At 63.6% G+C, this 55,100-nt stretch carries 61 protein-coding genes (2 of these 61 only partly in view); 27 read left to right on the forward strand and 34 right to left on the reverse strand.

What is annotated here, in order from left to right:
• Positions 1–268, reverse strand: the start of a protein-coding gene (locus QMK17_RS09945; protein WP_283508677.1) for a LysR family transcriptional regulator. 632 nt of this gene lie to the left of the window's left edge; only the first 268 of its 900 coding nucleotides appear in the window; it begins with the start codon at positions 266–268; its stop codon lies beyond the left edge, outside the window.
• A 75-nt stretch (positions 269–343) separates the two neighbouring features.
• On the opposite strand from QMK17_RS09945, the gene QMK17_RS09950 reads away from it, so the two are divergent.
• Positions 344–1,648 (forward strand): NAD(P)/FAD-dependent oxidoreductase, encoded by a 1,305-nt coding sequence (locus tag QMK17_RS09950; RefSeq protein WP_283508679.1) that lies wholly within the window; start codon positions 344–346, stop codon positions 1,646–1,648.
• Positions 1,649–2,068: 420 nt separating this feature from the next.
• On the opposite strand, the gene QMK17_RS09960 is transcribed toward QMK17_RS09950, so the two are convergent.
• The 3 genes from QMK17_RS09960 to QMK17_RS09970 all read right to left on the reverse strand — a co-directional run bounded on the left by QMK17_RS09960 (position 2,069) and on the right by QMK17_RS09970 (position 3,118).
• Positions 2,069–2,653 (reverse strand): flavodoxin family protein, encoded by a 585-nt coding sequence (locus QMK17_RS09960; RefSeq protein WP_283508681.1) that lies wholly within the window; start codon positions 2,651–2,653, stop codon positions 2,069–2,071.
• Positions 2,654–2,753: 100 nt separating this feature from the next.
• Positions 2,754–2,981 (reverse strand): aldo/keto reductase, encoded by a 228-nt coding sequence (locus QMK17_RS09965; RefSeq protein ID WP_283508682.1) that lies wholly within the window; start codon positions 2,979–2,981, stop codon positions 2,754–2,756.
• Complete coding sequence (locus QMK17_RS09970) at positions 2,927–3,118, reverse strand: hypothetical protein (protein WP_283508683.1); 192 nt, start codon at positions 3,116–3,118, stop codon at positions 2,927–2,929. The genes QMK17_RS09965 and QMK17_RS09970 overlap by 55 nt, the downstream gene beginning before the upstream one ends.
• A gap of 163 nt (positions 3,119–3,281) precedes the next feature.
• Here QMK17_RS09970 and QMK17_RS09975 point away from each other — a divergent pair, with 163 nt between their 5' ends.
• Both QMK17_RS09975 and QMK17_RS09980 read left to right on the forward strand, forming a co-directional pair.
• The gene (locus QMK17_RS09975; RefSeq protein WP_283508685.1) at positions 3,282–4,037 is read left to right on the forward strand and encodes a TetR/AcrR family transcriptional regulator; all 756 of its coding nucleotides are present in this window, start codon (positions 3,282–3,284) and stop codon (positions 4,035–4,037) included.
• A gap of 25 nt (positions 4,038–4,062) precedes the next feature.
• Entirely contained in the window at positions 4,063–4,224 is a 162-nt protein-coding gene (locus QMK17_RS09980) for a hypothetical protein (protein ID WP_283508686.1), read from the forward strand.
• Between the two features lie 118 nt (positions 4,225–4,342).
• Here the strand turns inward: QMK17_RS09980 and QMK17_RS09985 are convergent, their stop codons facing one another.
• Both QMK17_RS09985 and QMK17_RS09990 read right to left on the reverse strand, forming a co-directional pair.
• The gene (locus QMK17_RS09985) at positions 4,343–5,587 is read right to left on the reverse strand and encodes an RNA polymerase sigma factor (RefSeq protein ID WP_283508687.1); all 1,245 of its coding nucleotides are present in this window, start codon (positions 5,585–5,587) and stop codon (positions 4,343–4,345) included.
• Entirely contained in the window at positions 5,578–5,946 is a 369-nt protein-coding gene (locus QMK17_RS09990) for a YciI family protein (RefSeq protein WP_283508689.1), read from the reverse strand. Before QMK17_RS09990 ends, QMK17_RS09985 begins: the two co-directional genes overlap by 10 nt.
• A 241-nt stretch (positions 5,947–6,187) precedes the next feature.
• On the opposite strand from QMK17_RS09990, the gene QMK17_RS09995 reads away from it, so the two are divergent.
• Both QMK17_RS09995 and QMK17_RS10000 read left to right on the forward strand, forming a co-directional pair.
• Complete coding sequence (locus tag QMK17_RS09995) at positions 6,188–7,402, forward strand: PucR family transcriptional regulator (RefSeq protein ID WP_283508691.1); 1,215 nt, start codon at positions 6,188–6,190, stop codon at positions 7,400–7,402.
• Complete coding sequence (locus QMK17_RS10000; protein WP_283508692.1) at positions 7,399–8,127, forward strand: EAL domain-containing protein; 729 nt, start codon at positions 7,399–7,401, stop codon at positions 8,125–8,127. Before QMK17_RS09995 ends, QMK17_RS10000 begins: the two co-directional genes overlap by 4 nt.
• 4 nt (positions 8,128–8,131) lie before the next feature.
• On the opposite strand, the gene QMK17_RS10005 is transcribed toward QMK17_RS10000, so the two are convergent.
• From QMK17_RS10005 to QMK17_RS10035, 7 genes are all read right to left on the reverse strand, one after another.
• Positions 8,132–8,812, reverse strand: coding sequence for a DUF998 domain-containing protein (locus tag QMK17_RS10005; RefSeq protein ID WP_283508694.1), 681 nt, complete (start codon positions 8,810–8,812; stop codon positions 8,132–8,134).
• A gap of 189 nt (positions 8,813–9,001) precedes the next feature.
• On the reverse strand, positions 9,002–9,892 hold the full coding sequence (locus QMK17_RS10010) for a hypothetical protein (RefSeq protein ID WP_283508696.1): 891 nt from the start codon (positions 9,890–9,892) through the stop codon (positions 9,002–9,004).
• Positions 9,889–10,290, reverse strand: coding sequence for an Asp23/Gls24 family envelope stress response protein (locus QMK17_RS10015; protein WP_283508698.1), 402 nt, complete (start codon positions 10,288–10,290; stop codon positions 9,889–9,891). Before QMK17_RS10015 ends, QMK17_RS10010 begins: the two co-directional genes overlap by 4 nt.
• Entirely contained in the window at positions 10,280–10,462 is a 183-nt protein-coding gene (locus tag QMK17_RS10020; RefSeq protein WP_283508700.1) for a hypothetical protein, read from the reverse strand. The genes QMK17_RS10015 and QMK17_RS10020 overlap by 11 nt, the downstream gene beginning before the upstream one ends.
• A 21-nt stretch (positions 10,463–10,483) precedes the next feature.
• Positions 10,484–10,726, reverse strand: a complete 243-nt coding sequence (locus QMK17_RS10025; protein ID WP_283508701.1) for a hypothetical protein — start codon at positions 10,724–10,726, stop codon at positions 10,484–10,486.
• Positions 10,723–11,001, reverse strand: coding sequence for an Asp23/Gls24 family envelope stress response protein (locus QMK17_RS10030; protein WP_283508702.1), 279 nt, complete (start codon positions 10,999–11,001; stop codon positions 10,723–10,725). Before QMK17_RS10030 ends, QMK17_RS10025 begins: the two co-directional genes overlap by 4 nt.
• Positions 10,998–11,474 carry an Asp23/Gls24 family envelope stress response protein gene (locus QMK17_RS10035; RefSeq protein ID WP_283508704.1) on the reverse strand — a complete coding sequence of 159 codons (477 nt, stop codon included), beginning with the start codon at positions 11,472–11,474 and terminating at the stop codon, positions 10,998–11,000. Before QMK17_RS10035 ends, QMK17_RS10030 begins: the two co-directional genes overlap by 4 nt.
• 152 nt (positions 11,475–11,626) lie before the next feature.
• Between QMK17_RS10035 and QMK17_RS10040 the strand changes: the two genes are divergently transcribed.
• Genes QMK17_RS10040 through QMK17_RS10055 form a run of 4 tightly spaced genes read left to right on the forward strand, consistent with a single transcriptional unit; the run spans position 11,627 to position 15,795 of the window.
• Entirely contained in the window at positions 11,627–12,145 is a 519-nt protein-coding gene (locus QMK17_RS10040; protein ID WP_283508705.1) for an RNA polymerase sigma factor, read from the forward strand.
• Between the two features lie 7 nt (positions 12,146–12,152).
• On the forward strand, positions 12,153–12,602 hold the full coding sequence (locus tag QMK17_RS10045; protein ID WP_283508707.1) for a hypothetical protein: 450 nt from the start codon (positions 12,153–12,155) through the stop codon (positions 12,600–12,602).
• A gap of 23 nt (positions 12,603–12,625) precedes the next feature.
• Positions 12,626–15,115 carry a sensor histidine kinase gene (locus QMK17_RS10050; RefSeq protein WP_283508709.1) on the forward strand — a complete coding sequence of 830 codons (2,490 nt, stop codon included), beginning with the start codon at positions 12,626–12,628 and terminating at the stop codon, positions 15,113–15,115.
• Positions 15,112–15,795 carry a response regulator gene (locus tag QMK17_RS10055; RefSeq protein WP_283508710.1) on the forward strand — a complete coding sequence of 228 codons (684 nt, stop codon included), beginning with the start codon at positions 15,112–15,114 and terminating at the stop codon, positions 15,793–15,795. The genes QMK17_RS10050 and QMK17_RS10055 overlap by 4 nt, the downstream gene beginning before the upstream one ends.
• A gap of 38 nt (positions 15,796–15,833) precedes the next feature.
• Here the strand turns inward: QMK17_RS10055 and ggt are convergent, their stop codons facing one another.
• Positions 15,834–17,759 (reverse strand): gamma-glutamyltransferase, encoded by a 1,926-nt coding sequence (gene ggt, locus QMK17_RS10060; protein ID WP_283508711.1) that lies wholly within the window; start codon positions 17,757–17,759, stop codon positions 15,834–15,836.
• A gap of 10 nt (positions 17,760–17,769) precedes the next feature.
• On the reverse strand, positions 17,770–20,019 hold the full coding sequence (locus QMK17_RS10065) for a putative bifunctional diguanylate cyclase/phosphodiesterase (protein WP_283508712.1): 2,250 nt from the start codon (positions 20,017–20,019) through the stop codon (positions 17,770–17,772).
• Positions 20,020–20,200: 181 nt separating this feature from the next.
• Here QMK17_RS10065 and QMK17_RS10070 point away from each other — a divergent pair, with 181 nt between their 5' ends.
• Both QMK17_RS10070 and QMK17_RS10075 read left to right on the forward strand, forming a co-directional pair.
• A complete protein-coding gene (locus QMK17_RS10070; RefSeq protein ID WP_283508713.1) occupies positions 20,201–20,671 on the forward strand; it encodes a DUF6069 family protein in 471 nt (156 codons plus the stop codon).
• A 35-nt stretch (positions 20,672–20,706) separates the two neighbouring features.
• Positions 20,707–21,426 (forward strand): Clp protease N-terminal domain-containing protein, encoded by a 720-nt coding sequence (locus QMK17_RS10075; RefSeq protein ID WP_283508714.1) that lies wholly within the window; start codon positions 20,707–20,709, stop codon positions 21,424–21,426.
• 91 nt (positions 21,427–21,517) lie between these two features.
• On the opposite strand, the gene QMK17_RS10080 is transcribed toward QMK17_RS10075, so the two are convergent.
• Positions 21,518–22,756, reverse strand: coding sequence for a multidrug effflux MFS transporter (locus QMK17_RS10080; RefSeq protein WP_283508715.1), 1,239 nt, complete (start codon positions 22,754–22,756; stop codon positions 21,518–21,520).
• Positions 22,757–22,799: 43 nt separating this feature from the next.
• Here QMK17_RS10080 and QMK17_RS10085 point away from each other — a divergent pair, with 43 nt between their 5' ends.
• Entirely contained in the window at positions 22,800–23,330 is a 531-nt protein-coding gene (locus QMK17_RS10085; protein ID WP_283508717.1) for a MarR family winged helix-turn-helix transcriptional regulator, read from the forward strand.
• Here the strand turns inward: QMK17_RS10085 and QMK17_RS10090 are convergent.
• On the reverse strand, positions 23,327–24,280 hold the full coding sequence (locus QMK17_RS10090) for an NAD(P)/FAD-dependent oxidoreductase (RefSeq protein WP_283508719.1): 954 nt from the start codon (positions 24,278–24,280) through the stop codon (positions 23,327–23,329). The genes QMK17_RS10085 and QMK17_RS10090 overlap by 4 nt on opposite strands.
• A 135-nt stretch (positions 24,281–24,415) precedes the next feature.
• Positions 24,416–25,774 carry an FAD-dependent monooxygenase gene (locus tag QMK17_RS10095; protein ID WP_283508721.1) on the reverse strand — a complete coding sequence of 453 codons (1,359 nt, stop codon included), beginning with the start codon at positions 25,772–25,774 and terminating at the stop codon, positions 24,416–24,418.
• A 149-nt stretch (positions 25,775–25,923) separates the two neighbouring features.
• Here QMK17_RS10095 and QMK17_RS10100 point away from each other — a divergent pair, with 149 nt between their 5' ends.
• The 4 genes from QMK17_RS10100 to QMK17_RS10115 all read left to right on the forward strand — a co-directional run bounded on the left by QMK17_RS10100 (position 25,924) and on the right by QMK17_RS10115 (position 28,387).
• A complete protein-coding gene (locus tag QMK17_RS10100) occupies positions 25,924–26,205 on the forward strand; it encodes a hypothetical protein (RefSeq protein WP_283508722.1) in 282 nt (93 codons plus the stop codon).
• Positions 26,206–26,394: 189 nt separating this feature from the next.
• A complete protein-coding gene (locus QMK17_RS10105; protein ID WP_283508724.1) occupies positions 26,395–27,066 on the forward strand; it encodes a thiamine pyrophosphate-dependent enzyme in 672 nt (223 codons plus the stop codon).
• 2 nt (positions 27,067–27,068) lie between these two features.
• The gene (locus tag QMK17_RS10110) at positions 27,069–27,986 is read left to right on the forward strand and encodes a transketolase family protein (RefSeq protein WP_283508726.1); all 918 of its coding nucleotides are present in this window, start codon (positions 27,069–27,071) and stop codon (positions 27,984–27,986) included.
• A 122-nt stretch (positions 27,987–28,108) separates the two neighbouring features.
• Positions 28,109–28,387 (forward strand): hypothetical protein, encoded by a 279-nt coding sequence (locus QMK17_RS10115; protein WP_283508727.1) that lies wholly within the window; start codon positions 28,109–28,111, stop codon positions 28,385–28,387.
• 4 nt (positions 28,388–28,391) lie between these two features.
• On the opposite strand, the gene QMK17_RS10120 is transcribed toward QMK17_RS10115, so the two are convergent.
• Together QMK17_RS10120 and QMK17_RS10125 are read right to left on the reverse strand one after the other, a co-directional pair.
• Positions 28,392–28,553: a hypothetical protein gene (locus QMK17_RS10120; RefSeq protein ID WP_283508729.1), complete on the reverse strand. Its 162-nt coding sequence runs from the start codon at positions 28,551–28,553 to the stop codon at positions 28,392–28,394.
• A gap of 29 nt (positions 28,554–28,582) precedes the next feature.
• On the reverse strand, positions 28,583–30,223 hold the full coding sequence (locus tag QMK17_RS10125; protein WP_283508731.1) for an alpha/beta hydrolase: 1,641 nt from the start codon (positions 30,221–30,223) through the stop codon (positions 28,583–28,585).
• 356 nt (positions 30,224–30,579) lie between these two features.
• Between QMK17_RS10125 and bla the strand changes: the two genes are divergently transcribed.
• Both bla and QMK17_RS10135 read left to right on the forward strand, forming a co-directional pair.
• Positions 30,580–31,467, forward strand: a complete 888-nt coding sequence (bla, locus tag QMK17_RS10130) for a class A beta-lactamase (protein WP_283508733.1) — start codon at positions 30,580–30,582, stop codon at positions 31,465–31,467.
• 10 nt (positions 31,468–31,477) lie between these two features.
• Positions 31,478–32,362, forward strand: a complete 885-nt coding sequence (locus QMK17_RS10135; protein ID WP_283508735.1) for an SGNH/GDSL hydrolase family protein — start codon at positions 31,478–31,480, stop codon at positions 32,360–32,362.
• Between the two features lie 203 nt (positions 32,363–32,565).
• On the opposite strand, the gene QMK17_RS10140 is transcribed toward QMK17_RS10135, so the two are convergent.
• Positions 32,566–33,447: an alpha/beta fold hydrolase gene (locus tag QMK17_RS10140; RefSeq protein ID WP_283508737.1), complete on the reverse strand. Its 882-nt coding sequence runs from the start codon at positions 33,445–33,447 to the stop codon at positions 32,566–32,568.
• Positions 33,448–33,461: 14 nt separating this feature from the next.
• Positions 33,462–34,115, reverse strand: coding sequence for a TetR/AcrR family transcriptional regulator (locus QMK17_RS10145; RefSeq protein ID WP_283508739.1), 654 nt, complete (start codon positions 34,113–34,115; stop codon positions 33,462–33,464).
• Between QMK17_RS10145 and QMK17_RS10150 the strand changes: the two genes are divergently transcribed.
• The 3 genes from QMK17_RS10150 to QMK17_RS10160 all read left to right on the forward strand — a co-directional run bounded on the left by QMK17_RS10150 (position 34,054) and on the right by QMK17_RS10160 (position 35,890).
• A complete protein-coding gene (locus QMK17_RS10150) occupies positions 34,054–34,569 on the forward strand; it encodes a recombinase family protein (RefSeq protein WP_283508741.1) in 516 nt (171 codons plus the stop codon). The two genes, QMK17_RS10145 and QMK17_RS10150, sit on opposite strands and share 62 nt — an antisense overlap.
• Positions 34,570–34,614: 45 nt before the next feature.
• Positions 34,615–35,256: a LysE family translocator gene (locus tag QMK17_RS10155; RefSeq protein WP_283508743.1), complete on the forward strand. Its 642-nt coding sequence runs from the start codon at positions 34,615–34,617 to the stop codon at positions 35,254–35,256.
• A 115-nt stretch (positions 35,257–35,371) separates the two neighbouring features.
• Entirely contained in the window at positions 35,372–35,890 is a 519-nt protein-coding gene (locus QMK17_RS10160) for a mycothiol transferase (RefSeq protein ID WP_283508744.1), read from the forward strand.
• Between the two features lie 24 nt (positions 35,891–35,914).
• Here QMK17_RS10160 and QMK17_RS10165 read toward each other — a convergent pair whose 3' ends face one another.
• Positions 35,915–36,280: a VOC family protein gene (locus tag QMK17_RS10165; protein WP_283508746.1), complete on the reverse strand. Its 366-nt coding sequence runs from the start codon at positions 36,278–36,280 to the stop codon at positions 35,915–35,917.
• 50 nt (positions 36,281–36,330) lie between these two features.
• Here QMK17_RS10165 and QMK17_RS10170 point away from each other — a divergent pair, with 50 nt between their 5' ends.
• A complete protein-coding gene (locus QMK17_RS10170) occupies positions 36,331–37,155 on the forward strand; it encodes an AraC family transcriptional regulator (RefSeq protein ID WP_283508748.1) in 825 nt (274 codons plus the stop codon).
• 32 nt (positions 37,156–37,187) lie between these two features.
• On the opposite strand, the gene atzF is transcribed toward QMK17_RS10170, so the two are convergent.
• From atzF to QMK17_RS10195, 5 genes are read right to left on the reverse strand one after another with little or no spacing between them, the layout of a single operon-like run.
• Entirely contained in the window at positions 37,188–38,939 is a 1,752-nt protein-coding gene (gene atzF / locus QMK17_RS10175; RefSeq protein WP_283508750.1) for an allophanate hydrolase, read from the reverse strand.
• Positions 38,926–40,932, reverse strand: a complete 2,007-nt coding sequence (locus QMK17_RS10180; protein WP_283508884.1) for a 5-oxoprolinase/urea amidolyase family protein — start codon at positions 40,930–40,932, stop codon at positions 38,926–38,928. Before QMK17_RS10180 ends, atzF begins: the two co-directional genes overlap by 14 nt.
• 8 nt (positions 40,933–40,940) lie before the next feature.
• On the reverse strand, positions 40,941–41,576 hold the full coding sequence (locus QMK17_RS10185; RefSeq protein ID WP_283508752.1) for an urea amidolyase associated protein UAAP2: 636 nt from the start codon (positions 41,574–41,576) through the stop codon (positions 40,941–40,943).
• On the reverse strand, positions 41,573–42,367 hold the full coding sequence (locus QMK17_RS10190; RefSeq protein WP_283508754.1) for an urea amidolyase associated protein UAAP1: 795 nt from the start codon (positions 42,365–42,367) through the stop codon (positions 41,573–41,575). The genes QMK17_RS10185 and QMK17_RS10190 overlap by 4 nt, the downstream gene beginning before the upstream one ends.
• A 1-nt stretch (position 42,368) precedes the next feature.
• Positions 42,369–43,922: an amino acid permease gene (locus tag QMK17_RS10195; RefSeq protein WP_283508755.1), complete on the reverse strand. Its 1,554-nt coding sequence runs from the start codon at positions 43,920–43,922 to the stop codon at positions 42,369–42,371.
• 206 nt (positions 43,923–44,128) lie between these two features.
• Between QMK17_RS10195 and QMK17_RS10200 the strand changes: the two genes are divergently transcribed.
• The gene (locus QMK17_RS10200; protein WP_283508756.1) at positions 44,129–44,821 is read left to right on the forward strand and encodes a TetR/AcrR family transcriptional regulator; all 693 of its coding nucleotides are present in this window, start codon (positions 44,129–44,131) and stop codon (positions 44,819–44,821) included.
• On the opposite strand, the gene QMK17_RS10205 is transcribed toward QMK17_RS10200, so the two are convergent.
• Positions 44,785–45,822, reverse strand: a complete 1,038-nt coding sequence (locus QMK17_RS10205; protein ID WP_283508758.1) for an NAD(P)-dependent alcohol dehydrogenase — start codon at positions 45,820–45,822, stop codon at positions 44,785–44,787. The two genes, QMK17_RS10200 and QMK17_RS10205, sit on opposite strands and share 37 nt — an antisense overlap.
• A gap of 87 nt (positions 45,823–45,909) precedes the next feature.
• On the opposite strand from QMK17_RS10205, the gene QMK17_RS10210 reads away from it, so the two are divergent.
• From QMK17_RS10210 to QMK17_RS10225, 4 genes are read left to right on the forward strand one after another with little or no spacing between them, the layout of a single operon-like run.
• Positions 45,910–46,494, forward strand: coding sequence for a TetR family transcriptional regulator (locus QMK17_RS10210; RefSeq protein WP_283508760.1), 585 nt, complete (start codon positions 45,910–45,912; stop codon positions 46,492–46,494).
• Complete coding sequence (locus QMK17_RS10215) at positions 46,491–47,027, forward strand: cupin domain-containing protein (protein WP_283508761.1); 537 nt, start codon at positions 46,491–46,493, stop codon at positions 47,025–47,027. The genes QMK17_RS10210 and QMK17_RS10215 overlap by 4 nt, the downstream gene beginning before the upstream one ends.
• Positions 47,020–47,856: a spermidine synthase gene (locus QMK17_RS10220; RefSeq protein WP_283508762.1), complete on the forward strand. Its 837-nt coding sequence runs from the start codon at positions 47,020–47,022 to the stop codon at positions 47,854–47,856. The genes QMK17_RS10215 and QMK17_RS10220 overlap by 8 nt, the downstream gene beginning before the upstream one ends.
• A gap of 59 nt (positions 47,857–47,915) precedes the next feature.
• On the forward strand, positions 47,916–48,209 hold the full coding sequence (locus tag QMK17_RS10225; RefSeq protein ID WP_283508764.1) for a putative quinol monooxygenase: 294 nt from the start codon (positions 47,916–47,918) through the stop codon (positions 48,207–48,209).
• Positions 48,210–48,229: 20 nt separating this feature from the next.
• Here the strand turns inward: QMK17_RS10225 and QMK17_RS10230 are convergent, their stop codons facing one another.
• The 5 genes from QMK17_RS10230 to QMK17_RS10250 form a co-directional block, all read right to left on the reverse strand.
• Positions 48,230–50,083 (reverse strand): bifunctional diguanylate cyclase/phosphodiesterase, encoded by a 1,854-nt coding sequence (locus QMK17_RS10230; protein ID WP_283508766.1) that lies wholly within the window; start codon positions 50,081–50,083, stop codon positions 48,230–48,232.
• A gap of 169 nt (positions 50,084–50,252) precedes the next feature.
• The gene (gene argG, locus QMK17_RS10235; RefSeq protein WP_283508767.1) at positions 50,253–51,671 is read right to left on the reverse strand and encodes an argininosuccinate synthase; all 1,419 of its coding nucleotides are present in this window, start codon (positions 51,669–51,671) and stop codon (positions 50,253–50,255) included.
• A gap of 49 nt (positions 51,672–51,720) precedes the next feature.
• Positions 51,721–54,096 carry a lysylphosphatidylglycerol synthase transmembrane domain-containing protein gene (locus tag QMK17_RS10240; RefSeq protein WP_283508768.1) on the reverse strand — a complete coding sequence of 792 codons (2,376 nt, stop codon included), beginning with the start codon at positions 54,094–54,096 and terminating at the stop codon, positions 51,721–51,723.
• Between the two features lie 131 nt (positions 54,097–54,227).
• Complete coding sequence (locus QMK17_RS10245; protein WP_283508769.1) at positions 54,228–54,815, reverse strand: GNAT family N-acetyltransferase; 588 nt, start codon at positions 54,813–54,815, stop codon at positions 54,228–54,230.
• On the reverse strand, positions 54,812–55,100 hold the end of the coding sequence (locus QMK17_RS10250; RefSeq protein WP_283508770.1) for an MFS transporter. It continues 1,037 nt past the right edge of the window; the window shows 289 of its 1,326 coding nt (coding positions 1,038–1,326); its start codon lies beyond the right edge, outside the window; the stop codon is at positions 54,812–54,814. Before QMK17_RS10250 ends, QMK17_RS10245 begins: the two co-directional genes overlap by 4 nt.

The following is a 55,100-nucleotide window of genomic DNA, read 5'->3' on the forward strand; positions in this document are numbered from 1 at the left end:
GTCGTCGGGCTGTCAATGCGAGCGCCGATTGCTCGAGTTCGAGCATGTGCCGAGCGATGGACACCAATTGTGCTCCTACCACGGTCAATCGGACCGAGCGAGACGTTCGCTCGAACAGTGGCTCGCTCATCTCACGTTCGAGCTTGGCTATCTGGAGACTGATTGCAGATTGCGATACGTAGGACCTTTCTGCTGCTCTCGAGAAGTTCAGCTCCTCCGCCACGGCGAGGAAGTATCTGAGTTGACGGAGTTCCACACTTGTCTCCATTCATGAGTTCTGCTCATTGATGCTATTCCATCTTTCGCGTTGATAACGAGCAGGCGCAGGAGTTGCATGTAAGTCATGGAAACGTTCGAGGTCGTCATTGTCGGTTCGGGATTCGGAGCATTGGCCGCTGCCAAGTCTCTGGGCAAGGCCGGAGTGAAGTTCTCGCTGATCTCCAGCACCACCGAGCATCTCTTTCAGCCGCTGCTCTATCAAGCTGCCACCGGCATGATCTCGACCGGCGAGATCGCCCCTCCTATCCGTCGCATCCTCGCTGAGTACGACTCCGCGGACGTCCGATTGGGACGCGTGGTCGACGTGGACCCGGAGCGGCACACGGTCACCTACACCGGCGCCGGGGCAACGCATACGATCGAATACGGCAGGCTCGTCATCGCCACCGGCGCGACGCAGGCGTACTTCGGCCGCGACGAGTTCAAGGACCGCACCTTCGCGTTGAAGACCGTCGACGACGCAATCGCTCTCCGCGAACAGATCCTGAGCTGCTACGAGACCGCTCATCTGACGACGGACGCGAGTGTCAGGAAAGAACTGCTGAGCTTCGTCGTCGTCGGCGCAGGCGCGACGGGTGTCGAGCTCGCAGGCCAGATCAGAGACCTGGCGCACCGCTACTTCGCCGCCTCGTTCCCGGACATTGCGCCGGACGACGTCACCGTCACGCTCGTGGACGGCGTCAAGGATGTCCTCCCGGCCTTCGGTGGGAAATTGAGCGCATATGCTCGCGCGAAACTCGAGAAGTCGGGAGTCGACGTCGTCACCGGTGCGTTGGTCACCGAAATCGAGAACGACACTGTCACGTTCCAGAACGTGGACACGAAGGCGTCGCGGAGTATCGCGGCGAAGACTGTCATCTGGTCGGCGGGTGTGCAGGCCAGCGATTTGGCATCGACCATCGCCAAGCGCACGGGGTGCGAGACGGACCGCGCAGGTCGACTCCTCGTGCACGAAGATTTGACGGTCGGCACCGAAAAAGACATCTTCGCAATCGGCGACGTAACCTCGCTGAACAAGCTCCCCGGGCAATCGCCCGTCGCAATGCAGCAGGGTAGGCATGTTGCCAAGATGATCACCGGCAAGACTGATCTCGGCACGTCGTTTCGATACACCGACAAGGGAAGCATGTCGATCGTCGGGCGATTCAGTGCCGTCGCCAGGTTGTTCGGCAAGGTCGACGTGTCGGGACCCATCGCGTGGGTGATGTGGTTGGCAGTGCACTTGATGTACCTGGTCGGCTTCCGAAACCGCTACGTCGCGGTGCTCTCGTGGCTGAGTTCGTACATCGGTGACCGTCGCCCCCACTTCCAGTACACCGACAAGTGGGCTGAGCGCATCGAGCCCGTGGAGGAGCGGCGCGCGGCCTAGGCTAGCGCTGCTTGTCGTAAGTCTTTGAGTGGTTCATGATCTGAAATCATGAGGCATGGCGAATCGTCCTGCTCCTGCGCTGGTTCCTTGTGATGGTAATCGTGGGGAGCTCGAGCGATGGGCACGGTCAGCGACCGTGGCTGCAGCAGCAGCGGCGAAGCGCGCGCGGATCGTGCTGTTGGCTGCCGATGGCGTCACTAACGACCGGGCAGCGGAACTGACCGACACGAGCGCGTACGGCGGTCGCTGAGCGGCTCAGCGCGGCGACCTGATGACCGCGTGCGGTGACCTCCCGGACGATGGCTGAACCGGCCGTAACCGGTGACACCGACGATGGTGATGCTTGACATGGGGGGACCTCGGTTCGGAGACGGATGGAGATGGGCGGCTGAGCCGCTCAGCGGGTGCAGGCCCAGGCGTTCAGGCCAGGACGACGCCACCGCGGTAGATGCGGGCCTGGGTGGCCACTCGCGCACCGAGGTGTCGCGCGGTCGCGAGGTCGGAGGCGTGGACGGCCTCGGGTCCCTGGTCGTTCCAGGTCTGCGCGCCTGCACCCAGGTAGAAGCCCAGCCGGTTGAGGTCGTCCTCGCTGCCGGTTGTCGTGTTCCAGCCGGGCATCAGGCCGAGGCTGATCCAGTGCATTCCGTGCTGAGCCGCGAGCAAGGACAGGTACTGCAGGGTGTGCACCTTGTCACCGCTCATGGACCCGGAGTTGGTGAACCCGGCGGCGAGCTTGTCCATCCACGCCTGCTTCATCCACCGGGTCGAGGTCGCCTCGGCGAAGGCGTGGAAGGCGCCGGACGCCGTTCCCATGTACGTGGGGGTGCCGAAGATGATCGCGTCGGACGCGTCGAGCGCGTCCCAGTTGATCTCTGACGCGACGGCCACGTTCACCATCGTGCAGTCGGTGTCGGGGATGGACTCGACGCCGTCCCGGACCGCGTTGGCGAGCTCGAGGGTGTGTCCGTAGCCGGAGAAGTAGGCGATGGTGACGTTGACGGGCATGTGAGTTCCGTTCTCGTGGTGGATGTTGAAAAGGCATTTGTCGACAGCAGTTCCGGCGGGGCGTGCGTTGTTGATGCACTGAGCGCCGGAGCGGGTGGGATCAGGTTTCGCGTGCGGACGCGGTCGCCTGCATGTCCGGGTAGCGGTCTCCAGAGACCTGCTGGGCGATCGGCTCGAGACGCAAAAGCTCGTCGGCGGTCAGGGTGACGGCGACCGCGGCGAGGTTCTCCGCTAGGCGCGTGGTCCGTCTGGTCCCGGGAATCGGGACAACCGTCACGCCGTGGACGGCGGCTTGCTGGTGCAGCCACGCGAGCGCGACCGGCGCCATGGACAGTCCCCGCGCGCCGGTGACTGCCCGTACGTATCGGCGGTGTCGAACAGCGTGACGCCGAGCGTCAGCGCCTCCTCCAGCGTTTCGCGCGCGGCCGCGTCGTCGGTGCCGCCGTAGAACTCGCTCATCGCCATGCAGCCGAGTCCCTGAGCGCCCACGTAGAGGTCGGTCCGCACCCAGACGAACCTGCGGCAACCGGTCTTCGGACATTTCATCCCCCTTGTTGTTGACGTTGGTAACTATATTAGCGTGACATTGATAATGTCAACGTCAACCAATGCGCGTTACCATCGACACATGGCAAGCGAATCCGCAAGAGCCGTTGCTGCAGGCAGGGACGACCAGCAGGAGCGCATTCTCGAAGCCGCAGTGAAGCTGCTGGCCGAGGTCGGCCCGACTGGCGTCTCCACCCGCGCCGTAGCGGCGGCCGCCGGCGTGCAGACCCCGACGCTTTACCGCCTGTTTGGGGACAAGGACGGCCTGCTTGACAGCGTCGCCAGTTTCGGGTTCGAGACCTACCTGGCCGAGAAGCGGGCGTTCGAACCGAGCGAGGACGTCGTCGACGACCTCCGCCGAGGATGGGACATCCACGTCGAGTTCGGGCTCACCAATCCCGCGGTCTACGCACTCATGTACGGCAACCTGCGCCCCGGGCGGCGACCGGCGGCAGCCCAGGAGAACCAGGACATCCTGCGGCGCATGCTCGAGCGCGCCAATCTCGAGGGACGCCTTCGAGTGCCGGTGGGAGCGGCGACGCGCGCGATCGAGGCCTCCACCACCGGCGCGGTCCTCCTGCTACTCGCGCAACCCGAACCGCAGCGCGACCCACGGCTGATCCGTCCGCTGCGCGACACAGTCCTCGACTCGCTGACCCTCGAGCCGACGCCGGCCACCGACCCCGACGCGATCGTGTCTGAGCGCGCGGACGCGCTACTCGCGGTCCTGACGCCGCAGGGCGGCGTCGACCCGCTCACCCGGAACCTGTTCAGCCCGGCTGAGGCCAGCCTCCTGCGTGAGTGGCTCGCCAGGCTCGGGGACCGCGGGCACCCTTGACGGCTGGCCTTGGTCAGAGCTCAACGTGGCCGTCGAGGGTGATGGTGCTGCCGCCGATCCAGATCGTCCCGTCGATCTCCTGCTCGACGCCGATCCTGCCCTACCCGCCCAGAGCGGTGCCCTCGTGGACGGCAAGGGTCTCGGCCCGCTGCTGGAGAACAATTACGTCTCGAAGGTTTTCAGATAATGAACCACTCAAAGACTTATGACACGCACTACTTGCGTCGGCCGCTGTCGTTGGATCACCCTGGTCTTCGGCGGTGGCGGTGGCCTCCTGGGCTTATCTCTGGGGACGGGAATTTTACTCACGATCCCATGGGAAGCCGCGTCGCCCGTGCGAGAAGCAACCTCCTGGTCGGCTCGTCGGGCGACAGTGAGATCGCTTTTGCGTAGGCAGCTGCAGCCTCGTCGCGTCGGTCGAGGCGTTGCAACAGATGCGCCCGCGCTGCCCATGCCGGCTGGAACCGATCGCGACCGATGGCGGCGAGCATTGCCAGCCCGGCCTCGGGACCATCGAGCTCCGCGGTGACGACGGCGAGGGCGACGGCGCCGCCCACCGTCGGAGCGATGCTCTGAGCTGCCGCGTGAAGTCCGCGGAGCGACTGCCAATCCGTCGCCCCCGTGTGTCTTCTTGCGCAATGCACCGCCCCGATCGCAGCGTCGAGTTGGAATCGGCCGAGAGGACTTGTCCCCTCTGCCACCAGATGGTGGGCATGCCGCAGATGTTCTTCTCCCTGTGCAAGAAGATCCGGGTCCCAGAGTCGAAAGTTCTGTTCTTGCAACGGAACCAGCATCCCTTTCGAGTACCGGGAAGGCAGGCGCGCGATCGACATGCAGATGAGTGCCGCCAACCCATGTGCCTCGGCGTCGTCGGGAAGAAGTGTGCAGAGGGTCTCCGCGAGATGAAGCGACTCGCCTGTCAGTGAGGTGCGGAGTTCCGGCGCCGTACAGTGCCAGTCGATGGCGAACGCGCCGTAGATCGCTGCAAGAACCGCGTCGATTCTCGCGGGAAGTGTGGTGCGGCCCGGAAGTTCGAACGAGATGCCGGAGTCTCGAATTCGCGATTTGGCCCGCCCAAGTCGGGCGGCGAGCGTCGCGGTGGGAAGCGCGAAGGCCAGTGCGATCTCCTTGGCGGTGCACCCCAGAACGACGTCGAGCATGAGCGGGGTCCGCACGGACTTGTCGATCGATGGATGTGCGCACACGAGCATCAGCTGCAGTCGCTTGTCCGGTAGTTCGATCTCGTCGATGTGCGACGGAGCGGGCGCAACCGGCTCGTGAACCGCAGGGTCGAAAGCAACGGATGTTCGGTGAGCGGCCGATTTCCATACATCGCGTCGACGATTGCGTGCGGCAGTGAGCAGCCAACCGTCCGGATTTGCTGGAATGCCCCTCTCCGGCCATGTAGCGAGGGCCCGCTCGAATGCATCCGCCAATGCGTCCTCTGCGCCCTCGATGTCGCCGTCGACGGCTGCCAGCAGAGCGAGCAGCCGCCCGTAGGAAGTCCGGAGCGACTGCTCGAGAAGTGCGTTGCTTCCGGTCAGGTCCATGAACCGTCGATGAACGAGGTGGCCGCAGCTCGAACCTCCACCACTCCGTACTGCGCACCCGGGCACTGTTCGGCCCACATCAGCGCTGCATCGAGATCGGGCACATCGATGACGAATACTCCGGCGAGCGCTTCTTTCGTCTCTGCAAACGGACCGTCCTGGATCTGGAGATCTCCCGATCGAATCGTCACCGTCGTGGTGGATCTGGTCGATGCGAGAACCTCGGCGGCGACGAGAACTCCCGCAGCCTGCAGTGCCCGCCCGTAAGCCCCGAAGGCCGCTTGCATCGCAGTGATGGCGTCGGGGTCGATCTCTCCCTCGGCAGGTTCGGCGTTGTTGAGAAGAAGTGTGTAGCGCATGTCGGCTCCTGAAGGTCGTGTGTCCACATTCAATACCGCCTCGTGCGGTACCTACACGGAGATGACGATCGAGGAACGCTGAAATCGACACTTCCGCTTGCTGGGGGCACGGAATCAGCGACAGTAGAAAAACAAACTAAAAGAATGTTTGGAAGGCTCAAATGTAAACAAAAGTTGGTTTGATGCGATACCTTCGTGTCGCACGCCGAAGTAGCGGCTCGGAATCGAAAGGTGACCTCGCATGGCAACAACCGTGGTGACCCAGCGCTCGGTGGAGACTCTCAGCTTGGGGGGTAGGCCGGCCTCGCATCACCTGCGTACGGCCCGCGACACCACTGCGCGCCTGGTCGAGCACGTCCTCACCACCACGGAATGCCGAGATCTCACCGACGCCGGAGGCAGAAGTGCGGTCGCCGAGATCACCGAACGATGCGTCGCACTGGCCGCGGATGTGCTGGACAGCGGATGCCAGCCCTGCGTGTCAGACCTCTCACGCCTTAAGCATGCCGCGACCAAATGGGCACGGAAGGGCGTGCCGCTCGCTCCGATCCAGCATGCGTTTCACGAAGGATTCTCGGTCGGCCTCCGGATGGTCGCAGGGCGCGCCGTCGATGGAGAACATGCTGCCCTGGTCGACGGCGCCGTACTGATGTTCGGTCTCCTCGACGCGGTGTCGGAGGCCGTGTCGTCCGCGTATCTCGACGAGTACCGCGCGGTGGCGTCGCAACATCACGAGCTGGCGCACGCGATGGTCACCGCCTTGCTGGCAGGAGACCCGGATGGTGCGGGGATTGCCGAACGCATCGGGTTGAAGCCTGCATCGGGTTATGAAGTTGTTGCAGTTCATTTCCCGCAGCATCCGACTGAGGATGCCGACTTCTCGCTCCAACGGATTCACGCGGCGGTGACGCACTTCTTCGCTCCCGATGCACCACTGGCGATCCTCAGTACTTCCGGCGGAACGATCCTTGTTCCTGACCCGACCGCGACGTCGGTCGAAGAACTCGTCGCGGCATTGTCCTCTGCTGCCGGGCAGCAGATCTCGGCGTCGGCGGTGATGTCACTTCCTGAGCGAATACCCGATGCCGCTGACAACGCGTACGAACTTCTTCGCCTCGCGCAGCGACTGAACTACCAGCCTGCCGTGTACCGCATCGCTGACCTGGCTCTGGAGTTTCAGATCGCGCGCCCGGGCGTCGGACAACGGCACCTCCAACGGCTACTCGATCCGCTTCGCCGCATCCCGGATCTGCTACCCACTCTCGAAGCCTTCGTCCACACGGAAGCGAATCGCAAGAAGGCTGCGAAACAGCTTGTTGTGCATCCGAACACCGTCGACTACCGGCTCAAGCGTATCGAGCAGATCACCGGCATCGACCCCATGAAGTCGTCGGGTCTTCGGTCTCTGCATGCTGCACTGATCGCCGACCATCTCGATCCGAAGAGATCTGCATGATCGCAGCAGAGGCCGCACTGGTCGCCATCGATTCGATGGTCCCGTGCTTCCAGCCCGTGGTCGATCTCCGTTCGGGAGAGGTGGTCGGGCTCGAAGCCCTCGCGCGATGGCCCACCGTCGAGAACGTCGACCCCGCAGAGGTTTTTGCGCTCGCGCGGGCGCAAGGAGTGGTGTCGGACTTCGATTTCGCGTGTCGTACCGCTGCTGTAGAACAGGCGAGATCCGCGAAAATAACGGAGGGGCTGTCGCTCTACCTCAACTACGAGCCGTCGGGAATCTTGGACGTCGCCCGCACCGAAGCGCACCTGGATGCGCTCGAATGCGACGTCGACGTGGTACTCGAGATCACCGAACGTGGCCTCGACGTCGATCCCGCGCGGTTGAGAGCAATGGTGGCTTCGGCGCGTCGTCGGGGGTTCTCGGTCGCCCTCGACGATGTGGGCTCCAACCCGAGCACGCTGCGTGCGCTGCCGATCGTACAACCGGACATCGTCAAGCTCGATGCCCGCATTCTCCGGCATCGCACGTCCATTCGAACGTTGTGGACCGTCTGGTCGGTCCGGCGATACGTCCGGGCGTCAGGAGCAGTGATCCTCGCGGAGGGAATCGAAACCGAACTCGATCATGCACGTGCCGTCCAGCTCGGAGCCACCCTCGGTCAGGGTTGGTTGTTCGGCCGGGCCACAGCCAGTGAGGATTTTTCGTTACCGCTCCAGCGGTCGTGAGGTGTTACCTCGCCGCGGCCGAGGCTGCTGTGGCCCCGAGGTGTGGCGTGAGGCCCGCCGGGTCCAGCGGACCAACATGGAACGGCTTCGGCATCCGGAAGACGAAGGGGACAGGGAAGACGAACCTTTTCAATACGGTGCGGCGGGCGAGCGCGACGAGTACAGCGGTGCCGGTCACGGCCATCCACATCGGCATCGGGTAGAGGGCGAGCCGCTCGCCGAGCCCGAAGTGCAAGGTCTGTGCCAGCATCAGGATTGCTCCGACCACCCCCACCAACGCGCACAGTGCCGACCACAGCGCTACCACGCGCTTCTCATGCCACAGGTGCCACGCGATCAATGCGAGGACGACGTGTCGTGCGATGAAACCGGGCAGAACAGCGGTCCAGTGGATGAAGGTCCCGTCGTTCGCCGGGAACAGGCCCGTGGCCGCGGTACTGACGGCGATGATCACTGCCAACGACAGAATCCACTTCTTCTCGCGGCCGCTCCGGATATGGCGGTGCAAAAAAATCGCGCCGATGAGGGTCAACGCGCCGAGGGCGACGAACGACGAATTCATGACGTCGTGCAGCGGTGAGCAGGATCCGACCTCGCACGTAGTGACCCCGAGAGAGCTGATCGAGTCGCGCGCAAAGCTGTACGGAGTGCTCCAGGCCGCAGCTGTGAAGATTTCGGCCAACATGTAGGCGAAGCTCAGCAACCAAGCAGTTCCTGCTGCAGCGTGACGCAGGTTGTGCGAAGAATTCGAATGGCTGATGGTGCTGTCTCCCTACTTGCTGAATCGGTCGTTGGCGCGACAGTACGGCCTCAATCTGAGAACAAGTCCGAAATGCCGGAAAAGTTTCTCAGGCTACGGCCGGGGAGATCCTCGTTATCGGGATTGCTCGGCGGGTGCGCGCATCCGATCGATCAGCACCTGGGTGTCGACGGTAAGTCCCGTCAGGGCCGATGCGCACATCGTGCGCAGGCTCGCAGCGGCTGCCACAAGATCGGCGGTGGGAGTCTCGGAGTCGTCGGCCACACCGGAGATACGTACAAGGCGCGAACCCTTCACCTCGACCACCCGTGCGGTTGCCGTAGCGATTCCAGGAGTCGCCGCGAATTCCGCTGCGGCGTGACGCGCGGCCGAGATGAGATCCACGCTTGCATGCTCGTCGGTGTCCGAGGTGAGCTGCGCGCGCTGACGACGCGGACGATGCGCAAACAGCCAGCGGAGACCGAGGAGAATCGCCGCTACGGCGATACCCGCAAGTGCCCACTGCCACCAACCCTGCTGGTCCCAGGCCGAGGGCGACCAGGTGTCGAATGTTCTGCGAGCGTCGTGGATGGGATCGGGAAGGACGTCCCGCTGCCAAGCAACGGCAGCGGTGCCGAGCGCAATGAGAAAGAGTCCGAACAACGCTGTTCCCAGTCGATCCGCGGTCGCGGCAGCACGCCCCATCGTCGACACATGCGTGCGACCCGATCGGCGACTGAGCCAGACGCCCTCGGCATCGGAGCGGCGATGAGTCCGGGATCGTGGCAGCAGTGCGGCAACGACCAAGACGAGACCGACCACGCCGACCGCGATGCCGACAGGGAGCATCCAGGTCTGGACCGTCAGATCGACGATGCTGTTCAACGCCGGGCCGATCCAGGGAGAACCCGTCACCGCGCCGAACGCGATGAGGGCATCTCGGCCCACGATCACTCCGGCCACGCACAGCAGCAGGGCGAGAACGACAGCGATACCCGTTGCCTTCGGTGCGGCCTTGGGGATCACTCGACTCTCCTTGGTCTGGTAGGGCGGGATCTGGTGTGGCGGGATCTGGTAGGGCGAGATCTGGTGTTGCGCGGTTCGGGCGCGCTGTACTGGACGCGCACGTCGACCGATTCGACGACGAGGCCACTGTTCTCGGCGAGGTCTCGTTCGACGGCCGAACGCAGCCGAACGGCGACGTCGGCGATGGGCGTCGGCCACGTCGTCGCGGCCTCGACTGTTGCGTGGATCCTGCCGCTGCGGATGGTTGCGTCGACCCGGGGCAGTGAGCGGGATGCGATCCCGCCGGTGACGCGCTCGACGCCTGCCACGTGTGCGGCGGCAATCTCCGCCATTCGAATTACCACTTGGCTGCGAACTTCGAGCGTGCCGCGCTCGGTGTCGGTCACGTTATCGGTCATGCCGGCGTCCGCGGGAGAATGCCGCGACGTCGAGGTCACCATCGATGTAGCGGCCAACGCCGAAACCGACGACAGCGAGAATTACTGCGAAGAGGAAACCGGTGAATCCGCCTGCGGCTGCGGCGATTGCCAACAGCAACCCAACGAAGAGACCGATGGTCGAGGTGGTCATGTGATGCTCCTGGCTAGAATTTCAGATGTCGAAGTAGTTCTTTTTTCTTCTGGCTGTCACTGCCCGGATCACTGCCCGGGCGCGCCGTTTCACAACTGATTCACGTCGGTAGGCAGTAGGAGGCTGGTTCGAATATCGTCTCTCGACCGCTACGAGTTCGGCAGCGTAGACGTCGGGGTCTCCGCCGACGTCGGGATGATGCTTGCGTGCGACGGCGCGCCGTGCGGCTGTGTGTTCGGCGTCCCTTTTACCCGGTCGCGTCATGCGCGAACGACGTCCTCCACGATCACATGGACGGGTCCGGGTGACAGCGGTGCTACGGCGAGACGGACGGCGTCCGCAGTTTCCCGAATGGGGCTTCCGATGAGTACGCTCACGTGAATCTCGGTGCCGTACTCGTCGATTCGGATCCCGAAAACTCGCCGGCCGGGCAGGTAGGTCGCAGCCTCACCGAACATTCCGCCGTGCAGCGCAGCAACACCGCTGGTCGCCAGCACTGCATCGGCAATCAGCTCGGAAATGTCGGGTTCGACGCTCACTGGACCCGAGTGCCCGCGACTTCCTGATTGTCGTCTTCACCCTCGTCGAGGTAGACGTCGTGGACGACGATGTTGACCTCGGTCACCTCGAGGCCGGTCATGCGCTCGACGGCGGTGATGACATTGCGTCGGATACCTGCAGCGAGATCGGCGATGGAAACGCCGTACTCGGCGACGATGTCGATGTCGATCGCTGCCTGACGTTCGCCGACCTCGACCGCGACACCCTGCGACTGGTTGACGCGCGCGCCCGGGATCCGCTCGCGCAGTGCGCCGATGGCGCGGGAGGTGCCGCCGCCGACGTCGTGGACTCCCTCGACCTCGCGGGTCGCGATACCGGCGATCTTCGACACGACGGTGTCGGCGATGGTGGTCCGTCCGGTGGAACCGACGAGGGCGGAGTCGGCGGTTTTCGGGGCCACGGTGGTGGCGGTGGTGGTGGCGGTAGTCGACTTGTCCAACGACTGGCTCATGACTGACCTTTCGTATTCGGAATATGTCGTAAGTAGGTCGTACCCGATTCCGGAATGCGCACGCCGGCATCGATGTGATCTAAGTCACAATACCGCGGCTCTGGTAGACCTGTGGTGTGAGCGAGGGGACATGGCCTGCAGATCGTGTTCTCGTGAGCGCCGCTGCCCTCGGCGATACCGATGCATTCGAGCAAATCGTGTCGCACTACGGCCCGGAAATGTTGCGTTACGCACGCAACATGTTGTCCGATGAAGGTGCGGCGGAGGAAGTTGTTCAGGATGCCTTCGTCGCGGCGTGGAAGGGCCTCGACACGTTTCGCGGTGATTCGAAACTGCGAACGTGGCTGTTCTCGATGGTGTCGCACAAGGTCGTCGATCACCGGCGGCGGAGGTCCATGGCCCCCGCCGAGGACTGGGTTTTCGAGCGCCGCAGCACCGACAGCAACGTCGATCCCGAGAAACGCGCGTCGAGCGACGACTTCATGCGTGATCTGGGAAAGGCGCTGACCGAACTGCCCTATCGCCAACGCGCCTGCTGGTTGCTGCGAGAGGTGGAAGGTATGACACATCCGGAAATCGGGCAGATCATGACCTTGTCGGCAGGAGCCGTCCGCGGTCAACTGCTGCGAGCACGAGCAACTCTGAGCGAAAGGTTGGCGGCATGGCAGTGATGTGGCGATGACGACCGACTCGGATTCGATCCTCGCGCGGGCCGCTCGCGAGCTCAAAGATGCGCCTGCTGAGCCCCGGTGGCTCGATATCAGTTCTTCCATCATCTCCAAGGTTCGTTCCACGACTCGGCGAACCTGGCCGGTCGATGGCGCGTTCCCCACGTCTCCGTCTGCGCGCGACGCCGACACCCTTCGCATCAGCGATCTCGTTGTTCGCACGGCGATTCTTCGGTCTTTGCAAGGAGTGCGCGGATCCCAGCCCACAGACATCTCGCTGTACCTCGACGACCATGTGTGCACGGGTCTGTCCATCTCCGTCGTCGGCGTGTACGGCAGTGACTTGCAAGCCGTCGGCAACGAATTGGCCGGGATTGCCATCGGCATCGTCGCGGACGTCCTCGGCATCGCACTGACTCGCGACGAGGTGGATGTGCGCGTCGATGATATAGAGGTGTGACGGGCGTTCGACAGGAGCTGAGGATGGAACAGGGTGAGCTGCGGATCTATCTCGGCGCCGCCCCCGGCGTCGGGAAGACGCTCGCCATGCTCGACGAGGCCCACCGGCGGAGCGGAAGGGGCTGCGACATCGTGGCGGCACTCGTCGAAACGCATGGACGCGAGCGAACCGCCGCGGCCTTGGAGGGCATCGAACTGGTGTCGCCCCTGAGGATCGAATATCGGGGCACTGTGAGCCGGGAACTCGATGTTCTCGCGGTGCTGCGCAGGCGACCCGAGGTGGTCCTGGTCGACGAATTGGCCCACACCAACGCTCCTGGCTCGCGACACGAGAAACGCTGGCAGGATGTGGCGGAATTGCTTGCGGGCGGTCTCGACGTGATCTCCACGCTCAACGTGCAACACCTGGAATCGTTGAACGATGTGGTTGAACAGATCACCGGCGTCGTCCAGCGAGAAACAGTGCCCGACAGCGTCGTTCGCGGCGCTGCTCAGGTGGAACTCGTCGACATGACTCCGGAAGCATTGCGGCGCCGACTCGCCCACGGAAACATCTACGCCTCGGACAAGATCGATGCGGCCCTGAACAACTACTTTCGGCCCGGCAACCTCACCGCACTTCGTGAGCTGTCTCTGCTCTGGATCGCGGATCAGGTGGACGCGGCACTGGTGAAGTACGGCAAGGACAATCGCATCACCGATACGTGGGAGGCGCGGGAGCGGGTGGTTGTGGCAGTGACCGGTGGCCCCGAATCCGACACGTTGGTCAGACGCGCGAGCCGGATCGCATCGAGGTCGAGCGCCGAACTCATGGTCCTGCACATCGCGGCCGGCGACGGTCTGCCAGGTGTATCGGCCCCGCAGATGGGTGCTGTGCGGAAAGTGGCGGCCTCGCTGGGTGCCAGCGTGCACAGCGTGGTCGGAGACGATGTCCCGACAACACTTCTGGACTTCGCGCGCGGGGTCAACGCCACCCAGCTGGTCATCGGCACATCCAGGCGATCGAGGGCAGCTCGCATGCTCGACGAAGGTATCGGCGCAGCGGTGATCCAGAATTCGGGAAACATCGACGTACACGTGGTCACCCACGACGAACGCGCGCGGCGCGGTCGTCTGCAGGTCGACGCCGGACGGAGGCGCATTCTGGCGTGGTTCGCTGCTGTCCTGGTGCCCTGCGGCGCCTCGGCAGTGCTGGGGCTGGCGGATCCGCAGTTCGATTCGAGCGGGGAAAGCGCACTGTTCTTCATGGTGGTGCTGTGTGTTGCACTGCTGGGCGGCGTTGCGCCTGCAGCATTGTCGGCGCTGATCGCGGGATTCCTGCTGAACTACTTCTTCACCGCACCCCGCTACAGCCTCACCGTGGCTGAACCGGAGAACTTCGTCGTCACCGTCGTGTTGCTCATCGTCGCGGTCGCCGTCGCAGCGTTGGTCGATACCGCGGCCAGGCGTGCACGCGAAGCTCGCCGTGCCTCGCAGGAGGCCGAACTCCTCACGTTGTTCGCTGGAACCGTCCTGCGTGGAGGTGATCTCGATACATTGCTCGCCAGGGTGCGTGAGACGTACGGGCAGCGGGCCGTCGCGCTCCTCGAGGTGTCGACGGGTGCGACGGTCGGCGCCGTCGGTGAATCCCCGCCTGCGGCAATCGAAGATGCCGACACCCTGATCGACGCCCCGGGAGGACAATTCGCGATGCTGCTAGCTGGTACAGGTACGCACGCTCACGACCGTCGAGTGCTGACCGCGGTGGCCAATCAGGCTGCCGGGTTGGTACTTCAAGCCCGACTGGCCGAGGAAGTAAGCCGCGCCAGTGCCCTGGCGGAGGCAGACGTTCTACGACGGGCGTTGCTGTCAGCGGTCAGCCACGATCTGCGGACTCCCCTCGCTGCGGTCAAAGCGGCTTCGTCGTCGTTGCGCAGCACCGATGTCGAGTTCTCGGCCGAGGACACAGCTGAATTGGTCGCGACCATCGACGAGTCGACCGATCAATTGACCGCTCTCGTCGGAAATCTCTTGGATTCGTCTCGGTTGCAGGCAGGGGTGGTGCGGCCCTCGCTGCAGACGGTGTACGTGGAGGATGCTGTGCACCGAGCCGTCGTCGGAAGCACTGCCAGAGCCGAAGATGTTCGGATCGATGTCGGTGAGACCGCGGTTCTCGCCGACATCGGCCTGCTCGAACGTGTTCTCGCGAATCTGGTGGACAACAGCGTTCGGCACGCCCCGGCCAGCGAGATCAGAATCAGTGCCACCCGGTTCGGTGATCGTGCGTCGATCGTTGTCGCGGACAGCGGGCCAGGAATCGCAGTGGGCGCCGAGGTGACGATGTTCGACGCGTTTCAACGACTCGGTGACCGAAACGCGACGGTGGGAGTCGGTTTGGGATTGTCGGTCGTGCGCGGTTTCGTCCAGGCGATGGGCGGGCGGGTCGGCGCATCGGAGACCCTCGGCGGCGGGTTGACGGTCACCGTAGATTTGCGAGCGCCTGATGTGCAAGCGCTAGATGTGCAAACGCTGTGACGCCATGCAAGATTCGCATTCTCGTCGTCGACGACGAACCGCAGATCGTTCGCGCACTTCGGATCAATCTCAATGTCCGAGGCTACGAGGTCGCGACCGCGGCGTCCGGTGGTGAGGCATTGCGGGTGGCGGCGAACTTCCACCCGGAGATCGTCCTCCTCGATCTGGGGCTGCCTGATATCGACGGGATCGACGTCATCGCCGGGATCCGTGGGTGGACCGATATTCCGATCGTCGTGCTGTCGGCGAGAACCGATTCCGCGGACACCGTCGAGGCTTTGGATGCCGGAGCTGACGATTTCGTTACCAAGCCTTTCGGGATGGACGAGTTGCTGGCTCGGTTACGTGCAGCGCTCCGGCGCGGTCCGCAGGCGGCCGGTGAGGTTGTGGTGGTGACGGATTCGTTCACCGTCGACCTGGCAGCAAAGACTGTCACTCGCCGCGGCGAAAGCGTGCACCTCACCCGCACCGAGTGGGGAGTGCTGGAGCTGTTGGCGCGCAATCGTGGAAAACTGGTGTCGCAGCGCGAGATATTGCAGGCGGTGTGGGGCCCACGGCACGAGCGTGAGACACATTACCTGCGTATCTACCTCGGGCAGCTGCGCCAGAAGCTGGAAGACGACCCCTCGCACCCCCGACACCTGCTCACCGAGACGGGGATGGGCTACCGGCTGGTCTAGTTACCCAGCACTAGTTACCCAGCACTAGTTACCCAGCACTAGTTACCCAGCACGATGCCCTCACGCCTCGGGTCCGCGCCGCCGGTCCACCCGTCGTCCGTTCGTTGCAGAGCGCTCAGTCCGCTCGACTGATCGGCCGTGGACACCTGGTGACCCCACTGCTGCAACTGCTGAACGACGGGATCGCCCGGACCGGAGACGTTCGGATGCTCACCTCCGTAGTTGGTGGACGGCGAATTGGCTGCACCGAAGTCGACCATCGATACCGCCTGCTGTGGGTTCATGTCCCAATCCAGCACTCCTACCAATGTTTTGACGACAAATTGAATGATGACCGATCCGCCGGGCGAGCCGGTGACAAGCGACAGGTCGCCGCGTGTACCGTCCTCGTTTCGGTCGAACACGAGCGTCGGTGCCATCGAGCTCCGCGGACGCTTCCCTGGTTCCACACGGTTGGCGAGCGGAGTACCGTCCGGCGCCGCCGGCTCGGCAGAGAAATCGGTGAGCTGATTGTTGAGCAGGAAGCCGTCGACCATATGGAAGGAACCGAACGCCGACTCGACCGTGGTGGTCATCGACGCAGCGTTACCGTAACTGTCGACGATCGAGATGTGACTGGTGCCGTGTTCGGGGTCGGTGGACGACGCGAAGCGCACGGGACCGAAATCGCCGTGCTCGGCTTTGCCCATGCTGCGTTGTGGATCGATCAGAGCAGCCCGCTCGGACAGGTACGCCGGGTTGAGAAGGGTGTCGGGCGATCCGCCGGGAAGCGGTACGAAATCCGAGTCGGCGACGTAGAAGTCCCTGTCCGCGTATGCGAGCCGCTCGGCCTCCGAGATCAGATGCACGCCCTCGGCCGTCGGAGTTCCACCGTTTGCATCCATGCCGGTCGGCGCGTACTGAGCGAGGTCGAAGTTCGAGAGAATGCCCAATGTCGACGCTACCGCGATCCCGCCCGACGACGGTCCCGGCATTCCGCAGATGTCGCTCTCGCGGTACTTCGTGCAGATCGAGGTCCGCATCTTGGCTTCGTACCCGGCCAGATCGTCGAGCGTGAGACGGCCCGGTGTGCGACCGGCGGTGGTGTCGGCGACCCCGTCGACGATTGCCTGGGCGATATCGCCGGTATAGAAGGCGTCGGCGCCACCGGTTGCGATGGTGGACAACGTCGTCGACATCGCCGGGTTCGTCAGTACGGTGCCCTGCGGCTTCGGTGCCCCGTCCGGTCCGAGGAAGTAGTTCTTGGATGCGGGGTCGAGTGCCAGCTTCGGCGCGGACTCGGCAATGGACTGTGCCATGCGCGGGCTGATCTGAAATCCGCCGTCGGCCAGGTCGACTGCGGGCTGGAAAAGTGTGGACCAGTCCTGCTTTCCGTGGTCGATGTGGGCTTGCTCGAGCATGCGCACAACCCCGGGGACACCGATGGACCGTCCGCTGGATCGCGCATCCGGCGTAGGCACAGTTCGATTGATGTCGTCGATGTAGCGGAGGTAGTCGCCGGTAGCGGCGGCAGGGGCGACCTCTCTACCGTCGTAGGCCTGGACGTCACCCGAGGCCGCGTCGTAGTACAGCAGGAAGCCGCCGCCACCGATGCCCGACGACTGAGGTTCGACCAACCCGAGGACGGTCTGCGCCGCGATCAACGCGTCGGCCGCGGTCCCCCCGTCTCGAAGAATTTCGCACGCGGCCTGCGTCGACACCGGGTTCGCCGTCGAGACGGCATAGTCGCGCGTATCGACGGGTTCGATGCCCGATCGGTAACCGGTAGCTATTTCTGGGTTCGTACCGATGTCGCCTCCGCCGCCAGCCGATGTAGCTGCGGTTGATGTTGCTGCGGTCGAAGTCGAGGCCGATCCACTCGCGGCGGCGCACGGGTCAGCGCGGTCGTCGCTCGATTGTCCGCACGCCGTGATCGGAATCAACACGATTACACAGGCAGCTACCGTCAGTCGTTTCGGGCCCACCGGACCGACGCTACCGCAGGGCGGTGGACTGTGCGCCCAGCTCGAGCCAATGATCAAGCGGCGCAGGGCGTCCGTACAGGTACCCCTGCGCGAACCGACAATGAAGAGCCTCGATGGCGCGAGCTTGCTGCTCGGTCTCGACGCCTTCCGCGACGATCGAGACCGGGAGGGCTCGCGCCATCGCGGTAATCGCGGTGACCAGCGAATCGCCGCCCTCGGAACGGCCGATCTCCGAAATGAAGGAGCGATCGATCTTGAGCAGTGCGATAGGTAGTTCACGTAACCGACTGAGCGAGGAGTAGCCGACGCCGAAGTCGTCGAGAACGATGAGCACATCCATCGCGGCGAGCCGGTCGAGAATATCCTTGGCCGCGAACACATCGTCGATCAAGGCTGTTTCGGTGACTTCCAGGGCCAGGTCGGCGCCTCGAAGTCCGGACTCGCGCAGAAGTTCGGCAACGATCCCCGGCAACGAGTCGTCGCGGAGCTGGATCGGCGAGATGTTGACCGACATCGTGACTTCCTGACCGGCCTCGCGGAGAACAGCGAGATCCCGCAACGCGATGCGCAGCACCTCGTTACCGATTTCGCCGATGAGGTTGGTCGATTCGGCGATCCCGACGAATTCGCCCGGGTTGCGCAGTCGGCCACCGTAATTCCATCGGACAAGAGCCTCGTAGACGACGGTCTCACGCGAGGAGGTCATGACGATGGGTTGGTAGTGCACTTCGAGCTCTCCGCGCCGGACCGCGCCGCGCAGAGCCGTTGCGGTTTCGATAGCGGCGGTCGATGAAGCGCGAAGCGACTCGTCGAAGTACGCGTACCGCGACGCACCCTGGGACTTGGCGTGATACATCGCAGTATCGGCCTCGCGAATGAGGTCGTCGAGTACACGGCTTCGGCTTTCCGTCGCAGCGATTCCGATCGATGCAGTGATGTACGTGCTGGCGGCGCTGAGAATGAAAGGCTCGGCGATTCGATCTATCAACGATCGGACGAGATCGTCGATCTCGGGTCCAGTGCATCGGCCGATGACGATGAATTCGTCGCCTGCGTACCGCACCACCGTGTCGGACGGACGCACCGTCGCGCGAATTCGGTGTGCTGCTGCCGCGATCATCTCGTCACCGACGCGGTGGCCGTACGAGTCGTTGACCATCTTGAAGTTGTCGAGGTCGACGAACAGGATGAAGATTCGGCCGGCTGTGTCCGTCGAGGCCAGGCGTCCGAATTGGTACGGGAGCATCGTCCGGTTCGGCAGTCCGGTGAGTGCATCGTGTGCCGCCCGATATCGTGCGTCGTCCTCACTGCGTTCCATCAGACCCATTGCCCGCTCGCCGCGGAGAAAGCTGCCGACGAGGATGGCGGAGAGCAGCGACGATCTGACGACGAGGTCGGCTGTGGATGCGGCAGATCCGAGCACCAGAATCGCGGCGCAGACCGCCAACATCACCATGACGAACGCAACCCGTCGCCGACGGTGCTGCGGGGCCGCTCGCTGCCGGTTGGCCATGGTTGCCATGTGAGGATCGAGGGCGGCGAGCGCCAGCGAGGCGTAGGCGAGAATGTAGATGCCGTCCAGCAATCCGGGTGAGATCGGAGAATCGCGGGACAGAAAAAACGCATAGGCGACATCGCCGACGAGGATGGACACCAGCGTCACCAACAGCAGGCGAAGCGATCGGTTTCGGCGGCCCGACGAAATCAGCAGGTAGAGGATCAGCGTGATCATGCCTGCGTCGATGGCAGGGTAGATGCCGTTCATGATTGCGACGACGGTGGCGATGTTGCTGTTCAGCAATGGGGAGATCAGCCACACCCACGACAGGAACAGCCCGCCGAGCGCAATCAGGCCTGCGTCGATCAGGGGTGTGAGATCGTCGCGCGATCGGCGTTCCAGGATCCACCGAGCCAGGGCGGTGCCGATCAGGGTATATCCGGACAGGGTCAGTGCGTTGGAAAGCGCTGTGACGCCGACGGGGTACACGGTGGGGTCGCCGCGTAGACCGACGCCGATCAGAAACATTGCCGCCGCGCCGAACAGGCACCACCACGATGTCGAGTCGGCAGGCTTGAACTTGCGGATGCCGGCGCTGATGGCCACGACGGACACCAGCGCGAACCCCGCGAGAACTACAGAGCGGATCGACGAGCTCCCGATGTAGAACACCACGCTTGTTGCCAAGACGACCGAGGCGATCGCTACCAACCGGGGAGCACTGGCGAGCACCCGGTGGATCGGTTGGACCTCCGTATCCATCGAAGGCTCCCCCTTGTCGCTGCCACAGTGTCGTACACGAACCGCTCGTCAGATTCGCTCTCCGGCGAGGTTACTGCAGGAAGGCCCTACTTTGCTGGGGTCGGTGCGCGATTAATTTCTCGGTGTCGGGGAGTCGACCCTTTCGACACGCTTTCCTCGCCCGAGTTCGAAGGAGTCGACCATGACCGAAAGAACATCTTCGCCGACCAGCACCCTCTCCGGTGTCACTCTCAGCCGCCCGCGCGCTGTCCTCTTCTCGACGCTGTTCGCGCTGGTAGTGAACCTGGTGATCTGGCTGCTGGGTCTCGCCGCGGGAGGCGACTTCGAGCTCACCGACGCCGGGACCACCATGGCAGTTGCCCCAGGAGGCGTGGTGATGCTGACGGTGCTGCCGATGGTGGTCGGTATGGGCGTCGCTGCTGCGATGTCGCTGCGCTGGCTCGCGGTGATCAGAATTGCGCAGTTCGTCGGCGTCGTAGCCCCACTGGCAACGATCACGATGACGGTTGCCGCCGACTTCGATGCCGCGAGCACTGTCGCGCTCGCGCTCATGCACGTGGTCATTGCTGTTGTCGTGCCGGTGGGACTAGAGGCAATGCGCCGTGGGATCGGTGTGGGTCAGGACGCGTCTATGGAGATCGTCAACCCGTAGTTGACGACAACGAACCGTCAACTTATGGTTGACGAATGACCGAACCAACGAAAATCGCCGTCCCCGTCCGTCTCGACGACTTGATCGACGCCATCAAGAAAGTTCACGACAGCGAGCTCGAGCAGCTGTCCGACGCCGTGATCGCGGCAGATTCTCTCGGCGATCTCGCCGATCATCTGATCGGCCACTTCGTCGATCAGGCTCGCCGCTCCGGGGCATCCTGGACCGACATCGGTCGCAGTATGGGTGTCTCGAAGCAGGCCGCGCAGAAGCGTTTCGTGGCCAAGGGCTCCGAGTCGGCCATGGATCCGAGCGAAGGATTCAAGCGATTCACCCCTCGCGCGAAGAACGTGATGGTGTGCTCGCAGAACGAGGCCCACGCGTCGCACAACGCGGAGATCACGCCTGCTCACCTGATCTTGGGATTGTTGGGCGACACCCAGTCCTTGGGCGCCAGGCTCGCGCTGTCCGAAGGGAGAACTGCGGAGTCCGTGCGCCACGCGGTCACCCCGCTGCTTCCGGCGGCGGCGGCGGAACTCCCCGCCCTCGTGCCGTACGACGCAGGCTCGAAGAAGGTCGTCGAATTGACGTTCCGCCAAGCTTTGCGGCTGGGCCACAACTACATCGGGACCGAGCACATTCTCTTGGCGTTGCTCGAATTCGAGGATGGCAACGGAGTTCTGACCGGTCTCGGGTTGGACAAGGCTGCGGTCGAGGCGGAGCTGGTGGAGGCGTTGGCACAGTTCGAAGTGTGAGTGCCGGCCCGCTCAACAGCAGAAGGTGATAGCAAGCGCCACAACTGGTATCGAATACGCTTCCCCTTCCGTCTCGCACCTTCAGGTCTCGTTACAGGGACGCAGTGTCCGCATCTTTCCTGTGTGCGGCGGTGATGCGACTTGACCTAATGCACGCGGCCGCGGCAACGAGGGCTCCGACGAACATCGCGACCACCATCGGAATCGCGGTGTCCTCACCGCCGAGTCCGACGAGTGGCGAAATGATTGCGGCAAGCCCGAATTGAAGCGCGCCGAGCACGGCCGAGCCCGTACCTGCGAGGTGAGGGACCTGGGCGACGGCAAGGCTGGTCGCGTTCGCGTAGACGAAACCGAGGCAGAGGAGGGTGAGAAACAGCAGGATCAGCGTGGGCCACAGGCTGATTCCGACGATTCCCAGTATCAGCAGAAGGGTGGTCGTCACGACGATCCCGCCGATGCCAGCAGACATCATGCGATGCAGAGGGATTCGGTCTGCGAGCTTGGCCGTCACGGCGCTACCGATCATCAATCCGAGCGCATTGACCGCGAATGCTGCCGAATATTGGCCGGCCGACAGGCCGAGCATGTTTTGCAGAACGAACGGTGACGCCGAGATGTACGCGAACATGACACTGAAGGCGAACGTGAACGTCAGCGTGTAGGCGACATAACGGGGATTTCGCACCACGGATCCGATGCCCTGAATCATCTCCGACAGCCCGCCGTCGCGGCGATCCTCGCTACGCAGCGATTCGGGGACGAACGAGATCGCGCACAGCAGCATCACAGCAGTCAGTGCGGTGATGATCCAGAAGACGCCGCGCCATCCGATCGAGTCGACGACGACTCCGCCGATCAGTGGCGCGATGACCGGTGCAACGCCGCCGATGATCATCATGAGGCCGAACAGTTTTGCCGACTGGTTGCCCTCCGTTCGGTCGGCGATGATCGCACGCGAGAGCACGACGCCCGCAGCACCTGCGAATCCCTGGACGAAACGAGCGGCGATGAGGAACTCGATGGACGGAGCAAGCGCCGCTGCGGCACCTGCCGCCAGGCACACGGCCGCACCGGTGATCATCGGAATTCTGCGTCCCAGCTTGTCCGACAGTGGACCGATGACCAGCTGGCCGACCGCCAACCCGATCAGGAACGTTGTCAGCGTCAACTGAATGCTGCTGGCGGACGTGCCGAGCTCGGTCGCCATGGCGGGGAATCCGGGCAAATACATGTCGGTTGCGAGCGGTGGAACGGCGGTGAGCAGCGCAAGCACGCCGATGAGCAGTGCGCTCGGCGACGTCCTTACGGCATTGGTGTCGGTGGTAGTCATTGTGAAGAAAGATAACATATATAAATATATGTATCATGGTGGTGTGACCTACCCCGCATCGCCTGAATCAGCACCACTCGAGTCGGCACCACTCGAGTCGGCACCACTCGAGTCGGCACCGCTCGAGTCGGCACAGCTGGCCCATATGCCACTTGCGTCGGTGCTGCACGACCTTGCTTGGACGATCCAGCGACTCGATCCGGTCGAGGGCCTGGGTATCGAGCGCATCCCGGCGCCGGAGCTGACGATCCTCAAGGAGGTCGACCGAAATCCGGGTATCAGTGTCCGGGCGATGGCCGGACTGCTTGCTATGCAGCCGTCGAACGTCAGCGCTTCGGTGCGCAGCCTGGTGCAGCGAGGGTTGCTGACTCGAACTCCGTCGGCCGCGGACCGGCGAGTGGCCGAGTTGAACGTCACCGGGCAGATGGTTCGCAATCGCAGGCGCATCGAGGCCGCGTGGTCCTCGCGCATCACCGAAGCGCTCGGCAAGTTACCTGAAGATGCTGCAGCGCAACTCGTCTCAGCGGCACCTGCGCTGGCGCTACTGATGGACGAGCTGCGCCTGCAAAGCTAGACCTGCGCTCGTGCTTCGACTGCGAGCCGAACATCCTCCTCGGTGAGGCTCGCGTTGACTGCGCCTGCCGTGCGCACACCTGCTGCGGCGGAACCGATCACGTTCTCGGTGACAATGGCGACGTTGCCTGCGGCGTAGACGCCTTCGGTCGAGGTGGCGCCCATCGGATCGATCGCGAGGGCCGTACCCATCTTCACTTCGCCCATCGCGACGTCGGTGACGTCGAGGTCCAGGCACTTCAGTACTTCGGTGTTCGCTGCGAAATTGGGTCTGGTGACAACGGCCTGAACGGGAATGGCTTTGCCGGAGATCAATCGGACGCCCGCCAACACTCCATTTTCGACGATGACCTCCTCGATCTTTTCCGTCACGACGCCGATGCCTCGCGCCGCCAACTTCTCGTACTCGTCCGCTGTCGGTTCGTAATTCTGGGTGAACAGCACGATGGTGTCGGACCATTGACGCCACATCAAGGCCTGGTGAACTCCTATTGGGCTGCCGATAATTCCGACGGTGTCTTCGCGTACTTCCCAGCCATGGCAGAACGGGCAGTGCAGCACCTCACGGCCCCAGCGCTCGGCGAGGCCGGGGATGTCGGGCAATTCGTCGGTCAGCCCGGTTGTGACGAGCAGCCGTCGCGCGGTCAAATCTGTTCCGTCGTCCAGTGTGACAATGAAGTCCCCGATGCTCCCGGACGTCGACGACACGGTGCCGTTGCGAATCTCCGCCCCGTACGAGGTCGCCTCCGCGCGGCCCTTCTTCAGAAGCTCGAGCGGCGGGATCCCTTCGAGGCCGAGATAGTTGTGCGCGTGGGCCGCAGTAGCATTCCGCGGCCTGCCTGCATCGACGACGAGGACTCTCCGGCGCGCGCGGGCGAGCGTGACTGCCCCCGAGAGGCCTGCGGCTCCGCCGCCGATGATGATCACGTCGTACTGAGGATTCGATGTCATGTGCACCATGGTGACGGCCTCTTGATCAAATGGCAACAGAGATTGCCGATATGGCAAAGATGGTCGTGCGCCGCCCAGCAACTCGTCGCACTCGAGGCAGCTCGTGGAATACATCCCGATCTGGCGTGAACGACGTCAGTGTGACGCAGGATGACCGAACCACCGGGCCAGCTGGGCATTCAACTGCGATTGCGAGTCTCCGGCAAAAGTCACGTGGCCGTCCGGGCGCAGGAGTACAGCGGGAACGTCGAGATCGGTTGCGCTGTCGATGATGTGGTCGACTCGATCGGCCCATCGGTCCACCGTCAACTCTCCGGTGCGGTCGAGAAGTAGGCCGCGGCCGGAATGCATCAGGTCGTAGAGGGTGCCCTCGGTCAAAGTCACGTTCCGCAACCGCTTGCCCACCATGTCGTGGCCCTCGCTGTTGTACTCGCCGAAGTCGTAGCGGACCGAAATCGCGGTGATCTTTTCGATCAGGTAGCGGTTGACGTCGTCGAAGCTCATCAGCTCGGCGATCAAACGCCGTACCGCTTGCGGTTTCGCGTCCGTCGACATCAACTCCGCTTGCGCACGCGTGTTGTCCAGCACATCGGCAGCAACGGGATGTCGCTCGGATTCGTACGTGTCGAGCAGGTTCTCAGGCGCCCAGCCGTCGCCCGCGAGGAACACCCGCTTCCGACGGTAATGCTCGGCCAACCTCGTCGCGTCACCGAATCGCGACAACCACCGCGGCGAGTGCACTCCAAAATCGGTACCCGCGAACGCGATGAGCTGTTTCTTGATGCCGTCCAGCGTGGTCGAAGTGTTCCGACCGGCTGGTAGATCTGCTGCGAGATCTGCTGCGGGAACTACTACACGATGAATGCCATCGCCGAACGGGCCGACGCCGAACCGCGTCTGTGTCCGGCGAACTTCGGTGACAATGGCCCTCAGCTTTTCGGCAGGCATCGTCACCTCCATTTCCCCGATCAGCGTGTCGGCCGTCGACGGCTCCCCCGGGAAGGCAACACCGATCACCTTGCGGACCGTGCTTCTCCCGCCGTCGCAGCCGACGAGATAGCGAGCCGTAAGTGCCGAGCCGTCGGACAATTCGACGGTGACGGCATCGGCGTCCTGGTGAACCGCGACGACATTCTTTCCGCGCCGAATGTCGGCGCCGACCTCGGCGGCATGCTCGGCCAGAATCGCGTCGATCTCGGGCTGCGGAATGCCGAGTACGTAACCGTGCGTGGTGTCGAGGCCGGTGGGTGCGGGCGTAGAAATTCCCGCAAAGAATCCCCCGAGTGGATACTTCCGACCGCGCGCCAGAAATCTGTCCAGCAGACCGCGTTGCTCCATTATTTCGATCGACCGCACGTGAATACCGAGGGCTCGGACGAACGCTGATGGTTCTTCTTCCTTGTCCAGCACTACAACGTCGACACCGTGAAGTCGAAGTTCACCGGCCAACATCAATCCAGTCGGGCCTGCACCCACAACGATTACATCGATCATGGGGAGCGAGTGTGCAGCATGACCCGGGTCTTGCGGCAAGCCCAGGTGCGCGCGATATGGTGGAGGGGGAAGAGGGGGTGTCTACAAGATCCCCCAGGCTGTGTTGCAAGCACCGTGTGACCCACAACGCGAGTCGAAGGATGCCGACGATGAAACGTGCAGTACGACGGATGGCAGTACTGGCAACACTCGTCGCCGCGCCGGTCGCCCTGGGCGCAGGCATCGGCTCGGCTACCGCAGATGCGGCTCCCTGGCATGTCGGGCCCGTCTACCGCGCCGAGATGACAGGCGAAGGGGCGCAGTACTTCTGCTCCAAAGCGCAGGCGTTGGAACAGTCGTCCCAGTCGATCGTCCTGGTTCCGTGTACTCAGGAGGGCGATGTCTGGTACCGGGTCGTGGTCAATCCGTACAACTGGGGCTTCAGCATCTGATACCGGTACCGCCGCAGCATGATCGAGCTGCACGTACCTTCGCAACCGATATGCCCACCACGAAGGTGAAGATGCTCCATCTGCACTGGCGAAGTGTGCGGAACTCGGTCTCGAGCGGGCTCGGCTGACCGTTACGACCTCAACCTTGCTCTTGACCTGAAGGCTGGTTGAGGTTGCATCGTGGAGGGCATGACAGCAACCTACGAAGATCTACCCGACCTCATGACTCGGATGACCGGCGACGAGAAGCATGGCGCCAGTGCGACATCCACGCTCGATGTGATCTGGGTTCTCTACCATCACGTTCTGCGCATCGATATGAACGATCCGGATCGCGATCGATTCCTGGTATCGAAGGGCCACGGGCCTATGGCGTACTACGCCGTCCTTGCGGCACACGGGTTCATTCCCTTCGACCTGCTCGACACGTTCGGAGAGTTCGACTCGCCCCTCGGCTATCACCCGGATCGAACCCTGGTGCCGGGAGTCGAGATCTCGTCGGGCTCGCTTGGGCATGGACTCCCGATCGCGACCGGTACCGCAACGGCACTGAGGCTGCGGTCCAGCGAGGCTCGCGTCGTCGTTCTCCTCGGGGACGCGGAACTCGATGAAGGCAGCAACATCGAGGCAATTCAGTATGCAGGGCGCAGCGGGCTCGGCAACCTGACGGCGGTCGTCATCGACAACGAGTCCGCCGGACTCGGCTGGCCCGGCGGTATCTCGGCACGATTCACCGTCGAAGGCTGGACCTCGACGGACGTCGACGGGCGTGATCACGCCGCGTTACGACGAGCGTTCGCCGCCGGGACGCCGAACACACCACACGTCGTTGTGGCGCACGTCGAACGGAAGGACAGCTAGCCATGACTGCAGTGGCAACCAAGACCACGGACCAACGCGAACGGTTTTACCGACTTGTCCCGCAACTGTTGCGAGAGAACAGCAATGTTGCACTCGTACTTGCCGAGATTGGAGCTGGTTATCTAGGACCCGACATCGGCGCAGACGTCAGAGACCGAGTGATCAACGTCGGAATCCGTGAACAACTGCTCGTCTCGCTCGCAGGCGGGTTGGCACTGGCGGGGATGAGACCGATTGTCCACACCTTCGCACCGTTTCTGCTGGAGCGACCGTTCGAGCAGGTGAAGCTGGACTTCGGCCACCAGGGTATCGGAGGCATCCTCGTGAGCTCGGGAGGTTCCTACTCCATGGCCGCGGCCGGCGAGACACATTTCGGAGCCCGGGATGTGGCCTTGCTCGACACCCTCGACGGCTGGACCGTGCACGTTCCCGGCCACGCGGACGAAGCCGAGGAGGCGCTTCGCAGCGCAATTGCCACCGACGACCTGGTGTATATCCGACTGGACGGTAAATCGAACCAACGTCGCTACTCCAAGAGCGCAGAATTCACAGTGCTTCGGACGGGTTCGTCGGGCACGGTGGTCGCGGTCGGGCCGATGGCCGATGCGGTTCTCGCGGCCACCGAAGGGCGAGATCTCACAGTTCTGTACGCCGAGACGATCAGGCCGTTCGACGCGCGGACACTTCGATCGACATTGACGGCACCGGACATCGCGATCGTCGAGCCGTATCTCGCCGGAACTTCGGTACCCCGCGTTGCCGAAGCACTGTCCGATGTGAGGCACCGAGTCATCGGCCTCGGCGTCGCGCGTCGTGAGTCGAGGAAGTACGGCTCGCCGGGGAACCACGACCGCGCCCATGGACTCGACATTCAAGGGATCGGCGCGTCCCTGGATGCATTCTTCGACCGACGGCGCTGATTGTCGTCGCAAACCCGACCGATTGCCCGCGTAATCCAAGCTCAGCGAACTGCAGACGACTTGAACAGACTGCACGGTCGGTGTTCACTGGTGGGCATAGTCGATCGGGTCCGGGGAGAGCAATGAATTCAGAGGCACAAGCAGATGCGGAAGAGGCACGGGCGTTCCGGCGTGGGGACGCGGTGACAGCAGTGCGTCATCTGGGCAAGCGAGCGTGGCGAGCAGGCATCCCCGCGGGGACGGGTGGCGTCGTGGTGGACATCGACTGGCTCGGTGACCTACGAGTCGAGTTCACGGTCGGCGGGGACTGGCTTCAGGGCCGGTGCACGGTGCAGAAGGTGGTCGCTGTATGCGATCTGCAACTGATCCGGCGTGCGGAACACCGTTTGACCGGCACCTGAGCCGCTATTCCTGGTCGGTTGCCAGGCCGTCGGGGGTCGCGCCACCTTCGCCGGCCCAGTCTCCTGACTGCTCGCTGGCGGCGGGGTCGGACTGGACGTCTTCCTTGGCGCCCTCCGCGCCCGTGCCGGTCTCTTCGGTGTGCGGCTTCTCGTGTTTTCCTGTCATGGCACGATGCATACCCGAAACCGAGTGGCTCAACCCGCGACGATGTCGCGCAAGCGAGCGCTGTCCTCGGCGGTCCAGCCGTCGGGTCGAAGAATCTCGGCCCACAGGTCCACGGCGTCTTCGCCGTAGTTGTGGCCGTACCCCTGCGGAACGTCGGTGGAGAACACCATGTCGAACGTCGTCTGCCAGAACGTCACGAACGGAAACCAGCGAACTCGGGGGTCGACGTCGACGCCACGTTCCTCACGCAGCCAATCAGGCTGATGCAGAATGAGATTCGGTGACCACCAGATGATCGGGTCGGATGCATGCTGCCAGTACACCACTCGTGTCTCACCCCATGGAGTGCCGAGTTCGAGTTCGACGGGCCGCCCGGCGAAGCGAACGTAACGGCCGTCGGAGACGACCGGGAGAATTTCGCGTGACCCGGCGTCGCGGTCGGCTGTGATCTCGGACCATTGCTTCGTGAAGTTCGGATTACCGACCCACAGAGCGCCGTCCGTTCTCGCCACCATGTCAGGGCCGCCGCCGAACGCGTCCTGGCCGCCGTATGCACCGAGGCTCTCTCCGAATGCCACCAGCTTCGGCCGAGACTCCTCGGGTAGGTCCTGCACCGCGTCGTACACCCGGTCGAACAGTGCACGTCCCGCCTCGCGAGGTGAATCCCGATCTGCGAGGAACGCAATCGGGCTCGGCAGGAACGAATACTGCATCGACGCAATAGCAGTGTCGCCGCCGTACATGTACTCGAGTGATCCGGCGACTACTTCGTTGACCCATCCTCGACCGGTGGTCGTGGCGACGGCAATGATCTCGCGATCGAACGCGCCGGTTCGTCGCAGTTCGGCTACTACGCGGTCCGCGGCCTCGTCGATCGAATCAGCTCTTGCAGCACCGACATACGCGCGGATGGGTGTCAGCGCCGGCTCGCCTGTGAATGCCTCGATGTCATCGGCACTCGGGCCGGAGGACACGAAACGTCGCCCCTCCATGCCGAGGGAATCCCACTTCTCGTTCGATTCGGGTGACCCCGAGTTCTCGGGCGCCGTGGGTTGCTCGACGCCGGCATGGCTTCCCTTGTCAGCGATTTCGGATGAACTCGCGATGGCGGCGATGAGAACGCGGTTCACCGCACCGTTGATCAGAAACAACGTGATGAGTGCGACGACAGCAACACCGATCGCTTTCGCCGCCGGAATTGGCAACAACCGCGTGAGCAGTGCCACCAGACGCCTGGCACACCAACGCAATCCACGCGCTGCGCTGAGCAGAAGGACAGCAACGACGAGTGCGACGAGAAGCACGGCGAGGTACAGGACACGCCCAGGTCCCTCGACATCGACTTCCACCAGCCTGCGGACGATCTCTTGCCACCGCGACCCGAAGATCAGGAACAGCGGGATCACCACGACTGCAGTGACGGCGAGCGTCCACCATCCGAAACGTTTGGTGTCCTCGGACCAGCGTGGCCTGACACCGCAGAGGTGCGCGATCCAGATGACGAGGCACCCGAATCCGTAGCCGGTCACGATGCTGATGCCGGTCGCGACGCCCTGCAGATACCAGGTCCGTGGCAACAGTGACGGCGTCATCGACAACGCGAAGAATACGACGGCGAGGAACAAGCCACCAGGTTCGAGACGCCGGGCGAAGAGCCGCAGGTAATGCATCGTCACATATTAGGGCCCCACGCTGCATGGATGTGGTCGAAGAATCGCCACCTGCGGCGTTCGGTATCGAGTACTGGACGCCGCAGATGACGCAGACTTATCAGAGGCCGAAGGGAAGAACTCCCGGTGCCAGTTCGAAGCCGCTGCTGCCGGCGGAGATGGATCCGACGCTGCCGAGAATGAGGTTGATGAAGTTGGTGATCATGTAGGTCTCTCGTCCTTCGTATGTGTGCCAGATGAACTGTATGCAAGGTGAACCGGGTCGAGGGTACCGGCGATCGAGACCGAAGGGCAGTCCCTTTGCCAGTTGGATCCTCGCGAAACGGGAAACCGGTGGTTGTGGTGAGCTGGGGTTTATGTCGCTCACACACTCACGGAGAAAATTTCTCGCCGTTATCGGCGCCGGGGCGGCGGCGGTGTCCTGTGGCCGCAGGACTGAACCGACATCCCCAGCCGCTCCCGAACCCAATGTCTTCGACTTGCTCGAGCAGCGTGAGCAGGCGCGGCTCGGGGTGTTCGCAGTCGATCTCGACTCGGGAACTCCGATCGAATATCGGTCCACCGAACGGTTCGCCTTCTGCTCGACGTTCAAGGTCTACGCGGCGGGTGCTGTGTTGGCGGCGGTCGATTCCGGTCGGCTGGCGCTGACGGATGCGCGGACTGTCACCGCAGACGACAAAGTTCCCGGTTCGGCGATCGACTGGCCGGTCGACTCCGCGGTGACTCTGGGCGAGTTCTGTGCCGCGGCCCTGAGTCGTAGTGACAACACGTCGGGAAACTTCCTGATCGAGGCAGCGGGCGGAACCGAAGAGGTCACCGCTTTCGCTCGATCGCTGGGAGACAGGGAATTTCGTCTCGATCGGACGGAACCGGAACTCAATACGGCCATTCCAGGGGACGACCGTGACACGACGACTCCCACAAGTCTGGGAGAGGGCTACCGGACGCTGCTGACCGGCGACGTACTCGGCGGGCCTTCGCGCGATCGGCTCCTCGCATGGATGGCCGACACCCGTACGTCGGATACGCGTTTTCGCGCAGGAGTCCCAGCAGGGTGGACCTCGGCCGACAAGACCGGAACCGGGTCGTACGGGGTGTCGAACGACGCCGGCCTGCTGCTCGGGCCCCAGGGTCGACGGATTCTGCTGATCGTGCTGTGCGCGACCGCAACCGACCGTCCGGACGCCGGGGCGATGAACGCCCTGGTCGCCGACGTGACGAGGGAAGTCGTCTCGCGGGCGTAGCGTCGAGCACATGCGCGGCGCGGCAAAACTTCTGGCACTGATCGCAGTGGCGACTGCTGTGGTGGGATGTTCCGCCCGCCCTGTCTCGGACGAGACAGGGCAGGAAGACCAGCCAGCGCCCGCCCTCGACTATGTCGCCCTCGGTGATTCCGGCGCATCGGGCCCACTGATTCCCAAAGCGACTGGGCCGCCCGGATGTCTGCAGTCGGACTCCAACTACCCGCACGTTCTGGCGGGCTTGATCGGCGCCGCGTCGTTCACGGACGTCTCATGTTCCGGTGCGCGCTCGGAGAACGTCGTCACCGAGCCCCAGTCGACCAACAATGGCCCGATCCCGGTCCAACTCGACGCCGTGTCGGCCGACACCGACCTGGTGACCATCACGATCGGCGGAAACGACGTCGATCTTGTGTCGACGGCTCGTGGCTGCGTCAATCTATCGCCGGAACCGAACGGCTCGTCGTGTGCCGATGCGCTCACCGAGGGAGGTGCGGACGTGATCGGCGATGCCATCGTCGCGGCTGCACCTGGCTGGGGCGCGGTGCTGGACGCCATCGCTGAGCGCGCTCCGAACGCCGACGTCGTCGTGGTCGGCTATGGCACCTATGTGCGTCCGGGAGGGTGCTACGGCACGCAGCCCGTGTGGGCGCGCGACGCCGACTACTTGCAGGCGAGCGTCGACCGAATGAACGAGGCTCTGGCCGAACAAGCTCAGCAACACGGTGCCGCGTTCGTCGATGTTCGCCCGGTGAGCGTCGGACACGATGCGTGTGCGGCGCCCGACGAGAGGTATCTCGAAGGTGTGGTGCCCGCGAACCCTGCCGCTCCCCTTCACCCGAATGCGGCCGGCATGGCGGCATTCGCGCAGGTTGTCGCCGATTCGCTCAGGCTCTAGAGCAGCCGCGCCCAACGGGGGCGCGCTCATTCTCGGAAGGTGGTCTTCCGTGGCATCGCTCGACGAACTACTCGAACAGATCGCGGTGTTGGGAAACAAGACCGAAAGCTCACCGGCGGCGTTCTTGTCCCCGTCGTGTTCGGTGCCGGTCGGCGTCGCGGAGGCAACACGTCAGCGCGGGAAACGCCATCGCACGGATCGACTCATCGAGCCAGGAGTTGCCGTACGAAACCGGCGATATGGGCCGGGTTCTCCTCCGCCATGAAGTGACCTGCATCAATCGGTTCGTAGACGAAGTCCGCAGCCCAGGCTTCCCAGATCACTGTGGGATCGAAGCCGAGCTGGCTGCCCCAGTCTTGGGAGATCACAGCGACCGGCATTGTGAGCTGGCGTCCGTTTGCGCGGTCGGCTCGGTCCATGTCGAGGTCGATGCCCGCAGTGGCTCGGTAATCGGCAACGATCGACGGCACTGCGCTCGACGACGCCCGCAGGTAGTGTTCGCGCAGCTCGGACGAGAAAGTGGTTCCGGTGGGGTCCCATGCGTCGAGGAAGGATGCAAAGAACTCCTCGGCCACAGCTTTGATCATTTTCTCGGGCAGTCCTTTCGGCTGCGCCATCAGATAGAGGTGCCACGCGACCTTCGCCTCGACGCCGTGAAGAACATCCCAGGTGTCCATCGTCGGAAGCACGTCGAGGATGCCGATGTGGGTGATGGTGTCGGGGTGGTCTAGCCCTGCGCGGACCGAGACGAGCGCGCCGCGGTCATGGCCGATAACCGCGAACTGCTCGTGACCCATTTGGGCGGCAACCTCGACGACATCTGCTGCCATGGTGCGCTTCGAGTAGACCTCGGAAGACGTTTCATGGGGTTTGTCGCTGTCTCCGTAGCCGCGCAGGTCCGGAGCGATGACGGTGTAGTCGCGGCTGAGTTCCTGAGCGACCGCGTTCCACATGAGGTGCGTCTGCGGGAAACCGTGTAGGAGGACGATAGGCGGGCCCTGGCCACCGTGCGCGACACAGAGATCGACCCTGTCCGTTCCGGAAATGCGGTCGTATGCGAAGCCGGGGATGGCGAGAGTGGTCATGAGGTGTCCCTCTTTCACTGAATGATGGGGGCGGGGTCGACGGGGGTAGGGCGGCCGGAGAAGATGCCATGCTGGCTGGCATCGACACCGCTTCGTAGCGCGGGGATGAGCACCGAATCCACGAGTGCTTCGCGGTACGCCTCGTCGGTAGTGAGTCCGTTGAGTTTGCGAAGCATGAGCACCGCGCCGGCGACTTCCTCGTAGGCGAATGGGTCAGCGTCGGGGGGAAGTTCCCCGCTCTCAACGGCAGACCGCAAGACAGTTTCGGTGAGCCTGGCGCCCGTCGGGCCAGCCGAATCTTCGATGTACTGGCAAAGTTCGGGATCGCGCAGGCCCTCTTGCAGGATCGTGAGACTGACCGCCGAGCCCGCGTCCATTGTCGCCTCCAGGCGTCCAAGGAGAGCGAGAAGGTCACCGCGAAGGGTGCCGGTATCGATCGGATCAGGCTTACCGCCCGCGGCCGGGCCCGCCTTGATCGCCGCGACCACCATCTCCTGCTTCGATGCCCAGCGGCGGTACAAGGTCCGCTTGGAGGCCCGAGCACGACGCGCAACTTCTTCGAAGGTCACACCATCGATGCCGCTCTGGCCAAGAAGCTCGAGGACGATGCTGAGAATCTCACTCTCGCGAGCATCGTCACGGGGGCGCCCTGGTCTCCTAGGTCTCACTTCTTCATTAGGATACGCCACGGTCCGTATCTTATCTGTCCCCGAGGAATCGTCAACTGCTCGGCGCAATGAAGGGTTGAGTCTGGCCGCTTATCCAGTGCGCCGTCCAGACCGGGTGTACACCGATCACGGAGTGAGCGGCCGACAGGCCAAACGCCCGGGGCTCGAAAACGCCATCAATGCCAGCCGCGAAGGTGACGAATTCTGCGTCACGAAACTCGACCGACTCTCTCGCTCGGCCGGCGATCTCCATGAAACCGTCGAACGCTTGGCCACCCGAGTGGTGGCACAGTCGATCGACGGTAATATTTATGATCCGACAGGTCCCAAGGGCAAGAAGTTCATCGGAATGCTCGGTCTCATGGCCGAATATGAGTCCGATCTTATACGCGCTCGCACCCGCGGCGGCCGGTTGGGTGCGCGGCAAGAAGAGCTCTGCATGCCAGGATCGTGAAACTGGGCCTTTGCCGCTGCAGATCGCGGTGTCAGTCTTGATCTCATGGTGTCGACCACTGCAGTGGCCGGGGTGTTCGCCGTCGCATTGGCGATGGTGCTGACTCCCGGACCCAACATGATGTATCTCCTCTCGCGCAGCATCTCTCAGGGACGCGCCGCGGGATTGGTCTCCCTCGGCGGCGTCGCCCTGGGGTTGGTCGTGTACGTCATCGCGACCAACCTCGGTCTCGCTGCACTGTTCGCGGCCGTCCCTACGCTCTATCTCGCAATCAAGATCGCTGGAGCCTGCTACTTGCTGTGGCTAGCCTGGTCAGCTCTGCGCGGTACGACCGCTATATTCGAAGTATCAGGCCTACAACAAGATTCGAGTCGACGACTGTTCACCATGGGTCTGCTGACGAATCTGCTCAACCCGAAGATGGCCGTAATGTACATCTCGATCATTCCGCAGTTCGTCGATCCGGAACGTGGCTCTGTCTTCCTGCAAGGCGTGCAGCTGGGTGGTGTGCAGATACTCGTCGGGGTCACGGTCAACGCCCTGATCGTGCTCGGCGCCGGAACAATGGCGCAGTTCCTCGCTACGCGGCCCACCTGGGTCCGGGTCCAGCGATATCTGACGGGAACGGTACTCGGACTACTCGCTGTACGCCTGGTGACCGACGGCAGTCGTCCGAGCCCGGCGTAACTGGTACTGGGGCATCAAGGGGAGCGACGAGATACTGTTGCACCGCTCGAATGGACGAGATAAATTCGTATCCGGCGCTATTCCATCTCGGCGACGTCGATGCCACAATCTGCCCATGGCCAGGCTGACTGTGTTTACCGAACCCCCGTCCGACATCTCGGACCCCGCCGAACTGTTTCGCCGGTTCCTCGACTTCTACCGCAACGAGCTCGTCCGACGCATCGAATCACTCGATGCCATCACCCTGACCAGCTCGTCACTGCCCTCGGAGTGGACTCCGCTGCAGATGCTCTCGCACCTGGTCCACATGGAACAGCGATGGTTCGTCTGGGGTTTTCTCGGCCGCGACGTCGACGCGCCGTGGGGTGACTGGCAGGACGACCGGTGGCATGTACCCGAGGAGATGAACGGGCCTGCATTGCTGCGCCGCCTGCACGAGGGGGCTCGCATTACCGACGAGGTGCTCACCGCGCATGCTCTCGACGAACTCGCGCAGGTCGGTGGACGATTCACCGACGAACTCCCGACGCTCTCCTGGATCTGCTTCCACGTACTACAGGAATACGCCCGCCACCTCGGCCACCTGGATATCGCCGTCGAGCTGGCCGGGGGCCAGACGGGCGAGGGCTCCTGATAGTTCGCCGACTTTCGGCGGAAGTCAGCCCCAGTTCTCGGCCTTCGTGAGACAGAAGGGATGACCGGCGGGATCGAACAGCACCCGCCAGGTGTCCCCCGGTTGTTCGTCGGGCAGGGATGCACCCAATTCGACGGCTTTGCCAGCCGCGTCGTCCAGATCGTCGACCGCCAAGTCGAAGTGAAACTGTTTGCTGCCGTTCGGGTCCGGCCACACAGGCTTTTCGTAGCCTTCGACGCGTCCGAACCCGAGAGCATTGCTCGGGCCCTGCAGCATGGCGTAGTCCTTCTCCGCATGGACGACGCTCCAACCCAGCAATGACGACCAGAATGCAGCGCTGGCCTCGGGATCGGCGCAATCGAGGGTGACCATCTTCAAGGTAGCGATCATGAGTTCTCCTTCGGGAAAGATCTGTCGGTTCAGCCTTCTAGACTTCGCAGGTGGCCGCTAGGAAAAACCCGACAGCAACCTATGCGGGAGTGCTGCGTCCCAAACAGCTGGCGCAACACGTCGACCTCTCGCGGCTGCCCTGCGCACCCGCGCTCGCACCATGGATCGAAAACTACTGGCTGCTCACCTGGAACCTGCCGGCCGGGGCGTCGTACCGCAGTTCGACGCTTCCGCACCCGGCTTGCACGTTGAGCGTCGAGCACGGATACACGCGTGCGGGAGTCACCGATCCGGTCGTCGTCACCGGAGTGTTGACGCGCCGCTTCGACGTCGAACTCGCCGAGAGCGGCTGGGTGTTGGGCATCAAATTCCGTCCTGGCGGCTACGCGAGCTTCACTGATACCAACGCCCGGGCACTGCGCGATGTGCCCGTCGCCGCACCGAACGCATTCCATCGCGACACCGTCGCGGCACTCGCCGAACTGGGACCGGGCGACACTCCCGAGCACTGCCGAACCGTCGTCGACGCGCTGCTGGCACCGTACGAGCGAACTCCCCAGACGGACTACTCCGAGGTGCTCGATGTCATCGAGGTGATGCTGCACAACCGCTCGCTGGTTCGCGTCGGCCAGGTGGAGGAACGCTGCGGCATCAGCACCCGACGGCTACAGCGCTTGTTTGAGCGCTACATCGGCGCCCCGCCGAAATGGGTGCTGACGCGATACCGCATCCACGACGCCGTCAGCGATCTCGATTCCGGCTACACCGGCTCGCTGGCCGATCTCGCGGCCCGCTACGGCTGGTTCGACCAGGCCCACTTCACTCGCGAATTCACCGAACTCATCGGAGTCCCGCCGAGCACCTACCAGCGGTGAGCAATCGCGATGCGACTTTTCGCCAGGCAGTGTCACTCAGCACGCACGGGCGGCGAAGCCGCATACGCCCGCCATCCGCCGAACTCCGTGATGTCGATGCCGGCCTCGGCTGCGTCGTACGAGCAGCAGAATCCCGTCACGGCGCGGCCGTCGGACAATTCGACCGAGGTCAGGCCCATCGGAGCGGGCAAACCGGCGAGAAACGTCCCGAGACCCACCGCGGACATCCGGTAAAGCTCTCCCGCGATCGGTGCGCCGAGGCCGGGACCGTGCCGTACGAGTCCTGGCTTGGGCGGGGTGGTCCCGAGGTCGACCAAGCGGTACGCGTCGGAGGTCACCACGTCGCCGAGGAATCGTGCACCGCGATCGGTCAGTTGATGATGGACCGGGAAACCCTTCATGTGTGCACCGACGACCAGAACGTCCAGGCCTGCGTCGACGAGAACGGGTGCATCGACGCCGACGATCGCTGCGGCCAGGTCGAGCGCGACCTGATCGTCGAACGTGGGAACCAGGACCATCACCCCGAACGGATCGCCCGCCGCTGTCGGGGCCCCCGGTACGGCGACCGCAGCCATGTCGAGCAGATTGCAGAAATTGGTGAAGGTTCCCAGGCGTCGGTTGATGCCGAGCGGATCTGCCTGCACTGCAGCGATGGTCGGATGTTCCGTCGTCGTCGGGAGCAGAAGCCCATCGAACCCATCGGACCCATCGAACCCGTCCAGCAGGGTTGCCGCGGCACGTTTGCCCATGGCGATCGTGGCAAGGTCGTCGACGTAGCTGTGGGCGCTTGGCGATGCGGCGCCCCGAACTATCTGCGCGACAGTCGGATCGGCGGACGGCGGTTCGGTGGCCAGGAATCCGCCGACGGCGGAGTACCGCTGCGCGACAATCGCGCCGTCGTACAGAAGCGTTGCGATGCCCAGCAGCCCCGAGATGTCCACTTCTTCATATGCAATGCCGCGTGATTTCAGTGATGCGACCGTGGCGTCGAATGCTGCCCTATACGCCGGGCTCAGTGAGTCGAGGTCCTCGGAACGAGGGATAGCCACTCGCGGAGCAGGACTGGCAGCCAGGCGCACATCGGCGGGCCAGGTGCGACTGCGAGGATCAGCGTTGTCGTAGCCGGACATGATGCGGGTCGCACGAGTGGCGGTCTCGAGCTCACGCGCCAGTACCGTCACGGCGTCGTAGTCGGCACACGCGGGTACGACGCCCGTGGCCGAGATGATTCCAAGGGTGGTCTTGATGCCGACGAGCCCGTGAAAGGCGGCGGGCACTCGTCCGGAACCTGCTGTGTCGGTGCCTATCCCGATGTCCGCGATTCCCAATGCCACCGCGACCGCCGAACCCGAACTCGACCCGCCGGAGACCAGTTCGGGATTCCACGCGCACCGCACTGCGCCGTACGGGCTGCGAGTCCCCACGAGCCCTGTGGCGAACTGGTCCAGGTTGGTCTTACCGAGAACAACCGCGCCCTGCTCGACCAGACGCGCCACCGCCGTAGCACTCACAGCGGGAACGTAGGAGAACTCGGGACATGCGGCCGTGGTCGGGAGGCCCGCAACATCCACGTTGTCCTTGACGGCGACGAGCATGCCCGCCAACGGAAGTGACGTATCCACGGCAGCGGCGTCGGTGAGCACGTCGTCTTGACTGCGGAGAGTAATCCAGACCTCGGGGCGGTCGACCTCCGCGATTCGCTTGTAGGCCCGACGAACTCGCTCGACAATCTTGACTGTTCGTGCCTCACGGTTGACTGTTCGTGCCTCACGCAGCTGCATCGGTTTTACCCTTCTTCGTGAACTCTCCTGCCGCGGACCACGCGGTTCGCTCGGCGTCGAATGCAACACCCTGGGTGGCACGGAACTTTTCGATGGAGTCGCTGTTCTCGGCGAGAAACAGCTCGTGTTCGGCCAGTGAAAATTCGCCATCGGTGATCTCGACACCGCCGCCCCGCCCGGCTGCGGTGTCCGCGCGCAGATCCATCAACTCCTCCGGCTCCACCGGATACCAGGAGATGCGATCGAAGAAGCGAAGCAGCCAGGGGCTTTCGGGCTCGAACGCGCCTGATCGCTCGGGGTATCGGTGATTCCACACCTGGGTGGTCCTCCCGACGAACTGGTATCCGCCAGGTCCCTCCATGCCGTAGATGCACAGGTACGCGCCGCCGATCCCGACTGCGTTCTCCGGCGTCCAGGTGCGTGCCGGGTTGTACTTGGTGGTGACCAGTCGATGCCGCGGATCGAGCGGAGTGGCAACGGGCGCACCGAGATACACATCGCCGAGCCCGAGGACCATGTAGTCGGCGGCGAACACGGTATCGAAAACATCGGCGACAGTGTCCAATCCGTTCATCCGCCGAATGAACTCGATGTTCCAGGGGCACCACGGTGCGTCGGCGCGCACACCGTGCATGTAGCGCTTGATTGCTTCCCTGGTCGACGGGTCGTCCCACGACAGCGGCATCCGGACGGTGCGGGAGGGCACGACCAGCTCGGATGCGGCAGGCAGATCGTCCTCGACCTCGGCCAACATGCCCATCAGTGTAGCGATCGGTAGCACGTCGGGGTCGACCTTGACCTGCAACGAGCGAATCCCGGGCGTCAGATCGAGCAGGCCCTTCGGGGCCATCGCCTCGACGCGCTGGTGCAGCGCGTGAGCGCGGGCGCGTAACGACAAGTCCAGCTTCATGTCCCCGTACTCGACCAGAACGTTGTCGTCGCCGGATCTGCGGTAGGTCACCGGGATCTCCGCGTCGCGACGCGCAATGACGCCGTCGTCACCGTCGCCCCCGCTGGAGAAGACGACCGGCAGAGACGCTCGACGTTCCAGCCCGAGGGCACCGAGAGCAGCCGCGTGCGCTGCCTTGACGGCGACGAATAGGATGGAGTCCCCCGCCTTGAGCTGGCCCAGTTTCCACCGCTCGGCCGCAACGACGGTGACCGGACAGACGAATCCACCGAGACTCGGTCCGTCGGGTCCAAGGAGAATCGGTGTGTCGCCGGTGAAGTCGAGTGCACCGACCGAGTACGCGTTGTCGTGGATGTTCGACGGATGAAGCCCGGCCTCGCCGCCGTCCTCGCGTGCCCATTCCGGTTTCGGGCCGATCAGGCGGACGCCGGTGCGGTCGGAGTTGAAGTGCACTTCGTACTCGGTGGCGTAGAGCGTGTCCATGTCGGCGCGAGTGAAGAATTCGGGAGCCCCATGGGGACCTTCGGTGACCGCGATGTTCCAGGCGGGCGTCAGAACCGGTCGGTGCTCCATGGGAATGGAGCGGATCTTCTCGGGCGTATTGCCACCGTCGATCTCCAGCACGTCGCCTGCGGTGAGCGTTCCACCGCGATGTCCGCCGAACTTGCCGAGTGTGAATGTCGAAGCGCTGCCCAGATAATCTTCGACCCGGACCACTCCCTGGATCGTCACGTACACGCGCAGCCCTGCACCGTTGGTCATGCCGACGTCGAGAGTGGCGCCCGCAGGAACGAGTACCGGGCGCCACTGTGGCACGTCGACACCATCGATTGCCACCGGTGCGTCGGCACCGGTGACACAGACGTACGTATCGGTGTCGAAGGTCAGAGCGGGGCCGGCCATCGCTGATTCCAAACCCGGCGCGCCCTCCGGGTTTCCGAGGGCAACGTTGCCGAGGCGAAACGAGAGGTCGTCCATCGGACCCGACGGTGGAACGCCCACCTTCCAGTAACCGATTCGCCCCGGCCAGTCCTGGACTGTGGTCAGCATGCCGGGCCGGACGACGGTCATCTTGGTCTGCATTGGAGACGTCATGGCCGGGTCACGATCATTCGGACCGACGTCGGATCGAAACCGTTGCAGGGGTTGTTGATCTGCGGGCAGTTCGACACGAGTACCAATGTGTCGATGTCGGCTCGAAGCGACAGCGATTTGCCCGGGGCGGACAGGCCGTCGACGATGCCGAGGGTTCCGTCGGCATCGACGGGCACGTTCATGAAGAAGTTGATGTTGGACACGATGTCCCGCTTGCCCAGACCCCACTTGGCGCCCTCGATGAGGAAGTTCTCGACGCATGCGTGCTGATGCTTGGTGTGGTGGCCGTAGCGGAGTGTGTTCGATTCCTGGGAGCAGGCACCGCCGACGGTGTCGTGATTGCCGACCTCGTCGGCGACAATCGTCATGAGCGCCGTCGAGTCATCGCTCCGGAGAACAGTTCCGGTGGTGAGGAAAAGATTTCGCTGCGCTGAAACAGTCGCACCGGCGGCATAGCGGATGCTGTGATCGTGTGCCGCGTACAGGAGAGTGTCGACAGCTTGGTTTCCGTGCAGATCGATCATGGTCAGCACGTCACCTGCCTTCACGACGGTCGACCATGGGGCGCGGGCATCGGCGATCTCATCGAGAACCACAGTGTCGGGATTTGCGGTGTGAAGTGTGGTGGTCATCGTGTGCCCTTCGGGTGTGCCGCATTCCAAGAAGATTCTGTGTTCTGCACTGCACGTTGATATTCGGGTTCGGTGTTGCTCAGCGTCTCGAGTTCGCTCGTCGCGTCCCAGGCCAGAACTTCCAGTGCGGTCGTGGAGAACTCGGTCGCCGGATCGAGCGGATGCGCTGTGTTGGCGAGCAGTACAACGACAGGCAAATGGATCAGCAGGTCGATTTCGGTACCGGCGCCTGCGCTGCCCGTGCTCACCAGAGCGCCGTCGGCCTCGACGCGGACCCCGTGAAAGAACGAGATGGACGGCGGCAGATCGCGGAGTTCGAGCCCGTTCTTCGCCGCGGCCACCGTGAACAACTCGCGGCCTGCCGGCGATTCGGAATGCAGGGCGCCGGTTCCGTACTTGGCTGCATTGACGGCCAGAGAGGTAGTCCCACAGAGTGCGTCGTGATGACCGGACGAATCGGCGACGATGGTTGCGAGCACTCGGCCCTGATCCGACAGTAATGGGTGACCCGCGCCGAGATATGCCTGCCACGGAACCTTGACCGTGTCGGCGGCGTTCAGGCGCTCCCAGGGTGCGTCGGCGCGGTAGAGCAGGATGTTGGCACAGGCCGAGCCGTCGAGATCGCGAAGCCGGAGCCGCGTGCCGCGTGCCAGCACTGCGGATGTGTAGCGTCCACCGGGAACTGTTTCGGCCCAGGTGAGTTCGACGCCCTTCGGTCCTGCTGGGACGGAAACGGCTGCGGCCTGCGAGCGTGCGTGTTCCTTGGCTGCGTGGGTGGTTGCTGTAGTCAACTCAGGCTCCGATCTGGACTGGCTTGGGATGCGCTTTTCCGCGAGGCAGGCAGGCGATGCCGACGAGAACCACGGCCACGACAGTGATCGGTGCTGCCCACTGCAAAACGGGGAATTCGCCGGTGGGATTGAAGATCTCGGCGCGTGGCCAGGACAGGTTGATCACCATCATCCCGCCGTAGAGGACTGCGAGAAGGTTCACGGGGACACCGAGTCGGCCGAGGGTGAAGAGCTTCATTCCTTCGGCATCGACCTGAACACCGCCGTGCGGCCAACCCTTCAGTCGCTGGACCAGCAGGGGCACCGTGACCATCATGTACGCGAGGTAGATCAGGACGATGCAGACGCTCGAGAGTGTTGTGAAGATGGCTGAGTTTCCGACATTGACGGCGAGCACTGCAACACAGGCAATTCCGATGAGAACCGAAGGTGCGATCGGTGTTCCGGTCTTGGAGTTCACCTTCGAGAGCATCTTGGATGCGGGTAGGCGTCCGTCGCGTGCCATCGAGAACATCAGCCGCGATGCTGCCGTCTGGATGGCCAGGGTGCAGATGAAGACTGCGATGGCCACGTCGATCAGCAGTACTGTCCCCCAGGGCGAGGTCAGGATCGAGTCGATGACGTACGGAAGTCCCAGTGTGGCAAGGTTTCCGTCCGTCAGCGAGGGTGCTGCCATCAGGGCGCCGACGATCATCAATCCGCCGCCGAGTGCGGATGCAGAGAGTGCAAGTCGAATGGTGCGGGGAGCGACACGTCGCGGGTTGTGGGTTTCCTCGGCGAGTTCACCAGCGGATCCGAAGCCGACCATGACGTACGCGGCCATGAGCCCGGAGACGATCCAGGCCCAGATGTATCCGGGCTCGGCTCCGGGGGCGCCGGTGTCCAGTACTACCTGCGGGCCGCGCTGTGCGTGAGTGAAGAAGACGAGCACCAGGGCGACGACTCCGACGATTTCGCAGGTCACCCCGATGCTGTTGATGCGCGACATCCAGTTGACGCCGATGGAGTTGATGATGGTGGTCAGCACCAGCAGAACGGATCCGAGGATGACGGCGTTGGTGGCGCCGCTCGGTGAGGTGAGTGCCGGATCGTCGCCGACGATCTGGAATCCACTCCACACGCTCGGAAGCACCACCTGCAGGGCGATCGCCGCTGCTGAGGCGGTGACGATCTGCGCGATGATCATGAACCATCCGGCGAACCAGCCGACGATCTCCCCGCCCATTCGTCTGGCCCATTGGTAGATTGCGCCCGAAATGGGATATCGCGCAGCAAGTTCCGCGAAATTGAGGGCAACCATGAACTGACCGAGAAACACGAGGGGCCACGTGAAGAAGAAGGCGGGCCCGCCGAAACTGAAACCGAGAGCGAACAGTTGGAAGATCGTCGTCAGGATCGACACGAACGAGAACCCGGCCGCGAACGAGGCGAACTTGCCCAGTGAACGGTGAAGCTGCTGTTCGTATCCCAGTTCGGCGAGATCTGAATGGTCAGTCGGAACGGCGGCGGACGGGGATGCCGGTCCTTCGGGTACGGGCAGGGTCGTCGAGCTCATGAGTGGCTCCTGAACGAGTTGGAGTGACCGCCCGTCTGCGCTGGCCGGTGCGGGGTTTCTGTCAGTTGATAGTTTTCCGCGCCGGCATGCCCCTTGGGTGACGCCCATGTATCGAACTGGTGCCCGCATGAAACAAGCATGTTTCGTCCATTTCTATCGAGTGACAGAAATTTCACCGACGGCCATTCGATGCCAGTATGGTCCGCATGACCACCGCCGGCCGACCGAGGCTCACGAACAAGAAGAGGCAGGGAGCAACAGCCCGCGACGAAATTCTCGATGCTGCCGCCGAACTCTTCACCACTCGCGGCTACACCAATACGTCGACGCGGATGATCGCCGAGGCCGTCGGGGTGCGCCAGGCATCGCTGTATCACCACTTCGCGAACAAGGATGATCTGCTCGACTCGCTGTTGAGCGGAACCGTCGACGAGCCTCTTGCCGTTGCGCGGGCGCTCCGCGACTCCGATGCTCGGCCCGAGGTCAAGATGTACGCGCTCGCCCTGTTCGACGCGGATCAGCTCGGCCGTTCGCGCTGGAACCTCGGCGCGCTGTACCTGCTACCCGAACTCCGCGACGAACGCTTCGAGACGTTCCGTGAACACCGGTACGCCTTGATGGATCTGTACGGCGAGATTGCGTCGTCGATGCTTGTCGCGCTTGGGGTCGACGCATTGCCGGGTGCGGAGGACCTGCCGTTCCGGCTCGTCGAGACCGTCGTCAACCGTCGGGCAGACGTCGAAAGTGGGCGGAGCGAGTCTGCAAGAAACTATGCACGCGTGATCGCCGAGTCCGCGGTGCGGGTTCTCGGGTGGTCCGGCTCGGTGGTGTCAGTGCATGAGCGCGCCGTAGAACTGCTGGGTCAGTGCAGATCGCTCATGTCGAGCACGAACCTGTAGCGAACGTCTCCTGCCTCCAGTCGCTCGAACGCGACATCGACCTGCGCGGACGGCATCACCTCGACATCGGCTGTGATGCAATGTTCACCGCAGAAGTCCAGCATCTCCTGCGTGTAGCGGTGCCCGCCACTTCCGCTCGAGCTCAGGGACTTTCGCCCTACCAGCAGATTCATCGTATCGACGGTCTGTGACCCGAGAAAGCCGACCGAACACAAGGTGCCGTCGAGTGCGAGACATTTCAGATACGGCGCGAGATCGTGTGCGACGGGGATGCAGTCGATGATCAGATCGAATGCTCCGGTCTGTGCATCCATCGAGTCCTGGTCGGTGGACACCACTGCTCGATCGGCACCGAGCGCGCCTGCCTCGCTCACCTTGCTGTCGGAGGTGGTGAATACCGTGACCTCGGCGCCGAGGGCATGCGCAAACTTCACGGCAAGATGGCCGAGGCCGCCGATTCCCGCGATCCCGACGCGTGTGCCTGGCCCGATATTGTGTGCGCGCAACGGTTCCCACACGGTGATGCCCGCACACATGAGCGGCGCAACGGCAGCGGGATCCAGATTCGTGGGCCGGTGATAGACGAATCTGTCGCGCACAACGTACTCGCTCGAATAGGCCCCGATCGTCGCCGTGCCGTTCACGCGATCCCGGCCACCGTAGGTAAGCGTCGGGAATTCGCGGCAAAAGTTCTCCTGCCCAGCACTGCACATATCGCAACGTCCGCACGAGTCGACGATGTTTCCGACCGCGACGGCATCGCCGACGACGAATTCGGTGACGTCGTCACCCACGAGAGTGACGGTTCCGACGAACTCGTGGCCGGGGGCGACCGGGAAGGCGCCCGAGGCGTCGGTGATCGCGTGTAGGTCTGTGTGGCAGACGCCGCAGTGACTGACCTCGACGGCTACGTCGTCGGCGCGAAGGTCTCGCCTCTCGAAGTTCCATGGCTTTAGCGGGGCACCTGCCGCGAGCGCTCGGTATCCGGTCGCTGATCGCATCTGATTGTCCTCCGTATGCTTCCAACCAACTAGTTGGTAACAGTACACCGTAACCAACTGGTTGGTCAGCTCGCTAGGCTGGCGGCCATGGGAGACGCATCGGTCACGAAAGGTCGGATACTCGACGCTGCGACCGCCGAGTTCGCCCAGTACGGGATATCGGGGGCGCGGGTGGATCGCATCGCCGCGAACGCCTCGATCAACAAATCGCAGATCTACAGCTATTTCGTCAGCAAGGACAAGCTTTTCGATGCGGTGTTCGACGACCGCGTCGACGCCGACATCGCACACATCCCGCTCGATCCGGATGACCTTGCCGGTTATGTGACGGCGCTATACGACATGTACCTCGGTGATCCCGAGTTGGTCCGCCTCATTACATGGGCGCGACTGGAACGGACACCGACGGGTGCGCTGTTCCGTCATCGCGGAGAGGACCACGATCGCGGCAACCTCGACGCCCTCGCCGACGCCCAGAAACGCGGAGTGCTCGTCGACGACATCGAACCCGAGGACATGTGGTCGATGACGATCGCGCTTGCTGCCACGTGGGCGCAAGCGGCAATCGTCCGTGCCGCCGATGCAGACGAGGACGTAGCCGTTCACAATCGACGGAAGTCAGCGCTGGCAGAAACGGCCCGCCGTGCCTTCTGCCGCATAATGACCCCGTGAGCGAACTACCGGATTGGGCCCGTGGCCTCGGATTCACCCGGCACCCCGAAGGTGGCTGGTACAGCGAGACCTGGCGCAGTGAGGTCATCGTTCCGCACAGAGCATTGCCCGACGGCTACCCGGCGCCGCGGCCTGCGGGCACGGCCATTCTCTTCCTCCTGCTCCCAGGCGAGCAGTCGGCTTGGCACACCGTCCGCGGCACCGAGATCTGGTTGTATCACCGGGGCAGTCCGGTGGTGCTCGATCTCGGCGGCAACGACGAGCGCCCAGGGACACCGACATCTCTGATCGTCGGGCCGGACATCCTTGGGGGCCAGTCGCCGCAGCAGTTCGTACCGGCCTCGCATTGGCAGCGCGCGCGGCCCCTGGGTTCCGGGGGTGATGCACCGGGCGAGCCCTCACTTGTCTCGTGCATCGTCAGCCCCGGCTTCGATTTTGCAGACTTTGCCTTGGAGCCGGCGGAACCGGCGGAGCCGTCGGAGCCGTCGGCCCGATCAGCCGATGACCGAAAAGAAATAGCGACCGATGGCTAAGAAGAAGCAGCAACCGAAGCAGCAAGACGAGGGGCCTGTTGCCGGGGTCTACGAGATCGACACCGGTACCTGCGAACTCGTGCGGGACACCCTCACCGCCGACGGCTGGACCATCGAGATCAACGGCGTGCCCAGCTCGCACATCGACGTCGATGATCCGACGCAGCTCGACTTCGAGTACATGCGATGGATGGCGGGACTCGTTGGGCACCACACCTTTCCAGGCCCGAGACTCCGTGCGCTTCACCTGGGTGGAGGCGCGTGCACTCTTGCCCGCTACTTCGCCGCGACATACCCCGACGCCCGACAGGTGGTGGTCGAACTGGACGGCAGGCTCGCCGAACTCGTACGAGAATGGTTCGACCTGCCGCGTGCGCCGCTACTGCGCATCCGTGTGGGCGATGCACGTGCCGTCACCGAGACGCTGACCCAGGACAGTCGCGATCTCGTCGTACGAGATGTGTTCGCCGGCGCCGTGACTCCGGCGCCGCTCGCCACCGTGGACTTCACCGAGCATGTGCGACGCGTACTGGCGCCCGGTGGTATCTACGTCGTCAACTGCGGAGACACACGCGATCTGACGTTGGCCAAACGCGAAGCCGCCACCATCGGCTGTGTCTTCCCGTACACCGTGATCATCGCCGATCCCGCGATGCTCAAGGGCCGCCGCTATGGCAACGTCGTCATCGCCGGAAGCGACGTACCCCTCGGCGAGGATCCAGGGTTGGCGCGTGAACTGCTCGGCGGCGCAGTACCTGCCCAGGTCTGGCTGGACGCGCAGGTGCGAACGTTCTCCCGCGATCAGAAGGTCCTGCGGGACTCCTTGTAACCCAGCGTCCATCGCTAGTGTGGACGGGTAAGAGAACAACGCGACGTTCAGGAGACCCAATGGCGATCATCGCCCTGCTCGATCTGAAGCTGAAGGCCGAGACACTCGACGACGCGAAGACAGTGCTCGGTCGTGTGTTGACCGAAACCCGTGCGTTCGAAGGCTGCCTCGGAGTCGATGTCCTCGTCGACGAGGACGACGAGACGCACTGGATCGCCTACGAGCGGTGGGAATCCGCCGAGGCCGATGCGAAGTACCGTGAATTTCGCGCTGGACCGGGCAAGACCACCGAACTCGGTCTTCTGCTCGCCGGTGCACCGGGGCTGACGAAATACACCGTCACCGACGTTTGACGGTCTGTGCAAGTAGCGGGCTAGGCGACCAGCGGCCCGTGTGGGTGAGGCGCCTCGCCACGTCCGGTGAGGAAGCCTTGCACCATATCGAATCCCAACTCGGCGGCGACGCGTAGTTCGCCCTCGGTCTCGACGCCTTCCATGATGAGGGTGGAACCGATCTCCTTGGCGAAGGCTGCGAGTGCCGCGGCGGCGGCCCGCCGAGTCGGGTCGGTGTCGATGCCGTGCACGAGTGTGTAGTCGATTTTCAGGGTGTCCGGCTTCAGTTCGACCACCTGGCGGAGGCCGGAGAAGCCTGCGCCGACGTCGTCGACCGAGATGCGGACGCCCGCTGCACGAAGGCCTTCGACGGATCGGGCGACCGACCGGTAGTCGTCCACGCGTTCATGTTCGGTGATCTCGAGATAGATCGTTCGAACGGCGATGTGGGGCCGCAACCGAGCCAGTAGATCTGTCGACCTGAGGGTGGCAGCGGAGGCGTTGATGGACACGAATGCGTCTTCGTCCAGAGTTTCCATGGTCTTCATCGCGTTGTCGATTGCCGCCAACTCCAGTCGCGGACCTATTCCGGCCAGAGTCGCATCGCGGAACCACATCAAGGGAGATCCGTGCCCGAACGGAAAACGAGACAGCGCCTCGTAACCGACCACTTTCTTCGTCGCGGTCGTGCAGATCGGTTGGAAGACAACCGTCGGCCCACCTGCTTCGATCAGGTCCGCGATTCGGTCGCGGACGAGAAGTGGATCGATCGACGGGGCCACGGTGCCGTCAGCGGCTTCGGTCTTGTTGCGGTACAGGTCGATGTCAGCGATGGCGATGAGACGTCGGAGCAGCGAACCCGTGGTGTCGCCGCGAATGAGAGTGTCGCCCGCGGATCCGACACTCGTGGTGAACGGCGGCCCCTCGAACGATTCCTCCAATGCCGACCGAATGCGGAGCTCGGCGTCGTCGACTTCGCTGCGAGTTCCGATGTGCACGCATACGAACTCGTCCCCGCCCAGACGGGACACCACCGACTGGTTCGACGCAACGTGCTTCAGCCGGCCGGCTACCTCCACCAGTACTGCATCACCGGACGGGTGGCCGTAGCGATCGTTGATCGTCTTGAACCGATCGATATCGACGACCACGACACCGATGGAGCGTGATTCGGCCTTCATGCCAGTGCCGACATGGTTGAGATCGTGGACTTCTTCGAACAAACCTCGACGATTTCGCAGACCCGTCAAAACGTCGCGTTGGGCAACCTGTGCGCGCACCCTGAGGTATCGGATGTACGGCCGTAATGCGAACGGCGCGACGAACAACGAACCGAGGGTGAGGGTCCGCGAGGCGACGGTCCACGGGTTCACGCCCGCGTCGACAGACAGGATCGCAAGGGTGAGCAACGTGATAGCGGCAAGCGCGAGGTGAACCGTCAATACTTTCGGGGACGTTCCGACGATGGCGAAAACGGCGATGACGGCGAACATCGCGCAACCGGGCATCGCGAGGAACGGTGAGTCGAAACAGGCCAGTACCAGGACGATGCTGATGTCCGCGTAGGCCACGTACATATTCGCCGTCGACCTGCTGGGCCACGATCCGATGAACCAGGCGATGGCCACCGGAATGGTCGTCGCCGATACGGAGGCGACGAGCACCGACTCCAGGGTGTTGAACTGCCCCGACGGAATCAACAGCATCCCGGAGACTCCGAACGACAAGGTCAGCAGGCCGATGAGCCCACGCCCCCACCGCTGGCCGTCAGGAACAGCCGATCCGACGCTGTCGAGATCGAAGGTGTTGAGGCCGTGGGAATCGCGGCGGCAGGAATTGACGCCGCGGTGTGCAGACCGACGGCTGGGCTGTGCTCGCGCGATCGGTCCCTCCACCGGCATAAGACCTCTCGCTAGGAACGAGCGGCGACGAAATGCCGAACTTCACATTCGCCGCGTCTGGTGGCTGGGCCGCGACCCAGCCAACAGACTTGTCGGGAAACCGTACCAGCGACCTGGTTACAGCACCTGACAATGCGCCGTTACGGGCGCAATATGTCGACCGTCAGTCGGTTCCGGACTCGAATGCTGCATGGTCGAGCGCATCGGAGTTCACCGAAGAGCCTTCCTGACTGCCCGCTGCGATGGCGGCAGCGCCGCCCGCCGGCACCTCCCCGATGAGCTCTTCGAACGCGGTGAGCTGGTGCTGCGCCGCGTACTGCTCGAGTTTGGCGCGCGAGTCCGCGATGTCGAGGTTGCGCATGGTGAGCTGTCCGATGCGGTCACCGGGGAAGAACGCCTGATCCTGGCTGCGTTCCATCGACAGCTTCTCCGGGTGGTAGCTCAGATGCGGGCCCTGAGTATCGAGGACGGTGAAGTCCTGGCCGCGACGCAAGCGCACGGTCACGCTGCCGGTCACGACATTGCCGACCCACCGCTGCAGGCTCTCGCGCAGCATCAATGCCTGCGGATCGAACCAGCGGCCCTCGTAGAGCAGACGCCCGAGTCGACGACCCTCGTTGTGGTACATCGCGACGGTGTCCTCGTTGTGGATGGCATTGAGGAGACGCTCGTACGTGATGTGCAGCAAAGCCATCGCCGGAGCTTCGTAAATGCCGCGACTCTTGGCCTCGATGATGCGGTTCTCGATCTGGTCCGACATACCGAGTCCGTGACGGCCACCGATGAGGTTGGCTTCCATGACCAGGTCGACGGGACTGTCGAAGCGCTTGCCGTTGACGGCGACGGGTCGTCCACGTTCGAACTCGACGGTGACGTCTTCGGTCTCGATGGCCACCTCGGGATCCCAGAAGCGCACACCCATGATCGGGTTGACGATCTCGAGGGACGTATTGAGGTATTCGAGGCTCTTGGCCTCGTGGGTCGCACCCCAGATGTTGGCGTCGGTCGAGTAGGCCTTCTCGGCAGAGTCGCGGTAGGGAAGGTCGCGCTGGCTCAGCCACACCGACATTTCATGGCGCCCGCCGAGCTCGGTGACGAACGCCTTGTCGAGCCACGGCTTGTAGATCCGCAGCTCTGGGTTCGCGAGCAGTCCGTAACGGTAGAACCGCTCGATGTCGTTGCCCTTGTAGGTGGATCCGTCGCCCCAGATCGACACACCATCGTCGGCCATCGCCCGGACGAGCAGGGTGCCGGTGACAGCGCGGCCGAGTGGAGTGGTGTTGAAGTACGTCTGGCCCGAGGATCGAATATGGAAGGCGCCGCACGTCAGTGCAGCCAGGCCCTCCTCGACGAGCGGTTCGCGGCAGTCGACGAGACGGGCCTGTTCGGCACCGTACGCGAGGCCGCGTGCGGGCACATCGGAGAGGTCAGGCTCGTCGTACTGGCCGATATCGGCGGTGTAAGCGTAGGGAACAGCGCCGTGTTCACGCATCCATGCGACGGCGACTGAGGTGTCCAAGCCGCCCGAGAATGCGATGCCGATGCGTTCACCGACGGGAAGTTCATGCAGTACCTTGGTCACGCCAGCATGGTATCCGTCGATCAGCTCAGTGAGAAAACTGCCTAGCCCGTCAGACCATGTCCTTCTCGGTCAGCCAGCGCAGGGTCGGCCACCCACAGAAGACCGGCAGCCAGCAGGTCAGCACTCGGTACAGCAACACCGACGGCACGGCGACACTCGCGGGAAGTCCGAAGGCGGCGAGCCCACCGATCAGCGCAGCTTCGACCGCGCCGACGCCGCCGGGGGTCGGCGCGGCGGAGGCAAGGGTGCCGCCGATCATCGTGACTACGGTGACAGTGACGAACGTGGTGCCGCCGCCGAACGCTTCGATGCTTGCCCACAGCGCCAGTGCGGCCCCGAGAGTGGTTGCTGCGCAACCGAGAACGATGATCGAGAATCGCTTCGGATCCTTGGCCAGATCGCCGAGTTCGCCGAACACTTCCTTGAGTTGCGGACGAACGGCGTTACGCAGCCACCGTCGAAGCGTCGGTACGAACAGCACCGTCCCGACGATGCCGAGGGCGACACCGGCGATCAGGTACAGCACCGTCGGGTCGGGAACGAAATGTGCGAGATCCGCCGACGTGCCTGCGACGACGGAGAAGAAGATCAACAGACTCAGGTGCGTGATCACTTGAACCGACTGTTGCAGAGCCACCGCGGCGGTCGCGCGCACCGCCCCGAGCCCGCCTTTCTGCAGGAAGCGCACGCTCAGCGCAAGACCGCCGACGCCTGCCGGCGTGGTGGTGGCTGCGAACGTGTTGGCGACCTGCATGATCGTCAGATTCTTGTAGCTCACGAGCCCTGATGCACAGGCCCACAGCGCCGCGGCGGCGCCGACGTAGGTCAGGCCCGACACAGCGAGCCCGAGCAGCGCCCACGACCAGTTCGCGCTGCCGAGTTCGGTGACGAAGGTCGGCACCGCACTGATGAACGGGTACGCGACGTAGACCAGGCCGATCAGCAGGACGAGCTGAATGATCTGGTTGCGTGTGAACCTGGTGACCTGCTCGGTCTGGATCTTCTCGGTGCCGGTCTGATTCACGACCTCGTCGCGCACGGCCTTCATGATGCCGCGGCCGTCGGGGACCGATTTCAGCACTCGCGTTGGAATCGCACTCTTGGTGAGCCGCCCTGCCGCAGTGATCACGGTGTCCTCGCCGAGGGTGTCGAGTGCGATGCGCACGGCCCGTTCCTTGCCGAACACCGCAGAGGTGGAGATCAGCAGCTGCGCTACGTCGGATTGCATCTGTGCAACCGATGCACCGAGTTCGGCGTAGGAGAACCCACCGAACAATGCTGACCCATTGTTGTCTCGGATCTCGGCGGTACGAAGGTCGCCGTGCGAGATCTGGTTCTCGTGCAGCGTCTGCACCCCGTTCCAGATGCTTCTTGCCAGCGAATCCGGCGTGGACTCGTCGACAGCTGCGCCGAGGGGCGCGGTGTGTGCGTACAGGGCCCACCCTCGCTCGAGGGCGGACACAGCCAGTGGCTTACTGCTGGCGATGCCCAGGTCGCCGATCGCGATGCCCATCAGCGCCCGATGCTCGACGGCTCGCCGCATGGATGCATGTAGTGGAACGAACTCCTCGCTGCGGAACGACAACCACCGCCACACCTGCCGGAGGGCGCCGCCGCTGCGCTGATTCTGGCCGTACATCTCGACGACGATGTCCGGTTCGGTGCCCTCGGCGGTGACCGACAGGACGAGGGGGCCTGGCCCTGCAGGCCTCAGCACCGTGAACGAGGTGACCGCATGTCCACGTCCGGCCAACAGGCGAGCTGCGGCATCCAGCGGGACCTCGAGCGCGGGGGTGCCCACCACCAGAACGATCAACGCTCCGACACACCACCCGACCGACAACCCGAGGAGCGACCGGGCCGGAACAACGGTGCTGACGAACAGGTGAATGGGGACGAAGGCCAGAAGGAGGAGCCACCACACCCGTCGCCACCGAGAAGGGAGCCATGGTCCGGAGACGGTGAGCACCGCGGCGAGCATCGCGATCCAGCGGGAATCGTCGAGGAACTGAGAAAGAAAAGTGTCGAGTCTGTCCGGGACGTCGAGATGCCATGCCGGGGTGGAGATGCCGGTGCCTGTGATCGACAGTGCGAGTCCGGCGATCAGAGCAGCGGATGCATACCCCGCGAGAAGTTTCCACTTGCGACCGGCGATGAGCCCGATCAGGATGCCGAACGGTAGGGCCAGTATTGCGACGCCGTACAGAAGGTATACAAGGTCCGACTGGTCGGGGCTGAGCACTCCGACGATATTGGAGACCGATGTTTCCAGCGCGTCCCATTGGTTGCGGGTGATGAGTGAACCCCCGACGACCGCGGCGAGCAGAATGACGGACAACACCACGCGCAGAATGTCGCTCGTGCGGCGGACAAGTGGTTGCAGCAGACGTCCCGTCACCGGAATTTCACGCCCGTCAACCCGCATGTTGTTTCTGTTCTTTCGGTCTGCTGTCAAGGGGCGTCGGCAGACGCGCCAGCGTCAACCTACCGCGCCCGCCCTATTTGTCTCGAGAGCCGTGTTCATCTCGAGAGCCGTGTTCATCTCGAGAGGCCCGTTCATCTCGCGAGCCTGCGTTGCAGCTCGTTCCGCACCGCAGGCCACTCGGAGTCGAGAATGGAGAACACGACGGTGTCGCGCAGGGAGCCGTCGGGCATGCGTTGGTGGTTACGGAGGACGCCGTCCTGTTTCGCGCCCAGATTGGCGATCGCCTCCCGTGACTGCATGTTCATCCAGTGAGTCCTGAATTCGACTGCGATACAGTCCAATTCCTCGAACGCGTGCGTGAGCAGTAGCAATTTGGACGCGGTGTTGGTACCACTGCGATGTGCCGATGCGGCGTTCCAGGTGGAACCGATTTCGAGGCGTCGGTTTGCGGCATCGGCGTTCGTGTAGGTGGTCATGCCGATTATCTGCCCGGTGTCCGCGCGACGCACAGTGAAGGGAAGCATGGATTGGGCGTCGAGCAGCCCAAGCCTCCGGTCGATCTCCGCGGCCATGTCCGCCGGCTGCGGCACCGCCGTGTACCAGAGTTTCCACAGTTCGCCGTCGCGGGCAGCGTCGCACAGGCCCTCTAGGTGGTCGTGGTGCAGCGGTTCCAAGGTGACGACGTCGTTGGTCAGGGTCGTCGGGCGCAGGAAGGTCACGAGCGCGACGATACTTCAGTAGTGTGCCGCGACTGTTCGCTCGCGGGCGAGCCTGCCCGGACGAGAAGTGTGGCGGCGACGGCGGTCAGTGCGACAAGTGCGGCAAGAATCCCGACCACTGTGTGGAAGGCGTCGGCGTACTCGTGCGGAAATCCTGGCAGCCCGGCGGCGGTGGCGTCGGCGCGTGGGCTGCCCGGCATCGAGGCATGAACGAACAGCCCCAGCAGCCAGGCGTACCCGGCGACCAGTATCGCCTCGCCTCCGATGCGGAAGAGGTTGAGCAGG

The sequence above is a fragment of the Rhodococcus sp. G-MC3 genome (assembly GCF_030063335.1).
Classification (GTDB): Bacteria; Actinomycetota; Actinomycetes; order Mycobacteriales; family Mycobacteriaceae; genus Rhodococcoides.

What these genes read in the sequence shown, in the direction of transcription:
- QMK17_RS09950 (WP_283508679.1), top strand. Translation starts at nt 344, where the DNA reads ATGGAAACGTTCGAGGTCGTCATTGTCGGTTCGGGATTCGGAGCATTG.
- QMK17_RS09960 (WP_283508681.1), bottom strand. Translation starts at nt 2,653, where the DNA reads ATGCCCGTCAACGTCACCATCGCCTACTTCTCCGGCTACGGACACACC.
- QMK17_RS09965 (WP_283508682.1), bottom strand. Translation starts at nt 2,981, where the DNA reads ATGGCGCCGGTCGCGCTCGCGTGGCTGCACCAGCAAGCCGCCGTCCAC.
- QMK17_RS09970 (WP_283508683.1), bottom strand. Translation starts at nt 3,118, where the DNA reads ATGGCGATGAGCGAGTTCTACGGCGGCACCGACGACGCGGCCGCGCGC.
- QMK17_RS09975 (WP_283508685.1), top strand. Translation starts at nt 3,282, where the DNA reads ATGGCAAGCGAATCCGCAAGAGCCGTTGCTGCAGGCAGGGACGACCAG.
- QMK17_RS09985 (WP_283508687.1), bottom strand. Translation starts at nt 5,587, where the DNA reads ATGGACCTGACCGGAAGCAACGCACTTCTCGAGCAGTCGCTCCGGACT.
- QMK17_RS09990 (WP_283508689.1), bottom strand. Translation starts at nt 5,946, where the DNA reads ATGCGCTACACACTTCTTCTCAACAACGCCGAACCTGCCGAGGGAGAG.
- QMK17_RS09995 (WP_283508691.1), top strand. Translation starts at nt 6,188, where the DNA reads ATGGCAACAACCGTGGTGACCCAGCGCTCGGTGGAGACTCTCAGCTTG.
- QMK17_RS10000 (WP_283508692.1), top strand. Translation starts at nt 7,399, where the DNA reads ATGATCGCAGCAGAGGCCGCACTGGTCGCCATCGATTCGATGGTCCCG.
- QMK17_RS10005 (WP_283508694.1), bottom strand. Translation starts at nt 8,812, where the DNA reads ATGTTGGCCGAAATCTTCACAGCTGCGGCCTGGAGCACTCCGTACAGC.
- QMK17_RS10015 (WP_283508698.1), bottom strand. Translation starts at nt 10,290, where the DNA reads ATGACCGATAACGTGACCGACACCGAGCGCGGCACGCTCGAAGTTCGC.
- QMK17_RS10020 (WP_283508700.1), bottom strand. Translation starts at nt 10,462, where the DNA reads ATGACCACCTCGACCATCGGTCTCTTCGTTGGGTTGCTGTTGGCAATC.
- QMK17_RS10025 (WP_283508701.1), bottom strand. Translation starts at nt 10,726, where the DNA reads ATGACGCGACCGGGTAAAAGGGACGCCGAACACACAGCCGCACGGCGC.
- QMK17_RS10035 (WP_283508704.1), bottom strand. Translation starts at nt 11,474, where the DNA reads ATGAGCCAGTCGTTGGACAAGTCGACTACCGCCACCACCACCGCCACC.
- QMK17_RS10045 (WP_283508707.1), top strand. Translation starts at nt 12,153, where the DNA reads ATGACGACCGACTCGGATTCGATCCTCGCGCGGGCCGCTCGCGAGCTC.
- QMK17_RS10050 (WP_283508709.1), top strand. Translation starts at nt 12,626, where the DNA reads ATGGAACAGGGTGAGCTGCGGATCTATCTCGGCGCCGCCCCCGGCGTC.
- QMK17_RS10065 (WP_283508712.1), bottom strand. Translation starts at nt 20,019, where the DNA reads ATGGATACGGAGGTCCAACCGATCCACCGGGTGCTCGCCAGTGCTCCC.
- QMK17_RS10070 (WP_283508713.1), top strand. Translation starts at nt 20,201, where the DNA reads ATGACCGAAAGAACATCTTCGCCGACCAGCACCCTCTCCGGTGTCACT.
- QMK17_RS10075 (WP_283508714.1), top strand. Translation starts at nt 20,707, where the DNA reads ATGACCGAACCAACGAAAATCGCCGTCCCCGTCCGTCTCGACGACTTG.
- QMK17_RS10080 (WP_283508715.1), bottom strand. Translation starts at nt 22,756, where the DNA reads ATGACTACCACCGACACCAATGCCGTAAGGACGTCGCCGAGCGCACTG.
- QMK17_RS10090 (WP_283508719.1), bottom strand. Translation starts at nt 24,280, where the DNA reads ATGACATCGAATCCTCAGTACGACGTGATCATCATCGGCGGCGGAGCC.
- QMK17_RS10095 (WP_283508721.1), bottom strand. Translation starts at nt 25,774, where the DNA reads ATGATCGATGTAATCGTTGTGGGTGCAGGCCCGACTGGATTGATGTTG.
- QMK17_RS10100 (WP_283508722.1), top strand. Translation starts at nt 25,924, where the DNA reads ATGAAACGTGCAGTACGACGGATGGCAGTACTGGCAACACTCGTCGCC.
- QMK17_RS10105 (WP_283508724.1), top strand. Translation starts at nt 26,395, where the DNA reads ATGACAGCAACCTACGAAGATCTACCCGACCTCATGACTCGGATGACC.
- QMK17_RS10110 (WP_283508726.1), top strand. Translation starts at nt 27,069, where the DNA reads ATGACTGCAGTGGCAACCAAGACCACGGACCAACGCGAACGGTTTTAC.
- QMK17_RS10115 (WP_283508727.1), top strand. Translation starts at nt 28,109, where the DNA reads ATGAATTCAGAGGCACAAGCAGATGCGGAAGAGGCACGGGCGTTCCGG.
- QMK17_RS10120 (WP_283508729.1), bottom strand. Translation starts at nt 28,553, where the DNA reads ATGACAGGAAAACACGAGAAGCCGCACACCGAAGAGACCGGCACGGGC.
- QMK17_RS10125 (WP_283508731.1), bottom strand. Translation starts at nt 30,223, where the DNA reads ATGCATTACCTGCGGCTCTTCGCCCGGCGTCTCGAACCTGGTGGCTTG.
- bla (WP_283508733.1), top strand. Translation starts at nt 30,580, where the DNA reads ATGTCGCTCACACACTCACGGAGAAAATTTCTCGCCGTTATCGGCGCC.
- QMK17_RS10135 (WP_283508735.1), top strand. Translation starts at nt 31,478, where the DNA reads ATGCGCGGCGCGGCAAAACTTCTGGCACTGATCGCAGTGGCGACTGCT.
- QMK17_RS10140 (WP_283508737.1), bottom strand. Translation starts at nt 33,447, where the DNA reads ATGACCACTCTCGCCATCCCCGGCTTCGCATACGACCGCATTTCCGGA.
- QMK17_RS10150 (WP_283508741.1), top strand. Translation starts at nt 34,054, where the DNA reads ATGCTGAGAATCTCACTCTCGCGAGCATCGTCACGGGGGCGCCCTGGT.
- QMK17_RS10155 (WP_283508743.1), top strand. Translation starts at nt 34,615, where the DNA reads ATGGTGTCGACCACTGCAGTGGCCGGGGTGTTCGCCGTCGCATTGGCG.
- QMK17_RS10160 (WP_283508744.1), top strand. Translation starts at nt 35,372, where the DNA reads ATGGCCAGGCTGACTGTGTTTACCGAACCCCCGTCCGACATCTCGGAC.
- QMK17_RS10165 (WP_283508746.1), bottom strand. Translation starts at nt 36,280, where the DNA reads ATGATCGCTACCTTGAAGATGGTCACCCTCGATTGCGCCGATCCCGAG.
- atzF (WP_283508750.1), bottom strand. Translation starts at nt 38,939, where the DNA reads ATGCAGCTGCGTGAGGCACGAACAGTCAACCGTGAGGCACGAACAGTC.
- QMK17_RS10180 (WP_283508884.1), bottom strand. Translation starts at nt 40,932, where the DNA reads ATGCAGACCAAGATGACCGTCGTCCGGCCCGGCATGCTGACCACAGTC.
- QMK17_RS10185 (WP_283508752.1), bottom strand. Translation starts at nt 41,576, where the DNA reads ATGACCACCACACTTCACACCGCAAATCCCGACACTGTGGTTCTCGAT.
- QMK17_RS10195 (WP_283508755.1), bottom strand. Translation starts at nt 43,922, where the DNA reads ATGAGCTCGACGACCCTGCCCGTACCCGAAGGACCGGCATCCCCGTCC.
- QMK17_RS10200 (WP_283508756.1), top strand. Translation starts at nt 44,129, where the DNA reads ATGACCACCGCCGGCCGACCGAGGCTCACGAACAAGAAGAGGCAGGGA.
- QMK17_RS10205 (WP_283508758.1), bottom strand. Translation starts at nt 45,822, where the DNA reads ATGCGATCAGCGACCGGATACCGAGCGCTCGCGGCAGGTGCCCCGCTA.
- QMK17_RS10210 (WP_283508760.1), top strand. Translation starts at nt 45,910, where the DNA reads ATGGGAGACGCATCGGTCACGAAAGGTCGGATACTCGACGCTGCGACC.
- QMK17_RS10220 (WP_283508762.1), top strand. Translation starts at nt 47,020, where the DNA reads ATGGCTAAGAAGAAGCAGCAACCGAAGCAGCAAGACGAGGGGCCTGTT.
- QMK17_RS10225 (WP_283508764.1), top strand. Translation starts at nt 47,916, where the DNA reads ATGGCGATCATCGCCCTGCTCGATCTGAAGCTGAAGGCCGAGACACTC.
- QMK17_RS10240 (WP_283508768.1), bottom strand. Translation starts at nt 54,096, where the DNA reads ATGCGGGTTGACGGGCGTGAAATTCCGGTGACGGGACGTCTGCTGCAA.